This is a genomic window from Rivibacter subsaxonicus (assembly GCF_004217215.1).
In the GTDB taxonomy this organism is placed as follows: Bacteria; Pseudomonadota; Gammaproteobacteria; order Burkholderiales; family Burkholderiaceae_C; genus Rivibacter; species Rivibacter subsaxonicus.
This window is the reverse complement of record NZ_SHKP01000004.1, coordinates 783,230-838,197: the sequence shown is the minus strand read 5'-3', so window position 1 is coordinate 838,197 and position 54,968 is coordinate 783,230. Positions and strand designations below refer to the sequence as shown.

56 protein-coding genes (1 of these 56 cut by a window edge) are annotated in these 54,968 nt (G+C 71.3%); 35 read left to right on the top strand and 21 right to left on the bottom strand.

Going from position 1 to position 54,968, the window contains the following annotated elements; genetic code table 11:
* The 7 genes from EV670_RS03850 to EV670_RS03820 all read right to left on the bottom strand — a co-directional run.
* Positions 1-352, bottom strand: partial view of a DMT family transporter gene (locus EV670_RS03850; protein WP_130430918.1) — the beginning only. Its footprint begins 527 nt before the window's first position; 352 of the gene's 879 nt are visible here — the first part of the coding sequence; the start codon lies at positions 350-352; its stop codon lies off the left edge, out of view.
* 29 nt (positions 353-381) lie between these two features.
* On the bottom strand, positions 382-1,203 hold the full coding sequence (locus EV670_RS03845; RefSeq protein ID WP_130430472.1) for a GNAT family N-acetyltransferase: 822 nt from the start codon (positions 1,201-1,203) through the stop codon (positions 382-384).
* Positions 1,204-1,209: 6 nt separating this feature from the next.
* Positions 1,210-2,856, bottom strand: coding sequence for a gamma-glutamyltransferase family protein (locus tag EV670_RS03840; protein WP_130430471.1), 1,647 nt, complete (start codon positions 2,854-2,856; stop codon positions 1,210-1,212).
* Positions 2,857-2,908: 52 nt separating this feature from the next.
* The gene (locus EV670_RS03835) at positions 2,909-4,417 is read right to left on the bottom strand and encodes a tripartite tricarboxylate transporter permease (RefSeq protein ID WP_130430470.1); all 1,509 of its coding nucleotides are present in this window, start codon (positions 4,415-4,417) and stop codon (positions 2,909-2,911) included.
* 10 nt (positions 4,418-4,427) lie between these two features.
* Complete coding sequence (locus EV670_RS03830; RefSeq protein WP_341274601.1) at positions 4,428-4,904, bottom strand: tripartite tricarboxylate transporter TctB family protein; 477 nt, start codon at positions 4,902-4,904, stop codon at positions 4,428-4,430.
* Between the two features lie 105 nt (positions 4,905-5,009).
* Positions 5,010-5,651 carry a response regulator transcription factor gene (locus tag EV670_RS03825; protein ID WP_130430468.1) on the bottom strand — a complete coding sequence of 214 codons (642 nt, stop codon included), beginning with the start codon at positions 5,649-5,651 and terminating at the stop codon, positions 5,010-5,012.
* Positions 5,648-7,027, bottom strand: a complete 1,380-nt coding sequence (locus tag EV670_RS03820) for a histidine kinase (RefSeq protein WP_130430467.1) — start codon at positions 7,025-7,027, stop codon at positions 5,648-5,650. The genes EV670_RS03825 and EV670_RS03820 overlap by 4 nt, the downstream gene beginning before the upstream one ends.
* Before the next feature lie 280 nt (positions 7,028-7,307).
* Between EV670_RS03820 and EV670_RS03815 the strand changes: the two genes are divergently transcribed.
* From EV670_RS03815 to fae (EV670_RS03780), 8 genes are all read left to right on the top strand, one after another.
* A complete protein-coding gene (locus EV670_RS03815; protein ID WP_207224990.1) occupies positions 7,308-9,527 on the top strand; it encodes a TonB-dependent receptor in 2,220 nt (739 codons plus the stop codon).
* Between the two features lie 277 nt (positions 9,528-9,804).
* Entirely contained in the window at positions 9,805-10,920 is a 1,116-nt protein-coding gene (locus tag EV670_RS03810; protein WP_242616818.1) for a beta-ribofuranosylaminobenzene 5'-phosphate synthase family protein, read from the top strand.
* Positions 10,921-10,940: 20 nt separating this feature from the next.
* On the top strand, positions 10,941-11,849 hold the full coding sequence (locus EV670_RS03805; RefSeq protein ID WP_130430465.1) for an NAD(P)-dependent methylenetetrahydromethanopterin dehydrogenase: 909 nt from the start codon (positions 10,941-10,943) through the stop codon (positions 11,847-11,849).
* Between the two features lie 14 nt (positions 11,850-11,863).
* Entirely contained in the window at positions 11,864-13,003 is a 1,140-nt protein-coding gene (locus tag EV670_RS03800; RefSeq protein ID WP_130430464.1) for an ATP-grasp domain-containing protein, read from the top strand.
* Positions 13,000-13,995 carry a methenyltetrahydromethanopterin cyclohydrolase gene (gene mch / locus EV670_RS03795; protein WP_130430463.1) on the top strand — a complete coding sequence of 332 codons (996 nt, stop codon included), beginning with the start codon at positions 13,000-13,002 and terminating at the stop codon, positions 13,993-13,995. Before EV670_RS03800 ends, mch begins: the two co-directional genes overlap by 4 nt.
* Positions 13,996-14,922, top strand: coding sequence for an ATP-grasp domain-containing protein (locus EV670_RS03790; RefSeq protein ID WP_130430462.1), 927 nt, complete (start codon positions 13,996-13,998; stop codon positions 14,920-14,922).
* Entirely contained in the window at positions 14,919-15,752 is an 834-nt protein-coding gene (locus EV670_RS03785; protein ID WP_130430461.1) for a triphosphoribosyl-dephospho-CoA synthase, read from the top strand. Before EV670_RS03790 ends, EV670_RS03785 begins: the two co-directional genes overlap by 4 nt.
* A gap of 147 nt (positions 15,753-15,899) precedes the next feature.
* Entirely contained in the window at positions 15,900-16,409 is a 510-nt protein-coding gene (fae, locus tag EV670_RS03780; RefSeq protein ID WP_130430460.1) for a formaldehyde-activating enzyme, read from the top strand.
* Between the two features lie 163 nt (positions 16,410-16,572).
* Here fae (EV670_RS03780) and EV670_RS03775 read toward each other — a convergent pair whose 3' ends face one another.
* Entirely contained in the window at positions 16,573-17,064 is a 492-nt protein-coding gene (locus tag EV670_RS03775) for a dihydroneopterin aldolase (protein ID WP_130430459.1), read from the bottom strand.
* Positions 17,065-17,303: 239 nt separating this feature from the next.
* Here EV670_RS03775 and EV670_RS03770 point away from each other — a divergent pair, with 239 nt between their 5' ends.
* From EV670_RS03770 to EV670_RS03735, 8 genes are all read left to right on the top strand, one after another.
* Positions 17,304-19,340 carry a sigma-54-dependent Fis family transcriptional regulator gene (locus EV670_RS03770; protein ID WP_130430458.1) on the top strand — a complete coding sequence of 679 codons (2,037 nt, stop codon included), beginning with the start codon at positions 17,304-17,306 and terminating at the stop codon, positions 19,338-19,340.
* Between the two features lie 16 nt (positions 19,341-19,356).
* Positions 19,357-19,989: a flavoprotein gene (locus EV670_RS03765; protein ID WP_242616817.1), complete on the top strand. Its 633-nt coding sequence runs from the start codon at positions 19,357-19,359 to the stop codon at positions 19,987-19,989.
* Positions 19,968-21,377 (top strand): DUF6513 domain-containing protein, encoded by a 1,410-nt coding sequence (locus EV670_RS03760; protein WP_130430456.1) that lies wholly within the window; start codon positions 19,968-19,970, stop codon positions 21,375-21,377. Before EV670_RS03765 ends, EV670_RS03760 begins: the two co-directional genes overlap by 22 nt.
* Positions 21,378-21,382: 5 nt before the next feature.
* On the top strand, positions 21,383-21,955 hold the full coding sequence (locus EV670_RS03755) for a DUF447 domain-containing protein (RefSeq protein WP_423213568.1): 573 nt from the start codon (positions 21,383-21,385) through the stop codon (positions 21,953-21,955).
* Positions 21,956-21,960: 5 nt separating this feature from the next.
* A complete protein-coding gene (locus EV670_RS03750; RefSeq protein WP_130430916.1) occupies positions 21,961-22,686 on the top strand; it encodes a (5-formylfuran-3-yl)methyl phosphate synthase in 726 nt (241 codons plus the stop codon).
* Positions 22,671-23,489, top strand: a complete 819-nt coding sequence (locus EV670_RS03745; protein ID WP_130430454.1) for a creatininase family protein — start codon at positions 22,671-22,673, stop codon at positions 23,487-23,489. The genes EV670_RS03750 and EV670_RS03745 overlap by 16 nt, the downstream gene beginning before the upstream one ends.
* A gap of 62 nt (positions 23,490-23,551) precedes the next feature.
* A complete protein-coding gene (locus tag EV670_RS03740; RefSeq protein ID WP_479725209.1) occupies positions 23,552-24,841 on the top strand; it encodes a YncE family protein in 1,290 nt (429 codons plus the stop codon).
* Between the two features lie 149 nt (positions 24,842-24,990).
* The gene (locus tag EV670_RS03735; RefSeq protein WP_130430452.1) at positions 24,991-25,359 is read left to right on the top strand and encodes a SpoIIAA family protein; all 369 of its coding nucleotides are present in this window, start codon (positions 24,991-24,993) and stop codon (positions 25,357-25,359) included.
* Between the two features lie 27 nt (positions 25,360-25,386).
* Here the strand turns inward: EV670_RS03735 and EV670_RS03730 are convergent, their stop codons facing one another.
* The 4 genes from EV670_RS03730 to EV670_RS03715 all read right to left on the bottom strand — a co-directional run bounded on the left by EV670_RS03730 (position 25,387) and on the right by EV670_RS03715 (position 29,296).
* Entirely contained in the window at positions 25,387-26,544 is a 1,158-nt protein-coding gene (locus EV670_RS03730) for a tetratricopeptide repeat protein (protein WP_165393225.1), read from the bottom strand.
* A gap of 133 nt (positions 26,545-26,677) precedes the next feature.
* A complete protein-coding gene (locus tag EV670_RS03725; protein ID WP_130430450.1) occupies positions 26,678-27,268 on the bottom strand; it encodes an amino acid kinase family protein in 591 nt (196 codons plus the stop codon).
* 20 nt (positions 27,269-27,288) lie between these two features.
* Positions 27,289-28,362 (bottom strand): hydantoinase/oxoprolinase family protein, encoded by a 1,074-nt coding sequence (locus EV670_RS03720; RefSeq protein WP_130430449.1) that lies wholly within the window; start codon positions 28,360-28,362, stop codon positions 27,289-27,291.
* Positions 28,349-29,296 carry an ATP-grasp domain-containing protein gene (locus tag EV670_RS03715; RefSeq protein WP_130430448.1) on the bottom strand — a complete coding sequence of 316 codons (948 nt, stop codon included), beginning with the start codon at positions 29,294-29,296 and terminating at the stop codon, positions 28,349-28,351. The genes EV670_RS03720 and EV670_RS03715 overlap by 14 nt, the downstream gene beginning before the upstream one ends.
* 42 nt (positions 29,297-29,338) lie before the next feature.
* Here EV670_RS03715 and EV670_RS03710 point away from each other — a divergent pair, with 42 nt between their 5' ends.
* The 8 genes from EV670_RS03710 (at position 29,339) to EV670_RS03675 (ending at position 38,139) form a co-directional block, all read left to right on the top strand.
* The gene (locus tag EV670_RS03710; protein ID WP_130430447.1) at positions 29,339-30,052 is read left to right on the top strand and encodes a HisA/HisF-related TIM barrel protein; all 714 of its coding nucleotides are present in this window, start codon (positions 29,339-29,341) and stop codon (positions 30,050-30,052) included.
* Positions 30,053-30,270: 218 nt separating this feature from the next.
* A complete protein-coding gene (locus tag EV670_RS03705) occupies positions 30,271-31,530 on the top strand; it encodes a molybdopterin-binding domain-containing protein (RefSeq protein ID WP_130430446.1) in 1,260 nt (419 codons plus the stop codon).
* Positions 31,527-33,200 (top strand): formylmethanofuran dehydrogenase subunit A, encoded by a 1,674-nt coding sequence (locus EV670_RS03700; RefSeq protein WP_130430445.1) that lies wholly within the window; start codon positions 31,527-31,529, stop codon positions 33,198-33,200. The genes EV670_RS03705 and EV670_RS03700 overlap by 4 nt, the downstream gene beginning before the upstream one ends.
* Positions 33,197-34,123, top strand: a complete 927-nt coding sequence (gene fhcD, locus EV670_RS03695; RefSeq protein ID WP_130430444.1) for a formylmethanofuran--tetrahydromethanopterin N-formyltransferase — start codon at positions 33,197-33,199, stop codon at positions 34,121-34,123. The genes EV670_RS03700 and fhcD overlap by 4 nt, the downstream gene beginning before the upstream one ends.
* Complete coding sequence (locus EV670_RS03690) at positions 34,120-34,953, top strand: formylmethanofuran dehydrogenase subunit C (RefSeq protein ID WP_130430443.1); 834 nt, start codon at positions 34,120-34,122, stop codon at positions 34,951-34,953. The genes fhcD and EV670_RS03690 overlap by 4 nt, the downstream gene beginning before the upstream one ends.
* A 61-nt stretch (positions 34,954-35,014) precedes the next feature.
* On the top strand, positions 35,015-35,554 hold the full coding sequence (gene fae / locus EV670_RS03685; RefSeq protein WP_130430442.1) for a formaldehyde-activating enzyme: 540 nt from the start codon (positions 35,015-35,017) through the stop codon (positions 35,552-35,554).
* Between the two features lie 10 nt (positions 35,555-35,564).
* Complete coding sequence (locus EV670_RS03680; RefSeq protein ID WP_130430441.1) at positions 35,565-37,445, top strand: chorismate-binding protein; 1,881 nt, start codon at positions 35,565-35,567, stop codon at positions 37,443-37,445.
* Positions 37,446-37,461: 16 nt separating this feature from the next.
* A complete protein-coding gene (locus EV670_RS03675; RefSeq protein WP_130430440.1) occupies positions 37,462-38,139 on the top strand; it encodes an HAD family hydrolase in 678 nt (225 codons plus the stop codon).
* Here EV670_RS03675 and pcp read toward each other — a convergent pair.
* The 5 genes from pcp to xseB all read right to left on the bottom strand — a co-directional run bounded on the left by pcp (position 38,136) and on the right by xseB (position 42,978).
* Entirely contained in the window at positions 38,136-38,777 is a 642-nt protein-coding gene (gene pcp / locus EV670_RS03670; protein WP_130430915.1) for a pyroglutamyl-peptidase I, read from the bottom strand. The genes EV670_RS03675 and pcp overlap by 4 nt on opposite strands.
* 14 nt (positions 38,778-38,791) lie before the next feature.
* Positions 38,792-39,619: a GTP cyclohydrolase FolE2 gene (gene folE2 / locus EV670_RS03665; protein WP_130430439.1), complete on the bottom strand. Its 828-nt coding sequence runs from the start codon at positions 39,617-39,619 to the stop codon at positions 38,792-38,794.
* Between the two features lie 129 nt (positions 39,620-39,748).
* Positions 39,749-41,680, bottom strand: a complete 1,932-nt coding sequence (gene dxs, locus EV670_RS03660; RefSeq protein WP_130430438.1) for a 1-deoxy-D-xylulose-5-phosphate synthase — start codon at positions 41,678-41,680, stop codon at positions 39,749-39,751.
* A 141-nt stretch (positions 41,681-41,821) separates the two neighbouring features.
* Positions 41,822-42,718 (bottom strand): polyprenyl synthetase family protein, encoded by an 897-nt coding sequence (locus EV670_RS03655; RefSeq protein ID WP_130430437.1) that lies wholly within the window; start codon positions 42,716-42,718, stop codon positions 41,822-41,824.
* Positions 42,715-42,978, bottom strand: coding sequence for an exodeoxyribonuclease VII small subunit (gene xseB, locus EV670_RS03650; RefSeq protein ID WP_130430436.1), 264 nt, complete (start codon positions 42,976-42,978; stop codon positions 42,715-42,717). The genes EV670_RS03655 and xseB overlap by 4 nt, the downstream gene beginning before the upstream one ends.
* 277 nt (positions 42,979-43,255) lie before the next feature.
* Between xseB and EV670_RS03645 the strand changes: the two genes are divergently transcribed.
* From EV670_RS03645 to EV670_RS03630, 4 genes are all read left to right on the top strand, one after another.
* Positions 43,256-44,395: an aromatic ring-hydroxylating oxygenase subunit alpha gene (locus EV670_RS03645; RefSeq protein ID WP_130430435.1), complete on the top strand. Its 1,140-nt coding sequence runs from the start codon at positions 43,256-43,258 to the stop codon at positions 44,393-44,395.
* Between the two features lie 20 nt (positions 44,396-44,415).
* A complete protein-coding gene (locus EV670_RS03640; RefSeq protein ID WP_130430914.1) occupies positions 44,416-45,309 on the top strand; it encodes a DMT family transporter in 894 nt (297 codons plus the stop codon).
* Positions 45,310-45,325: 16 nt separating this feature from the next.
* Positions 45,326-46,186 (top strand): sulfurtransferase, encoded by an 861-nt coding sequence (locus EV670_RS03635; protein ID WP_423213567.1) that lies wholly within the window; start codon positions 45,326-45,328, stop codon positions 46,184-46,186.
* A gap of 71 nt (positions 46,187-46,257) precedes the next feature.
* Positions 46,258-46,692, top strand: coding sequence for a universal stress protein (locus EV670_RS03630; RefSeq protein ID WP_130430433.1), 435 nt, complete (start codon positions 46,258-46,260; stop codon positions 46,690-46,692).
* A gap of 16 nt (positions 46,693-46,708) precedes the next feature.
* Here the strand turns inward: EV670_RS03630 and purN are convergent, their stop codons facing one another.
* The gene (gene purN, locus EV670_RS03625; protein ID WP_130430432.1) at positions 46,709-47,386 is read right to left on the bottom strand and encodes a phosphoribosylglycinamide formyltransferase; all 678 of its coding nucleotides are present in this window, start codon (positions 47,384-47,386) and stop codon (positions 46,709-46,711) included.
* Positions 47,387-47,501: 115 nt separating this feature from the next.
* Between purN and EV670_RS03620 the strand changes: the two genes are divergently transcribed.
* From EV670_RS03620 to EV670_RS03590, 7 genes are read left to right on the top strand one after another with little or no spacing between them, the layout of a single operon-like run.
* A complete protein-coding gene (locus EV670_RS03620) occupies positions 47,502-47,936 on the top strand; it encodes an Hsp20/alpha crystallin family protein (RefSeq protein ID WP_130430431.1) in 435 nt (144 codons plus the stop codon).
* 12 nt (positions 47,937-47,948) lie between these two features.
* Entirely contained in the window at positions 47,949-48,338 is a 390-nt protein-coding gene (locus tag EV670_RS03615; protein ID WP_130430430.1) for an Hsp20/alpha crystallin family protein, read from the top strand.
* 50 nt (positions 48,339-48,388) lie between these two features.
* Positions 48,389-49,054: a glutathione S-transferase family protein gene (locus EV670_RS03610; RefSeq protein WP_130430429.1), complete on the top strand. Its 666-nt coding sequence runs from the start codon at positions 48,389-48,391 to the stop codon at positions 49,052-49,054.
* A 52-nt stretch (positions 49,055-49,106) separates the two neighbouring features.
* Positions 49,107-49,784 (top strand): site-2 protease family protein, encoded by a 678-nt coding sequence (locus EV670_RS03605; RefSeq protein WP_130430428.1) that lies wholly within the window; start codon positions 49,107-49,109, stop codon positions 49,782-49,784.
* 14 nt (positions 49,785-49,798) lie between these two features.
* Positions 49,799-51,109: a tryptophan--tRNA ligase gene (locus EV670_RS03600; RefSeq protein WP_130430427.1), complete on the top strand. Its 1,311-nt coding sequence runs from the start codon at positions 49,799-49,801 to the stop codon at positions 51,107-51,109.
* Between the two features lie 49 nt (positions 51,110-51,158).
* Positions 51,159-51,491 carry a DMT family transporter gene (locus EV670_RS03595; RefSeq protein ID WP_130430426.1) on the top strand — a complete coding sequence of 111 codons (333 nt, stop codon included), beginning with the start codon at positions 51,159-51,161 and terminating at the stop codon, positions 51,489-51,491.
* Between the two features lie 17 nt (positions 51,492-51,508).
* Positions 51,509-51,958 (top strand): DUF3717 domain-containing protein, encoded by a 450-nt coding sequence (locus EV670_RS03590; RefSeq protein ID WP_130430425.1) that lies wholly within the window; start codon positions 51,509-51,511, stop codon positions 51,956-51,958.
* Here EV670_RS03590 and EV670_RS03585 read toward each other — a convergent pair.
* The 3 genes from EV670_RS03585 to EV670_RS03575 form a co-directional block, all read right to left on the bottom strand.
* On the bottom strand, positions 51,955-53,397 hold the full coding sequence (locus EV670_RS03585; RefSeq protein ID WP_130430424.1) for a sensor histidine kinase: 1,443 nt from the start codon (positions 53,395-53,397) through the stop codon (positions 51,955-51,957). The genes EV670_RS03590 and EV670_RS03585 overlap by 4 nt on opposite strands.
* A gap of 117 nt (positions 53,398-53,514) precedes the next feature.
* A complete protein-coding gene (locus tag EV670_RS03580) occupies positions 53,515-54,213 on the bottom strand; it encodes a response regulator (protein ID WP_130430423.1) in 699 nt (232 codons plus the stop codon).
* A 101-nt stretch (positions 54,214-54,314) separates the two neighbouring features.
* Positions 54,315-54,854 carry a Spy/CpxP family protein refolding chaperone gene (locus EV670_RS03575; protein WP_130430422.1) on the bottom strand — a complete coding sequence of 180 codons (540 nt, stop codon included), beginning with the start codon at positions 54,852-54,854 and terminating at the stop codon, positions 54,315-54,317.
* Positions 54,855-54,968 lie beyond the last annotated feature (114 nt).

Below are 54,968 nucleotides of genomic sequence, written 5' to 3'. Positions count from 1 at the left end.
TGACCCGGTGGCCGAAGCGCAGCACGCCGATCAGCAGCACCAGCGTCGGGTTGAGGTAGAGGATCAGCCGCTCGAGGCTGGCGCTGATGAACTGCAGGCCGGCAAAGTCGAGCAGGCTCGCGAGGTAGTAGCCGGTAAAGCCGAGCAGCGCCACCATGCGCCACTGCGCGGCGCTCAGCGCCGGCTGGCCGCGTCCGCCCCACCAGGCCATCAGCAGGAAGGCCGGCAGCGCCAGCAGCATGCGCAGACCGAGCACGGTGATCGCGTCGACACCGTGGCGGTACATCAGCTTGGCGACGATCGCCTTGCCGGAGAAGGCGATCGCGCCGACCACCGCCAGCAGCAGGCCCATGCCGACACCACCGCGTGGCGGCGAGCGGTTCACTTGCGGTCCTGCGGCGCGCGGCGCTCGATCCACCACTCGCTGGCCACCTGCCGGTAGCCGAGCGAACGGTAGATGCCGATCGCCACGTCGAGCGGGTCGGCGCACATGCGGATCAGCCGCAGCCCGAGCCGCTCGAAGCCATGCGCCGAGACCGCATGCACCAGCGCGCTGGCCAGGCCGAGGCGGCGCCAGTCCGGATGCACCGCCACGCGCTGGAAGCGACCCAGCTTGCCATCACGCACCAGCCCGCAATCGGCCGCCAGCACGCCATCGCACCAGAGGCCGAACCAGGCGGCGCGGCCTTCGCGTGCCATGCGCGCATAGCGGCGCATCTGCTGCTCGCGGTGCAGGCGGTAGCCGGCCTCGTCGAAGCCGTCGCGGGTACTGAGATGCAGATCGACCAGCGCCGGCAACTCAGCCTCGATGTCGAGCTCTCGCACCTCGATCCGGCCGCGCGCGGCGCGCACCGGCGCCTCCAATCCATCCGGCCGCAGCTCGAGCACCGCGTACTCGCCGTGCTCGAAACCGGCCGCCTCCCAGCTCGGCAGGCTCGGCGGCGCGGTGACCGCGTTGATGCCGATCGCCACATGGCTCGACTGCGGCTGCAGCGCGCCTATCTCGGCCTCGAAGCGCTGCAGCCAGTGCGCCAGCTCGGCATCGGCCGGCGGTGCCGGCAACAGCAGGCAGTTGCCCCAGTAGAAGCTCGGGCTCGACGGGGTGCGCACGACGATGCAGTCGTCGCACTCGCTGACGAGCGCGTCCTCGCGATGCAGGAAAAAGTCGGTCTCCCAGCCGGGGCCGAGTTCGGCGAGTTTCATCGCGGGCTACCAGCCCGCGGCCAGGCCGTCGCGGCGCGGATCGCTGGCGGCGACGTAGCCGTCCACGGCCGGATCGCCCAGGCGCCAGATGAACTGGCCGGCGCCGAAGTCCTGGTAGCTGTCGGCCAGCGTGTCGATGCGATGGCCGCGCGCGACCAGCCCCTCGACGGTGGCCGCCGGCATCGTCGCCTCGACGTTGAGTTCGAGCCCGGCATTGAAGCGCCAGCGCGGCGCGTCGCAGGCGGCCTGCGGGCTCTGGCCCCACCACAGCATGCGCGCGAGCGTCTGCAGGTGGCCCTGCGGCTGCATGTTGGCGCCCATCACGCCGAAGCTCATTATTGGTTGTCCTTCGGAACTCAGGAACGCCGGGATGATCGTGTGGAACGGTCGCTTGCCGGGGGCGACGACGTTCGGGCTCGTCGGGTCGAGACTGAAACCGTGACCGCGGTTCTGCAGCGAGACGCCCCAGTCCGGCAGCACGACGCCGGAGCCGAAGCCCATGTAGTTACTCTGGATGAAGCTCACCATCATCCCGCCGGCGTCGGCCGCGCTGAGGTAGATGGTGCCGCCGCGCCGGTGCACGGCCTGCGGATTGCCGGCCTCGAAGAGCTGGGCGCGGTCCATGTCGACCAGGCGCGCGCGCTCGGCGATGTAGGCCGGATCCAGCATCTGGGCCGGCGTCAGCAGCATCGACCCGGGCTCGGCGACGTAGCGGTAGACGTCGGCGAAGGCCAGCTTCATCGCCTCGATCAAGCCGTGCATGGCCTGCGGACTGTCGGCCGGCAACTCGCGCAGGCCGAGATGGTTGGCAATGGCCAGCGCGATCAGTGCCGCGATGCCCTGGCCGTTGGGCGGGATCTCGTGCAGCGTGTAGCGGCGGCCATCGGCACCGGTGGTGTCGGTGCCGATCGGATCGACCCACTGCGGCTGGTAGGCCGCAAGGTCGGCCTCGGCCAGCGCGGCGCCATGCTCGCGCGCCGACGCGGCCAGCGCGGCCGCGATCTCGCCACGGTAGAAGGCCTCGCCGCCGGTGGCGCCGATCGCCCGCAGCGCGCGCGCCGCGCCGGGCATCGCGAAGCGCTCGCCGACCGTCGGCGCGCGACCACGCGGCAGGAAGACCTCGGCAAAGCCGGGCTGCGAGGCCAGCGCCTCGACCTGCGCCGCCGCCGCCCACTTGTGCTGCACGATCGGTGTCACCGCGTAGCCACGCTCGGCAACCTCGGCCGCCGGAGCCAGCAGGTCCTCGAAGCGCAAGCGCCCGTAGCGGCCATGCAGCGCGGCCCAGCCGGCCACCGCGCCGGGCACGGTCACGCTGTCCCAGCCGCGCACCGGCGGCGCGGTCGCCGAGGCATCGTGGCGCGCGCGGAACCAGGCCGGTGTCCAGGCGGACGGCGCGCGCCCGCTGGCGTTGAGGCCGACCAGTTGTCGGCCATCCCAGAGGATCGCGAAGGCGTCCGAGCCGAGGCCGTTGCTGCAGGGCTCGACGATCGTCATCACCGCCGCGGCGGCGATCGCGGCATCGACCGCGTTGCCGCCGGCGCGCAGCATTGCCAGGCCGGCCTGCGAGGCCAGCGGATGCGAGGTGGAAACCACATCGCGCGCGAAGACCGGCGCGCGATGCGAGGCGTAGGGGTTACCGGCGTCGAGCTTCATGGCAGCCAGTATCGGCGACGGCGACGCGCGCCGTCGCCGCCTTCCCACAGCCCTAGTCGGCCTCCTGGAAGGCCACCTCGCGCTTCTTCTTCACCGACGGCAGCGTCACGATCACGATCAGCGCCACCGCGGCGGCAAGCAGCGCGGCCGACAGCGGACGCGTGACGAAAGTGCTCCAGTCGCCGCGCGACAGCAGCAGCGCGCGGCGCAGGTTCTCTTCCATCATCGGACCGAGGATGAAGCCCAGCAGCAACGGCGCCGGCTCGCAGCCGAGCTTGTAGAAGGCGTAGCCGGCGATGCCGAAGCCGGCCGCCATGTAGACGTCGAAGTTGTTGTTGTTGAGCGTGTAGAGCCCGATGCAGCAGAAGGTAAGGATGGCCGGGAACAGGAAGCGGTAGGGCACGGTCAGCAGCTTGATCCAGATGCCGATCAGCGGCAGGTTCAGCACCACCAGCATCAGGTTGCCGATCCACATGCTGGCGATCAGGCCCCAGAACAGCTCGGGGTTGCTGGTCATCACCTGCGGCCCGGGCTGGATGCCCTTGATCGTCATCGCGCCGACCATCAGCGCCATCACCGCGTTGGGTGGGATGCCCAGCGTCAGCATCGGGATGAAGCTGGTCTGCGCGCCGGCGTTGTTGGCGCTCTCGGGGCCGGCAACGCCGCGGATGTCGCCCTTGCCGAAGCGACCGCTGCTGCCGGCGATCTTCTTCTCCATCGTGTAGGCGGCGAAGGCCGCCAGCAGCGCGCCGCCGCCCGGCAGCACGCCGAGCAGCGAGCCGAGCGCGGTGCCGCGCAGCACCGCCGGGTAGGCCTCCTGGAAGTCCTTCTTGGTCGGCCACAGGCCGGTCACGTTCTTGGTGAAGACCTCGCGGTGCTCGGCCGGCTGGCCGAGGTTGGCGATGATCTCGCCGAAGCCGAACACGCCCATCGCGATCGCGACGAAGCTGATGCCGTCGGTGAGTTCCGGGACGCCGAAGGAGAAGCGCGGCGTGCCGGAGATGACGTCGGTGTTGATCTGGCCCAGCAGGAGGCCGAGGATGATCATCGCGATCGCCTTGATCAGCGAGCCCGAGGCCAGCACCACGGCGCCGATCAGGCCCAGCACCATCAGCGAGAAGTATTCGGCGGGACCGAACTTGAAGGCCAGTTCGGTCAGCGGCGGCGCGAAGGCGGCGACGATCAGGGTGCCGACGCTGCCGGCGAAGAAGGAACCGAGTCCGGCCGCGGCGAGTGCCGGCCCGGCGCGCCCCTGGCGCGCCATCTGGTAGCCGTCGATCGCGGTGACGACCGAACTGCTCTCGCCCGGCACGTTGATCAGGATCGCGGTGGTCGAGCCGCCGTACTGCGCGCCGTAGTAGATGCCGGCCAGCATGATCAGCGCCGGCGTCGCGTCGAGGCCGTAGATGCTGGGCAGCAGCATCGCGATGGTGGCCACCGGCCCGAGACCCGGCAGCACGCCGATCAGCGTGCCGAGCAGGCAGCCGATCAGCGCCCACATCAGGTTGGTGGCGGTGAACGCGACCGAGAAGCCAAGCGCGAGATTGTTGAGGAGTTCCATCTTGCGTGCCTCAGGTTGCTGCCATCAGCGAGGGCAGGAACGTCGGCCAGATCGGGATCGTCAGGCCCAGGCCCTTGACGAACACGCCCCAGCAGCCGAGCGTGAGCGCGATCGACAGGACCACCACGCTCTTCCATTCGAACTCGTCGCCGGCGAGGCTGGCGATGGTGATCAGCATCGGAATCGCCAGCACCATGCCCAGGCGCGGCAGCGCGAAGCCGAACAGGATCACCGCGCCCAGGATCAGCAGCAGCGGGCGCCACGCGATGGCACCGATAGGATCCCCACCGTCGCTCTCGATGGTCAGCGCCTTGAACAGCTCGATGGCGCCGAGGGCCGCCAGGATCACGCCAAGGATCAGCGGGAAGTAGCCCGGCCCCGGCTTGGCCGAGGTGCCGAAGGGGTAGTTGGTGGCGCCAACGGCGAACGCGACGCCGATCACCACGAACATCAGCCCGGCGACGAAGTCGCGTTGACTCTTGATCATCACGCAGGGTCTCCTCTTGTTGTCGTTGCCGACGAGCCTGGCACGGCCCGCGACGCCTAGGCCATTCTAGGAACGTGCGGCAGTCGCTCGCCGTGTGGATAACGCTTACGACGTCGCCAGCCCGTGCTCGCGCGCATAGTGCAGCAGTTCGACCGCGGTGCCGATGCCGAGCTTCTGTCGCACCAGCGTCTGGTAGTTCGCGACCGTCTTCGGGCTGAGGTGGAGGATCTGCGCGATCTGCTCGACGCCGCGGCCGGCCAGCAGGTGCTGCAGCACGTCGAACTCGCGCGGCGACAGGCGCTCGTGCGGCGAGCCCTCGCGCAAGCCGGCCGCCAGCGCCGCCGGCCACACCGACTCGCCGGAAAGCGCCGCGCGCACCGCGGCCACCAGTTGCACCGGATCGCTGCTCTTGGTGACGTAGCCGCTGGCGCCGGCATCGCGGCACTGGCTCATCAGCGCCACGCTCTCGTGCATCGTGAAGACCAGCACCTTCAGCGCCGGCAGGCGCTGGCGCAGCCGGCGCAGCATCTCGAGGCCGCCGCGACCCGGCATCGACAGATCGAGCACCAGCAGCTCGACCTCGCCATCCTGCTGCTGCGCGAGGCCGAAGTACGCCGCCTCGGCATCGGCGTACTCGGCCACCACCGCCAGTTCGGGCTCCAGTTCGAGCAGGCGGCGGTAGCCGGCGCGCACGACGGCATGGTCGTCGGCGAGCGCGATCGTGTGGCGCCGGGTGCAATCGCTCATGCCGCACCTCCCACCGGCAGCCGCGCCGCCAGCCGCGTGCCGCTGCGCGCGCTGTCGACCGCAATGACCAGCTCGCTGCCCAGGGCCCACAGCCGCTCGCGCATGCCGGCCAGGCCGCTGCCCTGCTGCGCGGCGACCGCGGCATCGGCGAGGCCGATGCCGTCGTCCTCGACCGACCACAGCAGCGCCGTGGCGCGACCATCGGCACCGCGCTCGAAGGCCACGCGCAGCCGGGCCGCACGCGCCTGCGCGTGACGCGCGACGTTGGTCAGGGCCTCCTGGCTGATGCGATAGAGCGCCAGCGCCAGTGCCGCCGGCAGCACTTCGTGCGTCGCCGCCGACGGCTCGTCGCGCCACTCGAGCTGCACCTCGAGCGCGCGCCCGGACCAGCCCTCGACCAGCGCGGCCAGCATCTGCCGCAGTTGCGCGGTCGGCAGTTCGGCGCCGTCGGCCTGCGCCGTCCCGAGCGGGCGCAGGCGCGCGAGCAGCGCGCGCGTGTCCTCGTGGATCAGCCGGCATTGCTCGGCCATGCCGTCGACCACGCCGAGCAGCGCCAGCTCGTGCTGCAGCTGGCGCTGCAGCCAGGCGGCGTCGGCGCGCAGGGCCGTCAGGCGCTGGCCGAATTCGTCGTGCAGTTCGCGCGCCAGGCGCGCACGCTCGTCTTCCTGCAGGCTGAAGACCTGTTGCGCAAGCACGCGCCGCGCGGCCTCGGCCGCCGCCAGCGAATGCGCCAGCCGCTTGAGCGCGCGCGTGACCGCGTCGAGTTCGCGCACCGGCATCGGCAGCGGCAGTCGCTGCATCGCGCCCAGCTCGCCATGCTCGAGCGCCTCGATCGCGGCCAGCACCGGCTGCAGCGGCGCCAGCGCGCGCCTGAGGCTCCAGCGCATCAGCAGCAGCATGCCCAGGGAGCCGGCCAGCAGCAGCGCGAACATCTCGGCCCAGTTCGACAGCGCCTCGCGCTGCTCGCGGTCGGCCGAGGCCACCAGTCGCAGCTGCCAGCGCCCACCGTCCGGTCGCGGCAGTTCCCAGTCGACCGCCTGCGAGGCCGGCGGCGGGAACAGCAGCGCATGCGCACCGACCAGCCAGGCCACCGGCGCGGCCAGCGCCGGCGGCTGCGGCGCGGCGATCAGGAACTGCCCGGCCGCGTCGCGCAGCTCCAGATGAAGGTGGCGCGCGCTGCTGGTCGGCTGCAGCCGCCGCAACTCGGCCAGCGCCTGTGCATCGTCCTGCCCGCCGAGCGTGGACAGCAGCGCCGTCATGCGCGCCGCGTCGAGTGCATCGCCGATCTCCTCGCGCATGTCGCGCTGCGCGCGGGCCAGGCCGAGCAGCAAGGCCAGCAGCAGGCAGCCCAGCGCCAGCGCACCGGCCCGCAGCATCACGAGCCTGGTCAGGGCCTGCGGTCGCGGTCCGCGCGCGGACCTCAGGTCGGGAGCTTCTCCCGGGTCCTTCGGCGCAACACTTGCGTCGACAAGCCCGGCTGTGCCATCGGCAACAAGACGAGGAGGGAGACTCATGATGCGGGCTGATCGGAGCGTTGGTGCGGGTTTCGCGATGATGCGACGAGGAGGCAGCGTCACGCGACGCGCCCCCGCGCCGCATCGCCTAGGGCTTGCCCTGATGCTGGCCGGGCTGTGGACGGCTCCCGCAACGGCACAGGTGGCCAGCGCAACCCTGCCCGACGTCGAGGTCATCGGCACCAGCCCGCTGCCGGGCCAGGGCATCGACCGCGACCTGCTGCCCTATTCGACCCAGCTGATCCGGCGCGAGCGCATCGACGCCGCCAAGGCCGACACGCTGAGCGACCTGCTCAACCGGCGCGTGCCCGGCGTGCAACTCAACGAGGTGCAGGGTAGCCCGTTCCAGAGCGATCTGACCTACCGCGGCTTTCGCGCCTCGGCGCTGCTCGGCACCAGCGCCGGGATCTCGGCCTACCTCGATGGCGTGCGCATGAACGAGCCCTTCGGCGACGTCATCAACTTCGACCTGATTCCGGAGTTCTCGGTCTCGAGCCTGTCGCTGGTGCCGGGTGCCAACCCGGCCTTCGGCCTCAACTCGCTCGGCGGTGCGCTGGCCTACACCACCTTCGACGGTCGCAGCGCGCCCGGGCTGCGCGCCGAGCTCTCGGGCGGCAGCTTCGGCCGCGGCCGGCTCGACCTGAGCTATGGCGCGAACTTCGATTCGGGCTGGCATGCCTATTTCGGCGCCACCGGCTTCAAGGAGGACGGCTGGCGCGACTTCTCCGAGGGCCGGCTCGGCAACCTGCTGGCCAAGGTCGGGCACGACGATGGCACCACCGCCTGGACCCTGAGCGGGCTGTACGGCCAGAGCAAGCTGGTCGGCAACGGCCTGGTGCCCTGGTACACGATCGAGGAGGACGATGCCACCGAGGCCATCGTCTTCACGCCGGACCTCTACGCCAACCGGCGCGAGGCGGTCTACACCCACCCCGACCAGACCCAGAACCGGCTCGGACAGCTGACGCTCAACCTGCGCCACACGGTCGATGCGCAGAGCACGCTGTCCGGCCTCGTCTACGTCCGCAACAGCCGGCGCGAAACCGTCAACGGCGACGAGGCCGAGGAGTTCGACGAGGAGGAGCCGGAGGTCAATGCCGCCTTCAACACCACCGAGACCGAACAGACCGGCTACGGCGCGGCGATCGGCTTCGAGCGCAAGTCCGGCGCCCACCAGTGGCAGGTCGGTGCCACGCTCGACGCCAGCAAGGTGCGCTACCGCCAGTTCGAGCAGGAAGGCAGCTTCACGCCGGACCGCGGCGTGGCGCCACTGGAGGGCGAGGAGCGCGAGCTCAGCGTCGACGTCGACGGCCGTTCGCTGGCCTGGGGCGCCTACGCCAGCGACACCTGGCAGCTCGGCAACAGCACCTGGCTCACCGGCACGCTGCGCTTCAACTGGGCCCGGGTCGAGAACACGCTGTCGAGCGTGGACGACGACACCGACGAGTTCGAGGTCCGCCCGCGCGAAAGCTTCAGCTACAAGAGCCTGAACCCGGCGCTGGGCATTGCCCATCGCCTCGGAGAAGGCAGTGGCGGGCCGACGCTGTTTGCCAACATCGCCCGCAACAACCGGGTGCCGACCGTGATCGAGCTCGGCTGCGCCGATCCCGAGGAGCCGTGTCGCCTGCCGGCCGGGCTGCAGGCCGATCCCTTCCTCGAGCAGGTCACCTCGACCACGGTCGAGGCCGGCGTGCGCTGGCGCTCGGTCTCGGGCTGGCGCGCCAACTTCGAGGCCTACCGCAGCGACAACCGCAACGACATCCTGTTCCGCAGCGTCAGCGTCAACGGCCAGCTCGGCTATTTCGCCAACTTCCCCAAGACCCGCCACCAGGGCGCGGACCTCGAGCTCGGCTACAGCGCCGGCCCGCTCGACCTGTCGGCCGGCTTCAGCTTTCTCGACGCCACCTACCAGGCCGACGGCGTGCTGCGCCAGGGCGAGCGCAACGTGACGATCACGCGCGGCACCCGCATCGCCAACCTGCCGCGCCAGATGCTCAAACTGTCGGCCGACTGGCGCCTGGCCGAGGGCTTCAGCCTCGGCGCCGACCTGCAGGCCTTCGGCCGGCGCGGCGTGGCCGGCAACGAGGACGGCCTGATCGAGGACGACGGCGACGAGCAGGTCGACCTGAGCCTGCCCGGCTACGGCATCCTCAACCTGCGCGCGAGCTGGCAGCCGAGCAAGAGCTGGGAGCTCTACGTCAAGCTCAACAACGCCACCGACAAGCGCAGCCAGAGTTTCGGTGCGCTCGCCGAGACCGTGTTCAACGCCGACGGCAGCTTCAACGGCGACGACCGCGACGCGCTCTTCGTCGGGCCGGGGGCGCCACGCAGCGTGTTCGTGGGGCTGCGGCTGCGCTACTGAGTGCCGCGGCTCCGAGGCCGACAGCTCGGCCTCGGACGGCACGAAGGACCGGAGCTGTGCGACGGGCATGAGCACCGGAGTCCGGCACGGCCGCGGGTTAGCCCCTGTGGCAGCGGCGGAGCATCCTGTCCCGCGGCGAGACACAAGACCGTGGGCTGGCATCGACGGCGCAGGCCTGCGCACAATGGGCCAGAGGCGCAGCGGCCGCTGCGCATCGATGCGGAACGCGGATTGCTATTCCATCTGCATCCGCCTTGCGCGAATTCCAGCCTTCAACGTGCCCGCCATCCACTCCTCACCGCCGACGCCGATCGAGCCCGGCCGCGAAGCCCGCAGCATCGAAGTGCGTGCCCCGGCCCGCCTGCATCTGGGCTTTCTCGACCCTGGCGCGACCCTCGGGCGCCGCTTCGGCAGCCTCGGCGTCGTCATCGACGGTCCGCAGACAGTGGTGCGCCTGTCATGGGTCGACGCGGCCGAGGACGAGGTGGTCGCCACCTGCCTCGGCGCCACGCACGAGCTCGATCGTGCGCGCGCCCATCTGCAACGGCTGCGCGAGCGGCTGCCACTGCTGCGCGGTCGCGGTGCCGCGGCCGTCCCGGGCGGCGCCCACTCCGCGCTGCGGCTCGAACTGGCCGAGGCGCTGCCGGCGCATGCCGGTCTCGGCTCCGGCACGCAGCTCGGGCTGGCGATCGGCCGCGCCTACGCCGAACTCGGCGGCACCGGCACCAGCACCGCCGACCTCGCGCGGCTGCTGGGCCGCGGCAGCCGCTCGGGCGTCGGCATTGCCGGCTTCGACCACGGCGGCCTGTTGCTCGATGGCGGCCCCGGCCCCGATGGTCGGCCGGCGCCGCTGATCTCGCGCATCGCGCTGCCGCCCTTCTGGCGCGTGCTGCTGGTGATGGACGAGCGCATCCAGGGCCTGTCCGGCCCGGCCGAGCAGCAGGCCATTGCCGCGCTGCCGCCCTTCCCCGCGGCCAAGGCGGCCGAGGTCTGCCACGAGGTGCTGATGCGCGTGCTGCCGGGTGCGGCCGACGCCGACTTCCGTGCCTTTGCCAACGGCATCACCCACGTCCAGCAACTGCTCGGCGGCCACTTCGCGGCGGCCCAGGGCGGCACGGCCTACACCAGCCCGGCGGTCGGCCGGCTGCTGGGCTGGATCGAGAACGAGGCACCGGCGCTGATCGACCTGCCGGCGGCCGTCGGCCAGAGTTCCTGGGGCCCGACCGGCTTTGCCTTCGTGCCCAACAGCGGCGCCGCCGACGCCCTGCTCAACGCCGCGCGCGAGGCCGGCGTGCTCGATCCGGCGCTGCGCGTCAGCGTGGTTCGCACGCGCTCGCAGGGCGCCCTGGTCGGCCTGCCGAACCCGGCGCCGCGCGCACTGCACACGGCCTGAACCGCGCCCCGGGATCCGAGATGGAACGCCCCTACATCCTCCACATGCTGACCCCGGGCCGGCAGATGAGCCCCTTCGACATCAACATGGCGGCCGACGCCGGCTACCAGCTGCTGCCGACCTACACCGATGTCACGCTCGACGGCGTGGCCGGCCTCACGCAGGACGCGATCTTCTCGCGCGGCCCCAAGGGCGTGGCGCGCACCGGCATCTTCATCGGCGGGCGCGATGTGATCCTCGCGGCCGACATGCTCAAGCGAGCCCAGAAGTCGATGGTGCCGCCCTTCGTCGTCTCGCTGATGGCCGACCCGAGCGGCTCCTACACCACGGCCGCGGCGATGGTGGCCTGCGTCGAGGCCAAGCTCAAGGAGCGTGGCGAGGCGCTCGCCGGCCAGCGCATCCTGATCCTTGGCGGCACCGGCACCGTCGGCCGCATCGCCGCGGTGCTCGCTGCCCGCTGCGGCGCCGAGGTGCGCATGTCGAGCCGTCAGGGCATCGACACCGCCGAGCACGCCGCGCAGGAAACCGGCGCGCGCTTCGGCGTGACGCTGCACGGCATCTCGGGCGGCGACCGCGAGGCGGTGCGGCGTTCGCTGGCCGAGGCCGACGTGCTGCTCGCCGTGGCCGCCGCCGGCGTGCAGGTAGTGTCGGGTGAAGACCTGGCGCAGGCCGGCGGCGCACTCAAGGTGGCGGCCGACGTCAACGCGGTGCCACCCGAGGGCGTGGCCGGCGTCGGCGTGATGGATGACGGCAAGCCGCTGGCAGGCACCAGCGCCGTCGGTATCGGCGCGCTGGCGGTGGGCAACGTCAAGTACCAGACCCAGCATCGACTGCTGGTGCGCATGCGCGAGAGCGACAAGCCGGTGGTGCTCGGCTTCGATGAGGCCTTCGAGGTGGCGCGCGCGGTGCTGGCCGAGAAGAAGAGCTGAACCCAGCACGGCAGATGCAGTTAGTCGTTGCCGGCACCTCGGCTCGCCTGCTTACGGAGGCCGCGGCGCGCGAAGGCCATCAAGCACTCGCGCTCGACGCCTTCGGCGATCTCGATACCCGCCGCGCCGCCAGGCGCTGGCAGCCGCTGGCGCATCCGGGCTCGCTCGACCCCGACCCTGCACTGCTGCTGCCGGCCCTGGCCCGCGCCGCTCGCGAAGACGCTGCGTCGGCCTGGATCGCCGGCGGCGGCTTCGATGCCGCACCCGCCTGGCTGGCCGAGGCCGAGGCACTGCTGCCGCGACTCGGCAGCCCGGCGGCGTCGCTGCGCGCGCTGCGTGATCCGGTTGCCTGGTTCGGCGCGCTGGCTCGCGAGTCCATCGCCCATCCGGCCACCTGCTTCGAGTTGCCGCCGGTTGCCGAACGCGAGCAATGGCTGGTGAAGGATCCGCTCGGCAGTGGCGGCTGGCAGGTGCGGCCGGCGAGCCGCGTCGATGCGTTGCGGCCTGGCCATTGGGTGCAACGCATCGCCGTGGGAAGGCCGATGTCGGCGCTGTTCGTCGCATATGCCGATGGCGCTTCGCTGGTGGGTTGCCAGCGGCAACGCACGATCCACCTCGGCCACCTGCCGCATGTCTATGCCGGCGTGATCGGCCCGATGGTGTTGAGCGCGCCGGCGCAGGCAGCGGTGCGGCACGCGATCGAGGCTCTGAGTCGCTCCTTCGCATTGCGTGGACTGGCCAGCCTCGACTTCATCCTTGGGCCCGACGCCGCGTCGATCTCGGTGCTCGAACTCAACGCCCGACCGAGCGCCAGCATGGCGCTCTATCCGCGACTTCCGCTGATCGGCGCCCATCTCGCCGCCTGCCACGGTGAACTGCTGCCGGACCTGGACGACGCAGGCGCGCCACTGTGCGGCCATGCCATCGTCTACGCCGATCGTGGCTTCAAGCTCTCCGCGGCGGCCGCCGACTGGCTCGCGCAACAGTCCGACCGGCACGACCTGCCACAGGCCGGCCTCGCGTTCGAGCGCGGCGACCCGGTCTGCAGCCTGAGCCTGCGCGCCGCCGCGCCGGACGCCGACGCCGAATCGCTCGACACCAAACTCCTCCATGCCGGCGCACACTGCCTGGCCAGCCTCGAGGCACTCGCATGAACATCGCCACCCATTCCGCCACCCCGAGCCTGAACACACTGGCCGCGCCGCTGGTCGATGCGCTGGTCGCCGACGCCGAGCTGCTGCGGCTCAAGGTCTTCGAAGGTCCGCGCGGCGTGCGCATCGTCGACGCCGGCATCGAAGCGACCGGCAGCGTCGAGGCCGGGCTCGCGGTCGCGCGCATCTGCATGGCGGGCCTCGGCCGCATCTCGCTGCGCCATGAAACGGCTGCCTTCTGGCCGAGCTGGATCGACGTCAGCAGCTCGCAACCGGTGCTGGCCTGCCTCGCCAGCCAGTACGCCGGCTGGAGCCTGAGTGCGAGCAAGGAAGAGACCGGCGGCAAGAAGTTCTTCGCGCTCGGCTCCGGCCCGGCGCGCGCGCTGGCGGGCAAGGAAGCGCTGTTCGAGGAACTGGGCTATCGCGATCGGGCCGGCAGCGGCTGCCTGGTGCTCGAAGTCGACCGGCCGCCGCCCGAAGTGATCGTCGACAAGCTGCTGCGCGATTGCGGGCTGGCGCCCGCGCAACTCACGCTGGTACTGACGCCGACGCGCAGCCTGGCCGGCACCACCCAGATCGTCGCGCGGGTGCTGGAGACAGCACTGCACAAGGCGCACGAACTGAAGTTCCCGCTCGCGCAGATCGCCGAGGGCGCGGCCAGCGCGCCGCTGCCGCCGCCGGCCGCCGACGGCCTCGAGGCAATGGGCCGCACCAATGACGCGATCCTCTACGGCGGCCGGGTGCATCTGACGGTCGACGCCGACGACGATGCCGCGAAGGCGCTCGCGCAGGCCCTGCCCTCGTGCAACGCCAAGGAGCACGGCAAGGGCTTCGCCGAAGTCTTCGCCGCCGCCGGCTTCGACTTCTACAAGATCGACGGCGCGCTGTTCGCACCGGCCGAGGCCTGGGTCAGCAGCCTCCAGTCGGGGCGAACCCATCACGCCGGCCGGCTCGAGCCGGCTCTGCTGCGACGGGCGTGGATGGCGGAGTCCTGAATGCGGATCGCGATCTTCAGCGACGAGATCGGCTGGCACACGCGCCAGTTGCAGGCCGCGTTGCGTGCCCGTGGCGCGCAGGGCCGCTGCGTCGACTTGGCCGACTGCGACATCGATCTCGCGCGTGGCGTGCAGGGCCTCTCGATCCCGGGCTTTCGCGAGCGGCTGCCCGATGCCGCGATCGTGCGCGGCATCGCCGGTGGCAGCTTCGAGCAGGTGACCAAACGCCTGGGCGTGCTGCACGCGCTGCGCGAGCTCGGCATCCCGGTCTACAACGACGCACGCGCGATCGAGCGCAGCGTCGACAAGTCGATGAGCAGCCTGCTGCTGCACGCGGCCGGTGTCGCCACACCACCGGCCTGGGCGATCGAGTCGCCGCAGGCGGCGCAGCGGCTGGTGATGCGCGAGAGCGCCGCACGCCGCGCGCTGGTGCTCAAGCCGCTGTTCGGCTCGCAGGGGCATGGCTTGCAACGGGTCGGCTGGGTCGATGGCGCGCACCTGCCGCTGCCGGCGCTCGACACGCCGGGCTACGGCCGGATGGCCTACCTGCAGCGCTTCATCGCGGCCCAGGCGCATGACTGGCGCGTGCTGGTGATCGGTGGCCGCGCGCGCGCCGCGATGCAGCGCGTGGGCAGCGGCGCCGGACAGTGGATCCACAACATCGCGCAGGGCGCGCGTCCGGTGCGCGCGGTGCTGACGCCGGAGCTGGCGGCGCTGGCCGAGGCGGCCGCGCGGGCGCTCGGCATGGACTACGCCGGCGTCGACCTGCTGCCCTCCTCCGCCGGGCCGCAGGTGCTCGAGGTCAACGGCGTCGCCGCCTGGCACGGCTTGCAGCGGGTGACCGCGTTCAACATCGCGCAGGCGATCGTCGACGACCTGCTCGACCGGCGCATGGCGCGCAGCGCGCAGCCGGCACGCAGCGCGTGATCGGCATCGCCGCCGCCTACCGCCGCGCCTGCGCGCTCGACGTCGCGGTGCGCAAGCCGGGCAACGTGAGCCTGGTGTCGGCCGGGCACCGCATGCAGGCCGCCGACTTCATCGCCAGCGCCGAGGCCTCCGCAGCGGCCATCGCGGCGCGCGGCGCCTGCGTCGGCGCCCGCATCGAGGCCGCGGTGCGAGCCACGCAGGAGGCGGTCGGCTGCAACACCAACCTTGGCATCGTGCTGCTGGCCGCGCCGATCGCGGCGGCCTGCGAGCGCTGCGGCAACGAGCGCGGCGAGGCACTGCTGCGGCCGGCGCTGGCGGCCGTACTTGCGGACCTCGACGTGAAGGATGCCCGCAGCGCCTACCGCGCCATCGCATTGGCCCGGCCGGCCGGCCTCGGCCGCGCGCCGCAGGCCGACGTCGCCGAGCCGCCGCAGATCGGGCTGCGTGCTGCGATGGCACTCGCCGCCGGGCACGATCGCATCGCGCGCCAGTACCGCGACGGCGGCGCCGAACTCTTCGATCTCGGCCTGTCGGCCTGCCGCTCCGGCGCTGCCGCCGAGCGCAGCGTGCTGCCGGTCTACCTGGGCTTCCTCGCCAGCGCGCCCGATTCACACATTGTTCGCAAGCAGGGTCCCGCGGCGGCACAGGCTGTCACCGACGAGGCGGTGCCATGGCAGGCGCGCGCGGCAGGCGGCGAGCCGCTCGCCGACGACCCGGCCCTGGCCGCCTGGGACGAGTCGCTCAAGGCACGCGGCCTCAACCCCGGCACCAGTGCCGATCTGACGGTCGCCACGCTGCTGCTCGCACTCTGGCTGGGACGCATCACCTGATGCGGCGGGCAAGCGCGATCGCCATCGGCCGCGGTTGGCACAGAAAGTGATAGCCGGAGGTGGCTGGGAGGCGCCTCCCGGCGCTGCAATGGGGCGCGCTGCAGCAAGCGCCCCATCCGAACCACAGGAACAACGGAGACTACAGCCATGGCAAAGATCGATCGCATGATGGTGGGTGAATCGCTGGTCGGCGACGGGAACGAGGTTGCCCACATCGACCTGCTCATCGGGCCGCGTGGCAGCCCCGTCGAGTCCGCGTTCGCGAACGCGCTCACCAACAACAAGGACGGCTTCACCTCGTTGCTCGCGGTGGTCGCACCGAACCTGCTGACCAAGCCATCGACGGTGATGTTCAACAAGGTCACGATCAAGGGTGCCAAGCAGGCGGTTCAGATGTTCGGCCCGGCCCAGCGCGCGGTGGCGATGGCGGTTGCCGATTGCGTCGAGGACGGCACCATCCCGGCCGACGAAGCCGACAACCTCTTCATCTGCGTCGGCGTCTTCATCCACTGGCTGGCCGAAGACGACAAGAAGATCCAGGACTACAACTACGCCGCGGTCAAGGAGTCGATCAAGCGCGCGGTGGCCGGCGAGCCATCGGCCAAGGAAGTGGTCGCCAAGAAGGGCAGCGCGGCGCACCCGTTCCAGGCCAAGTAGGAGCTTCGGGGCGGTTCCCCTCGCCGGCCGCTACCCGCGGCCGGTACGTTCCAGCCGCCCCGGCGCTTCGATGTGGCCTGATTCTTCTGCATGCCGTTCGTGGCATGCAGAAGTGGCAACGGCGACCTCAGGGTCGCCGTTGTTCATGGTGAGCGCGAAGATGTCAGCGCTTGCCGGGCACCAGGCCGGCACCGAGCAGCGACAGCACTGCCGCCCCTCGCGCGGCGCCGTCGGCAGCGGGCACGCGCTGGCGCTCGATCGCCACGCCGACCGCCTCGACATCGTCGAACTTGCGCGGCTTGGCCACCACCACCCGCACCCAGCGCGCACCGAACTCGTCGAGCAGGATGTCGGCAATCGATTCGGCAAAGGCCTCGAGCAGCTGCAGCCGATGCTCCAGCAGATGACGATGCAGGCGGCTGCGCACCTCGCTGTAGTCGATGGTGTCGCCGATGCTGTCGGTATCGCAGGCCCGCGGCCGCGGCACGCCGGCGTAGAGGTCGATGCGAACCGGCTGCGTGTCGTGCAGCTCGTCGTGATGGATACCGATCACCGTCTGGCCGACGAAGCCCTCGATGAAGATCAGGTCGAGCGCGGCGACGGCGTCGGCTTGCGCCAGGGGCGCGGCGTTCGGCAGGGGGCGGAAAGGACTCACGGGCTGGGTTCCTTGTGGCGCGGCAGGCTGCGGCCACCCACGGATTATCCGGGCCGCCGGCTTGCCGGCTGCAAGAGCCGCGCCAGATCGGCCTCGCGCAGGGCTTTGCGGGCTTTCCCCCTGTGCCGATCCCGATGTCGCGACAGAATGCGCGACAGACGGCGCAACAAGACGCCGGGTCCGACCCACCCGCCCTTGTGGCCGGCACGCGTGATCGCATGCCGGCCCGCGGAGGAGACATGAGCCTGACGCTGAGTCCTTCTTCTTCTGCCTCCGCGGAACGCCACGCGCATCGCGTGTTCGACGTGGTCGAGCACGGCCATGCCGCCGAGACCAGCGATGTCGTCGCGCGCTCGTGGCAACGCTGCCTGCAGGACTACCACCTGCACCCGGATCGCCCGCGCAAGCCGCCGGTGCTGCCCAAGGCCGCGCTCGACGCGCGCTGCCTCGGCCTGGCCGACCTGCTCGACTGCGCGCGCTACGAGATGACCACGCTCTACCAGCAACTGGCCGACGCCGAGTCGGCGGTGGTGCTGACCGACACCGACGGCGTCATCATCCACATGGTTTCCTCGCCCGAGTTCGCCGAGGAGGTCACGCCGCTCGGCTTTCATGTCGGCGCGGTCTGGAGCGAGGCCGAGGCCGGCACCAACGGCATGGGCACCTGCCTGGCCGCGGCCGGGCCGGTGGCAGTGCGCCAGGAGGATCACTTCTTCACCCAGTTCACCGGCCTGACCTGCTCGGCGGTGCCGATCCACGACCCGAGCGGGCGCATGTGCGCGGTGATCGACGTCACCAGTCGCTCGAGCCTGATGCAGCAGCACCTGCTGGTGCTGCTCGGCATGACCGCGCAGACCATCGAGAACCGGCTGATCGACCTGCGCTTCCGTGACGCCCACCCGCTGCACTTCCACTCGCGGCCCGAGTTCGTCTACACGCTGCACGAGGGCAAGCTGGCGGTCGACGCGCAGGGCCGCATCGAGGCCGCCAATCGCAGCGCGCTACTGCAGCTCGGCTTTCGCTCGGTCGACGAGATCCGCCATCGCCACCTCGACGAGATCTTCCAGACCACGCTCGACAACCTGCTCGAGCGCAGCATGCGCAGTTCCTACCACCCGGTGGTGACCTACCGCGCCGCGAGCGTCGCCAACCGCTTCTTCGTCGTCGCGCGGCTGCCGGCGGCCGATGCCGCCAACGACCGCAGCCCGCGCACCGCTGCCGCCGGCAAGAACGCCCGCGTCACGACGATCGACCTGCCGGCGCAGGCCTCGAGCGCGGTCGCGCTGCGCGAGTCGCCCGGCTTCGGCGATCCGCGCCTGGCCGAGAACCTGCAGCGCTGCTCGCGCGCGATCGCGCGCCACATCCCGGTGCTGCTGCAGGGCGAGACCGGCTCCGGCAAGGAGGTCTTCGCACGCGCGCTGCACGCGCGCAGCCCCAACGCCGCCGGTGCCTTCGTCGCCGTCAACTGCGCCAGCCTGCCCGAGAGCCTGATCGAGAGCGAGCTGTTCGGCTACCGCGCCGGCGCCTTCACCGGCGCCCAGCGCAGCGGCCGTCGCGGCAAGGTGCTGCAGGCCGACCGCGGCACGCTGTTCCTCGACGAGATCGGCGACATGCCGCTCGAGCTGCAGGCGCGCCTGCTGCGCGTGCTCGACGAGCGCCAGGTCACGCCGCTGGGCACCGAGGACGTGGTCAATGTGCAGTTCCAGCTGGTCAGCGCCAGCCACCGCGACCTCGGCACGCTGGTCGCCGAGGGCCGCTTCCGCGAAGACCTCTACTACCGGCTGTGCGGCCTATCGGTGATGCTGCCGCCGCTGCGCGAACGGCTCGACAAGCGCGAGCTGATCCTCGCCGTGCTGGCCGCCGAGGGCGGGCCGCGCGTGATGCTCGGCAGCGCGGTGCTGGCGCGGCTGATGGCGCATCCCTGGCCCGGCAACCTGCGCCAGTTGCGCCATGTGCTGCGCACCGCCATCGCGCTGGCCGACGGCGAGCGCATCGACCTCGAGCACCTGCCATCGCTCACCGACGAGCCAGCGGTCGGTGGCCTGGTGGCACTGGCCGCACCCGCCGCCGATGCCGCACCGGGCACGGAGCCCGAACTGGGCGGCGCGCCACCGGGCCTGAACCTGATCCAGGCCAACGAGCGCGAGGTGCTGCTGCGCGTGCTGCATGATGAGCGCTGGAACGTGAGCAACGTCGCCAAGGCGCTCCATGTCAGCAGAAACACGCTCTACCGCAAGCTCCACAAGCTCAACATCCCGCTCACCCACCAGCGCTAGTGGTGGCGCCGGCGCGGTGACGGACCCCTGGGCCAGCGCCGGCAGCGGCGAGGACGCCGCCGCCTTCGTCGGCGCGCCGCGTTCGCGCTTCGCCTGGTGCGTCAGCGGCTCCGGCCACTTTCTCGACGAGTCGATCGCGATCGCGCTGCGCCTGCCCGAGGTCGACCTCTTTCTCTCGGCCGCCGCCGACGAGGTCCTCCCGCTCTACGGCCACCGGATCGAGGCGCTGAAGGCCCGCTTCGGCCGCGTGTTCCGCGACAAGAGCGCGAGCTCGGTGCCGGTCGGCACGCTCTACGAGGACGCCTATCACACGGTGGTGGTGGCGCCGGCGACCAGCAACACGGTCGCCAAGTGCGCCTTCGGCTTCAGCGACAGCTTGCCGACCAACATGTTCGCGCAGGCCGGCAAGCTCGGCATCCCGGGCATCGTCTTTGCATGCGACACCGAGCCGGTGGTCATCACGAAGGCACCGCAGAGTTCGCACCAGGAGTGGCTCACGCTGCGGCCGCGCCGCATCGAGCTCGACAACGTGGACCGGCTGCGCGCCATCGACCACTGCATCGTGGTCCGTTCGCCGGCCGAACTGGAGGCCGCGCTCGAGACCCGGCTGCGCGAACTCAAGCTTGCATGGAACACATCCTCTTCCTGACCGGCCGCCTCGCCGAGCCCGCGCTCAGGCGCGTGCTGGCGAGCATCGAGCCGCCGGCCTTCAGCTGGGAGGTGCGCGAGATCGGCCTGCAGGTCGCCGCGCTGATGACCACCGAGATGGTGATGCGCCGCCTGCCGGCGCCGCTGCAGGGCGAGCGGCCGGTCGACCGGCTGATGCTGCCGGGCCGCGCGCGCGGCGATGTCGATGCGCTTTGCGCCCACTACGGCCTGCCGGTGCAGCGCGGCCCCGAGGAACTCAAGGACCTGCCGCGCTTCTTCAACCGGCAGGGCAAGCCGGTCGACCTCGGCAAGTACCGCACGAAGATCTTTGCCGAGATCGTCGATGCCGCGAAGCTGTCGGTCGAACAGATCGCGGAGCGCGCCTCGCTCTTGCGCGCCGAGGGCGCCGACGTGATCGACATCGGCTGCCTGCCGGCCACGCCCTTCCCGCATCTCGAAGACGCGGTGCAGGCGCTCAAGGGCGGCGGCTTCGCCGTCAGCGTCGACTCGCTCGACCCGCAGGAGCTGCTGCGCGGCGGCCGCGCCGGTGCCGACTACCTGCTCAGCCTCACGCTCGACACGCTGTGGATCGTCGACGAGGTCGCCAGCACGCCGGTGCTGATCGCGCGCGAACCGCAGGACGAGGCCTCGCTCGACGCCGCCATCGCTGCGATGCAGGCGCGCGCCCGGCCCTTCATGGCCGACAGCATCCTCGACCCGCTGCCCTTCGGCTTCGTGCGCTCGATCGCGCGCTACCAGCGACTGCGCGACCGCCATCCGCAACTCGAGATCCTGGTCGGCGTCGGCAACCTGACCGAGCTGGTCGAGGCCGACACCAGCGGCATCAACGCGCTGCTGCTCGGCCTCTGCGCCGAGCTCGACGCGGCTGCGATCCTCACCACCCAGGTGAGCCAGCATGCGCGACGCGCGGTGCGCGAGGCCGACGTGGCGCGCCGCATCATGCATGCCGCGGTGCAGACGCAGAGCTTGCCCAAGGGCATGAGCGAGGCGCTGATGACGGTGCACGCCAAGCACCCGTTTCCGGATACGCCGCAAGAGATCGCCGCGATCGCGCGCGAGGTGCGCGACCCCAACTTCCGCATCCAGGTCTCCGAGCAGGGCCTGCATGTCTACAACCGCGACGGGCTGCGGGTCGAGCGCGACCCCTTCGCGCTGTGGCCGCAGCTCAAGCTCGAAGACGACGCCAGCCACGCCTTCTACATGGGCGTCGAGCTGGCCCGGGCCCAGATCGCCTGGCAGCTCGGCAAGCGCTACGCGCAGGATCAACAGCTCGACTGGGGCGTGGCGGCCGACCGCAATGCCGAGGACCTGCTAGAGCAATGCGCGCCCGGCACCACGCTGCGAACGGCGAACAGGCAGAAGCCATGAACGACATGATCTTCGAGACCGTGGTCACGACGCTGGCCGCCGACGGCACGCCGCATGTGGCGCCCTTCGGCGTGCGCTACAGCGAAGGCCGCGTGCTGCTCAAGCCCTTCAAGCCCTCGGCCACGCTCGACAACATCCGCGCCAGCGGCCATGCGGTGCTCAACCTCACGACCGACGTGCGGGTGTTCGCCGGCGCGGTCACGGCACGCTGGCTCGGCCCGCGCAGTTGGTCGCTGCTGCCGGTGGCGACCATCGCCGGCGTGCGCCTGGCGCAGGCGCTTTCGCATGTGGTGCTGGCGCTCGAACACGACGATGACCATGACGAGCGGCCGACCCTCACGCTCAGGCGCGTGCACGAGGAGCAGCACCTGCCCTTTGCCGGCTTCAACCGCGCGCAGGCAGCGGTGATCGAGGGCGCGGTGCTGGTAAGCCGTCTGCACATGCTGCAAACCGAGAAGATCGACGCCGAGATGGCCTATCTGCAGATCGCAATCGACAAGACCGCCGGCGACGCCGAGCGCCAGGCCTTTGGCTGGTTGCAGCAGGCGGTCGCGGCGCACCGGGCCGCGGCGCGATGAGCGCGATGCAGCTCCTGGTCAGCGTGCGCGATGCCGCCGAGGCGCGGCTCGCCGCCGCGGCGGGCGTCGAGCTGATCGACCTCAAGGAGCCGAAGGCTGGTGCGCTCGGCGCAGTGGCGCTCGGGACGATCGGCCCGATCGTCGACGAACTGCGCGCCAGCCATCCGCGCGCGCGCATCAGCGCCACGGTGGGCGACCTGCCGCTGGGCGAGCTCGACGCGATGCTGGCGCAAGTGCGCGTCACGGCCGCCACCGGCGTCGACTGGGTCAAGGTCGGCATCGACCTCGCGAGCGGATCGCGCAGCGAGGCCAGGTGTGCCATCGAGGCGCTCGGCGCGAGCGGCGCGCCGGTGGTGCCGGTCTTCCTCGCCGACCGCGGCATCGACCCCACGCTGCTGGAGGCCGCCGCGCGGCAGCCCTTTGGCGCATGGATGCTCGACACCGCCGACAAGTCGCGCGGTTCCCTGCTCGAGCTCATGGCCGACGACGCGCTCGTCGACTTCATAGCTCGCGCCCGCGGCTGCGGCGCGCTCGCCGGCCTGGCCGGATCGCTACGCCCGGCCGAGTTGCCGCGGCTGACGCGGCTGGCACCCGACGTGATCGGCTTTCGCGGCGCGGTCTGCGGCGGCGACCGCCGCGGCGCACTGGTTCCCGAGCGGCTCGCGGCGCTGCAACTCGCCGTATCCCGCGCCACGACGAACACCCGCCTCGCAGCATGCGCAGAAGCCTGAGTACCCTGGTTCTGGCCTGGCTGTGCTGCCTGCTGGCCAGCGCCGCGTCCGCCGCGAGCGCGGCTCCGCCCAGCCTGTTCATCGAGGAGCTGAGCTGGACCGAGCTGCGCGACGCCATCGGCAGCGGCCACACGACCATCATCATCCCGGTCGGCGGCACCGAGCAGAACGGGCCGCACATGGTGCTCGGCAAGCACAACCTGCGGGCCCGGGCGCTGGCCGGACGCATCGCGGCAGAACTCGGCAACGCGCTGGTGGCGCCGGTGGTGGCCTACGTGCCCGAGGGCAGCATCGACCCGCCGGGCGGCCACATGCGGTTCCCCGGCACGATCTCCATCCCCGATGCCGCCTTTCGCGGCGTGCTCGAAGGTGCCGCACGCAGCTTTCGCCAGGCCGGCTTTCGCGACGTGGTGCTGATCGGCGATTCCGGCAACTACCAGGGCGAACTCAAGGCGGTGACGACCAAGCTCAACCGCGAATGGGCCCGGGCAAAGACCCGCGCGCACTTCATCGGCGACTACTACGCCACCGTGCAGGGCGCCTACGTGCAGGCGCTGCGCGACAAGGGCCTGAGCCCGGCCCAGATTGGCACCCACGCGGCCAGCGCCGACACCGCGCTGACGCTGGCGATCGAGCCCGGCGCCGTGCGCAAGGACCGGCTCGCACTGCAGGACGAGCGCAGCAGCGGCGTTGCCGGCGACCCGCGCGCGGCCAGCGCGGCGCTGGGGCAGCTTGGCGTCGAGCTGATCGTCGCGCGCAGCGTGGCGGCGATCCGCCGCGCGATTGACACACCGCAGAACTGAGCCGATGGCGCCGGCTCGATAATGCGGGCAATCCGACCCGCCCGAGCCGTTCCATGCGCACGATGTCCCGCGTCATCCTCCTGCCGAGCCTGTTCGTCGCCCTCGGCGCCACCACCTGGTGGGTCGCGGCCCAGACCACCACGCCGCCGGCACCCGCAGCCGCCCCGGCTCCGATCGTCACGGTGCCCGGCATGCCGGGCGTGCCCGACCGCAACAACCTCTACAGCGAGACCGTCAGCGAGCGCATGAGCCCGGCGGTGGCCGGCGCGCTGCCGCGCGTCTACGTGCCCAACCGCTCGGCCCACACCGTCTCGGTGATCGACCCGGCCACGCTGAAGGTGATCGACACCTTCAAGGTCGGCATCCACCCGCAGCATGTGGTGCCCTCGTGGGACCTGAAGACGCTGTGGGTCGCCAACAATGCCGAGGGCCGCAACGACGGCAGCCTGACGCCGGTCGACCCGCTGACCGGCAAGCCGGGGCCGCAGATCATGGTCGAGGACCCGTACAACATGTACTGGTCGCCCGACGGCAAGTACGCGATCGTCGTCGCCGAGGCCTTCAAGCGGCTCGACTTCCGCGACGTGCGCAGCATCAACAAGATCGACTTCACGATCCCGACGCCGCTGTGCGCCGGCATCAACCACGCCGACTTCTCGATCGACGGGCGCTACGCGCTGTTCACCTGCGAGTTCGGCGGCGCGATCACCAAGATCGACCTCGTCAACCGCAAGGTGCTGGGCACGCTGCGCCTGACCCAGTACTACAACCGCCCGGATGCGCTGGCGATCATCGACCAGCCCGGCAAGAAGCCGAAGAAGGTGCCCGACCCGGCCCAGCTCGGCGCCGAGATCTGCACCACGCCCGGCATGCCGCAGGACGTGCGCGCCTCGCCCGACGGCAAGCTCTTCTACGTGGCCGACATGATGGCCGACGGCGTGCATGTGGTCGACGGCGAGACGCTGCGCCAGGTCGGCTTCGTGCCGACCGGCGTCGGTGCCCACGGCCTCTACCCGAGCCGCGACGGCAAGAAGCTCTACGTGGCCAACCGCGGCAGCAACCAGATCCGCGGCAAGCCCAAAGGCCCGGGCAGCGTCTCGGTGCTCGACTTCGCCAGCGGCAAGGTCGAGCAAACCTGGCCGATCCCCGGCGGCGGCAGCCCCGACATGGGCAACGTCAGCGCCGACGGCAAGTACCTGTGGCTCTCGGGCCGCTACGACAACGTGGTCTACCGCATCGACACCGCCAGCGGCGCGGTCGACAAGATCAAGGTCGGCGCCGAGCCGCACGGACTGACGGTATGGCCGCAGCCGGGGCGGTATTCGCTGGGGCATACGGGCAACTTGCGCTAGTCGGCCACCCCGATCATCCTTGACGCCAAGGGTGGTAGCGCCCGGGCACGTAGTGAGAACCTGCCCGAGCTGACTGCCACGGATCGGCCCGGGCAGCAGGACTCATGAGGGCCTTGGACCGAGCCGCGTCAATACGGAAGGAGCCACCGATGATCGAACACACCCTCGACCGTGCCCACTCCGTTCTGTACCTGCGGCCGATATCTGCGCTCGAGCAGGCCGACTTCGAACAGCTCGCGAAGTCGGTCGATCCGTACATCGAGGAAACGGGGGGCTTGGCCGGCCTCATCATCGAGGCGCCAAAGTTTCCGGGCTGGGAGAGCTTCGGCGCGATGGCGGCCCACTTTCGCTTCGTCCGGGATCACCATCGGCGCATCAGGAAGATCGCGCTGGTCACCGACTCCGCCCTGGGCAATGTCGCCGAGCGCCTGGCATCGCACTTCGTCGCCGCGGAGATCAGGCACTTTGCTTCAGGTGAACTCGACGCCGCAAGGCAATGGGTCACGAGCACGCCCTGATCCTCTGCCCGAGGCGGCGCGTCGCCGCTAGTGCGCCGTCAGCGCATTGATCCTGTCGAGCTTGGCCGAGTAGATCGCGCGCTCGTCGCGGTTGGTGCTGCCGGTGATCGCGATGTCGAGGTGCTTGCGGGCCGCGCGGATGTCGCCGAGCCGCTGATAGGTCACGGCGAGCCAGTAGTGCAGTTCGGGTTGCTCGGGCGCGCGATCAAGTTCGCGCTCGAAGTGCTCGCGTGCCACTCGCGTATCGCCACGTTCGAGCGCGGCCACGCCGAGACTCATGAAGTGGAAGGGCGGGTAGGGTTCGAGTTCGGCCAGCTTGCGGCTCAGCTGCTCGGCCTCGGCCGGGCGCCCCAGTTCGGTCTGCACCCGGATCAGGTTGGCGATGACGCGCGTGTTGCGCGGATCCTGCTGCCAAGCCAGTCGCAGCACCTGCTCGGCCTCCACCGGCCGCCCGCGGCGCAGGTAGATCACGCCCAGGGTGTTGTAGCTGCTGCGGAACGTCGGTTCCTGGCGCAGGGCCTCGCGCGCCCACCAGTAGCCGTCGTCGAGCCGGCCCGCGGCCAGCGCCTCGGCGGCGCGGTTGTTCATGTACATCGCCACCACCGTGGACTCGCTGATCGGCCGCGCCCGCTGGCCGCGCAACGCCTCGGGCGGCAGGAAGTCGATCGTCACTTCCTCGCGGATCGGCTGCCAGTGGCGCGCCTCGGTCAGCCGCTGGCCCAGGCTCACGTTGACATGGCCGTTGAGCACCAGCAGGTCGCCGCTGCGGCTCCAGCTGTCGTCGATCGGCACGCTCTGGAACTGCACCTGCATCTTCAGTTCCTTGGCCAGCGCGGCGGTCATGATGACCAGCGACAGGCAATTGCCGGCGCGCGCCTCGAAGGCCTCGGCCGCGTTGCGGGTGTTGCTCGCGTCGTAGTCGAGCCGCAGCTGGCCGCGGGTGTAGAGCGCGTCGGCCAGGCCCTGGCGCAGGCCCTTGGTGCGCAGGTCGCGCGCGATCTCGATGCCGACGAACTGCTTCATCGCCTCGCTGGCCTCGAAGATCCGGGCCGGATCGACGGGCTCGGAGGGCGGCTCGAACAACTCGTCGTGGAACAGCGCCGTCACATCCACCGCCGGCACCGGCGGCGCGCTGGCGCAGCCCAGCAGCGCGGCGCAAAGGCCAAGGACGATCCAGGCTTTCATCGCGTACTTCCCCACGGCCGCCAACGGCGGCCTCTGCCTCTTCATCCTAGTCAGCCCGCGCCGCGCGGCCAAGTCGTGAAAGCCCGGCGCAACGCGGCGCCGTGAGCAAAGCACGTTCAGTGCTGACGGGCTGCTAAGGGCCCGGGTCGATCAACCACTGCTGCATCTGCTCGAGTTCTGCCTTGTGCAGCAGCGTAATGGGAAACGCGGCGTCGCGCGCGAGCCGGGCAAAGCCGCGATCGACGATGCCCATGTCGGCCAGCGACTCGAAGTCGCTGGCACCGTCGACCGGGCAGGACTTGACGACGATCAGCCGCTCGGCGTTGAGGCGCCGCGCCAGCCACAGTGCCAGGCTGTCGGAGCTGATGTCCCACGAGGTCAGCTCGTCGGGCTGGTCGCGCAGCAGCTCGAGCGGCATCCACACCGCCGGCTGCAGCCGCTGCAGGGCCTGGCGGATCTGGCTCTCGCTGACCGCCGCCTGCAGCGCCGGGTTCAGCCCCTGCAGCAGCATCGCGGTCTGCGCCATCGCCAGCACCGCCATGTTGTGGGCGATGCGGTCGTCGAAGCGCCAGCTGCGCTGCGCCGCGCGCACCTCGTCGGCAAAGCTGCCGCCACCGGGCACGACGATCACGCGGCCGCCGCCATGGCCGGCGACCAGCGCAAGCCAGCGTGGCAGCCATTCGGCGTCGCGCGCCAGGCTGCCACCGAGCTTGAGGACCCACATCGCGGCTGCCTCGACGTCGCTCAGGCGCGCGCCCGCAGCAGGGCCACCGCCACCGCCGGTGCGCCCACCTGGGCCCAGCCGGCCAGCTCTGCGTCGGCGGCCGGATGCAGCGCGACGCAGCGCTCGCCGAATGCCTGCACCGGACGCCCGCAGGCCGCGCCGAGCACCTCGACCAGGAAGTCGCCGCAGCCGCTGGCGACCAGCGGCGCGCCGCGCGGCAGCTCGGCCGCCGCGGCCACGCGCAGCAACTCCTCGAGCGTGGCGTCGAGCTGGCAGCTACGCCAGTGGCGGGCCAGCGCCAGCCAGTCGGCGGCGCTGCCCTCGTGCGCGTCGCGGCCGATCATCCGCGCCAGGCGACGCCGGGTGCCGACCTCGTCCTTGGCGCCGTTGTCGGCGGCCGGATGCGGGTCGTGGCGCGGATCGAGCTCGCCGGTCAGCCGGTAGACATCGGCGCTGGTGGCGAAGTACTCGTTCATCACGTTGTGCAGCACGCCCTGGAACGGCACCCGCGGCGCCAACGCCATCAGCGGCGTGCGTGCGACGCCGAGGTAGAGCAGTTCGCCGCTCTGCAAGCGCTGCGCGTCGCTGCGGCCCAGCGGCGCCGCGCGCCCGCCCCGCAGCGCGACGAGGTCGGTGGTGGTGCTGCCGATGTCGACCAGCAGGCCGTCCCCCACCACGCCCGCCGCCAGCTCGGCACAGGCCAGCCAGTTGGCGGACGCGACATCGGTCCACGCCCCGGCCACCGCCTGCGGTGTCAGCCAGCCCTGGGCACCGGCATAGCAGTGCAGCGGCGCGCCATCGAGCGCATCGCGCAGCAGCCCGACGATCAGCTGCACGCCGGTAGCGCGGTCGGGGAACAGATCGACCATCTCTCCGCTCATCGTCAGCGCATGCTCGGCCTGGGCCAGGTCGGGCCAGCGCTGGCGCGCCGCCTCGATGGCCTGGCCCAGCCGGTCGAGCCCCTGCCACAGGGCGCAGGGCCACTGCATCGCGTCGCGCAGCAGCGGCGCGCCCGCGGGCCCACGCTCGATGCGGGCCAGCTTGAGCTGCGCGCCGCCGACATCCCAGCCAAACAGCAGTTCAGGCGTTGGCATAGGACAACTCGTGCACAGGGCTCGCGACCGGCGAGGCCCGGCCCCAAGCCTCGAAGTGATCGGCCAGCACCGCCGCCGCCACGTTGAAGCCGGCGGCGGCGCTCAGGCCCACGTAGGCGCAGGTCAGGCGCGGGTTGATCTCGATCACCACCGGCCCGCACTGCGGATGCCAGACCATGTCGATGCCGACCACGCCACGCAGCCCCGGCAGGGCCGCGGCGGCGCGCAGCGCGACGGCGTCGAGCGCCGGCGCCCACAGGTCGTCGGCGCCGATCGCCGCCAGCTCGACCCCGGCGTAGCTCACGCTGCCGTCGACGTCGACTCCGATGCGCTGGCGATTGCGCGCCAGCACCTGCGTGCGGCCACCGGCACGGCACAGCAGCGTCAGGCTCAGCGTCTCGCCCTCGACCCAGGGCTCGAGCACGGCGGCCGCGCCGGCGCGCTGCCTGCGCCGAAGGTCGGTCTCGGCATCGACCCGTCGCGTGTGGCACCGCGTGTCGCCGGCGCCGGCACCGTCGTCGGGCTTGACGACCCAGGCCCGTGCCTCGGCCTCGAAGGCCAGCGGCGTCGGGATCCGGGCCCGGTCGAGCACGCCCAGCGTGGCGCGCTTGCTGCCGGCGGTGGCGATCGCCTCGGCGTCGCAGCCGATCCAGCGTGCCGGCGCCGTCGCCGCGTGCAGGGCCGCGAGCCGGCCCTCGCACTCGGGCGCCACCACCCAGAGCGCCTCGAAGCGGTGCTGCACCTCGGCGAGCCAGCTCTCCAGCGCCGCGCCGGGCTCGGCCGCGACGCTGACCGCGACGCCCTCGACCGCCGCCAGGTCGGCCGCGAGCGCGTCGCGCATCGCCAGCCCCTGCGCCAGTAGCGTGCCGTCGGCGGGCGCCCCGTCCAGCAGCCCGCCGGCGCTGAGATACTCGACCACGAGCACGTTCTTCATGTCCTGCGCCCCTCCCCGAGGCCAATGTTCAAGCGGCTGGCGATGCAACTCATCCCCGTGATCGATCTGCAGGCCGGCCAGGTGGTGCACGCCGTGCGCGGCGAGCGCCGTTCATACAGACCGCTGCGCTCCTCGACGCTGGTGCAGGGCTGCGAGCCGGTGGCGGTGGCGCGCGCCCTGATCGGCGCCACCGGCAGCGAAGTGCTGTACGTGGCCGAGTTGGACGCGATCCTGCACGGCCGGCGCCAGCCCGAGCCGCTGCGCCACCTGCTGGCCGCCTTGCCGCAGATCGTGCTGTGGCTCGACGCCGGGTTCGAGGACGCCGTCGCGGCGCAGGCGCTGCTGGCCCAACTCGACCCCTCGGAGGCCGGCCGCGTGCGACCGGTGTTTGGCAGCGAGTCGCTGCGCGACCGCACCGCGCTGGAGCAGTTGCGCGACTTTCCCGATGCGATCCTCTCGCTCGACCGCCGCGGCGCAACGCCGCTCGACCGCGCCGGCTGCTGGGACCTGCCGGAGTCGTGGCCGGCGACGCTGATCGCGATGGCGCTGGATCGGGTCGGCAGCGGGCTCGGACCCGACCTCGAGCTGATCGCCGGCTTGCGGCGGCGGGCACCCGGCGCCCGGCTGGTCGGCGCCGGTGGCCTGCGCGACGCCGCCGACCGGCGCGCCGCCGCAGTGGCCGGGGCCGGCGCCTGGCTCGTGGCCAGCGCCCTGCACGAGGGGCGGCTGGCGGGACTCGAGGCCTTGGCCGGATAGGCGCGAGCAATGCGGTGCATGCGGGAGCCGATCACGATTCGTGCCAAGCGCAACTGCACGCCCCCGGCGCGGATGGCGGCGTGCCGCGCTGCAGCAGCGGCACACTGTGTCGCCCGGTGTCCCGCCACTGGCGGCGCGCGCTGTGCCACCGCTGCGGCGACGCCCGGGCCCCGTCCAGCAGGCATGCGCCGGCACATCGCTTGCGTACCGCCCTCACGATGAGCATCTCGGCGACTGCGGTCGACCCCCACTCGGCTGGCGATCCTGCGGCGTCGGCGGCCTGGGTCTGCCCGTTCTGCCCCCTCCTCTGCCACGACCTGCACCCCGCGCCACGCGCCGACGGCGCCTGGCAGCTCGGCGCGGCCACGCCGTGCGCGCGCGCGGATGCCGCGCTGCAGTCGCTGCTACCGTTGCCACCTCCGGCACCGGCCGCGATCGAGGCCGCGGCCCGGCTGCTGGCCGGCGCGCGCCGGCCACTCATTGCCGGCCTCGGCACCGACGTCGCCGGCGCTCGCGCGCTGACCCGGCTGGCCGATGCCTGCGGCGCGGTGGTCGACGCCGGCGGCGATGGCGCGCTGTGCATGCCGCGCGCGCTGCAGGATCGCGGCGGCTACAGCACCACGCTGGCCGAGGTCGCCGAGCGGGCCGACCTGATCCTCACGATCGGCTGCGCGCCCTCGCGCGCGCAGCCGCGCTTCTGGGAGCGCGCGCTGGGCGGCGGGCCACGCACGGTGATCCAGTTCGGCGTCGACGATCCGGCGCTGGCAGCACGCGCGATCCGGCCCGTCACCGTCAGCATGTCGCTGGCATCCGAGCTCTTTTCCGACCTGGCAACGCTGGCGGCACTGGTGGCCGGACGCCCGGTCACCAATCCGCCCCCGGCGCTTCAGTGGCTGGCAAGTCAGTTGCGCGCGGCGCGCTACGCCGTGCTGGTCTGGGAGCCCGCCGCGCTGCCGGCGCAGGGCGAGTTGCTGGTCGAGCTGATCCAGCGGCTGATCGGCACGCTCAACGGCGCGACCCGCGCCGCCGGCCTCGCCCTTGGCGGTGGCGACGGCCTGGCCAGCATGCAGCAGGCGCATCTCTGGCTCACCGGTCTGCCGCTGCGCACGCAGCATGGCCCGCGCGGACTGGAGCACGATCCCTGGTGCCTCGACGCCGATGCGCTGGCGACCGATGCCGCGGTCGATGCCGTGCTCTGGGTCGATGCCTTCGGCCAGCGGCCGCTGCCGCCGGCGCTGCTGCAGAGCCCGCTGCCGCTGGTGCTGCTGGCCACGCCGCAGCGACTGGCCGCCCTGCCGCCGCGCGCCGCGCCGACCTTTGCGATCGCGGTCGGCACGCCCGGCGTCGACCACGGCGGCCATCTGTTCCGCACCGAGTTCAGCGTGGTGCAGCCGCTGCGCGCGCTGCGCGACACGACGCTGCCTTCGGTGGCGGAGGTTGTGGCCCGGTTGCAGGCCGCGATGGAGCCGGCGCAGTGAGCTTGCTCCACATCCGTGGCGGCCATGTCGTCGATCCGGCCAACGGCGTCGACACGATTCGCGACCTGTTCGTGCGCGACGGCCGCATCGTCGACGCGCCACGCGACGAGCCGGCTGACACCACGCTCGACGCCGGCGGCTGCGTCGTGATGGCCGGCGGCATCGACCTGCACAGCCACATCGGCGGCGGCAAGGTCAACCTGGCTCGGCTGCTGATGAACGAGGACCACCGCCGCGGTCTCGACCCGCTGCCACCGCCGGCCAACCCGCTCGAACGCGACTCCGGCGGGCTGGTCACGCCCGGCACCCTGGCCACCGGCTACCGCTACGCCGAGATGGGCTACACCGCCGCCTTCGAGCCGGCGATGGTGGCGAGCAACGCGCGCCACGCGCACCTCGAGATGGGCGACGTGCCGATCCTCGACCACGGCGCCTACGTGATGCAGGGCAACGACGAGCTGTTCCTCGAACTGCTCGCCAGGGGCGAGGACTTCGAGCGCCTGCGCGACCTGGTCGGCTGGCATGTGCACGCCGCCAAGGCAATGGGCGTGAAGGTCGTCAACCCGGGTGGCATCTCGGCCTTCAAGTTCAACCAGCGCGCGCTGAACGTCGACGACGAGCATGCGCACTGGCGCGTCACGCCGCGCCAGATCATCGGCACGCTTTCGCGCGCGGTGGATGAGCTCGGCCTGGCGCACCCGCTGCACATCCACTGCAGCAACCTCGGCGTGGCCGGCAACATCGATTCGACGTTGGCCACGATCGACGCGCTCGAAGGCCGGCGCGCGCACCTGACCCATGTGCAGTTCCACGCCTACGGTACAGAGGGTCCGAAGAAGTTCTCGTCGGCCGCGGTGCAACTGGCCGAGGCGGTGAACGCCAACCCGAACGTCTCGATCGATGTCGGCCAGATCATCTTCGGCCAGACCGTCACCGCCTCCGGCGACACGATGCGCCAGCATGCCAACAGCGGCTTGGCCAGCCCGCGCAAGTGGATCGGCGCCGACATCGAATGCGACGCCGGCTGCGGCGTGGTGCCGTTCCGCTACCGCGAGAGCAGCTATGTCAACGCGCTGCAATGGGCGATCGGGCTGGAGCTGTTCCTGCTGGTCAAGGACCCGTGGCGCATCGTGCTGACCACCGACCACCCGAACGGCGGGCCGTTCACCAGCTACCCGCACCTGATCCGGCTGCTGATGGACCGCTCGTTCCGCAACGAGCAGATCGCGAAGCTGCATCCCGAAGTCGCGCAGAACTGCGCGCTGGCGCAGCTCGATCGTGAACTGACGCTGAGCGAGATCGCGATCCTCACCCGCGCCGCGCCGGCCAAGTTGCTGGGGCTGAAAGACAGAGGCCAGCTCGGCGCCGGCGCCGCGGCCGACATCGCGGTCTATCGCGTGAACGCCGACCGGGAAGCGATGTTCACCACCCCAATGGCTGTTTTCAAGGACGGCGTGAAGGTCGCCGCCGATGGCCGCATCCTGGCCGTGCCGACCGGCGGCGTGCACTACGCCGAGCCCGCCTTCGACCGCGGCATCGAGAGGACGCTGGCCGACTACGCGCAACGGCGTGGCACGCTCGATCCGGCGCGCATGGCGATCGACCGCGACGAGTTGTGCCTGTGCGCCAACCATGGCGGGCTGCTGCCACAAGCTTGCCTGAACTCATGAGCGAGCCCCTCATCCTCAACGGCGTCGCCATCGACGACGGCTTCGCCGAGGCCTTTCCGATGAAGGCCACGCGTCTGGTCGTCACCGCGCACAACATCGAATGGGCGCGCCACGCGGGCCTGAGCGCGACCGGCTTTGCCACCAGCGTGATCGCCTGTGGCTGCGAGGCCGGCATCGAGCGTGAGCTCGGCCCCGACGAGACGCCCGACGGCCGCCCCGGCGTCGCGCTGCTGATCTTCTCGATGAGCGGCAAGGAGTTGGCCAAGCAGATCGAACGCCGCGTCGGCCAATGCGTGCTGACTTGTCCCACCACCGCGGTCTTCGCCGGTCTGCCCACCGAGGCCGGCGAGGCGGTGGCGCTCGGCAAGAACCTGCGCTTTTTTGGCGACGGCTGGCAGATCAGCAAGGTGCTGGCCGGCCAGCGCTATTGGCGGGTGCCGGTGATGGACGGCGAGTTCGTCGCGCAGGAAACGACGCCGGTGGTCAAGGCAGTCGGCGGCGGCAACCTGCTGCTGCTGGCAACAGGTACCGACGAGGCGCTCGCAGGTGCCGAAGCCGCCGTGGCGGCGATGCGCAAGGTGCCGGGTGTGGTGATGCCCTTCCCCGGCGGCGTGGTGCGCTCGGGCTCCAAGGTCGGCAGCAAGTACGCCAGCCTGCCGGCCTCGACCAACGAGGCCTTCTGCCCTGGCTTGCTGGGCCTGGCGAAGCACAGCGAGCTGACACCCGAGATTCGCTGCGTGCTCGAGATCGTGATCGACGGTTTGACCGAGGTCGCGGTCGCCGGGGCGATGCGGGCCGGCATGCAGGCGCTGGTCGAGCGCGCCGGCGCGGCGGGCGTCAAGCGAATCGCCGCGGGCAACTACGGCGGCAAGCTCGGGCCTTATCACTTCCATCTGCGACGCATCCTGGGAGCGGCGACGTGAGCGGCTGGCAACTCACGCTGAAGCAGACGCCGACGCTGCGGCTCGATCTGCGCCGCGTGGCGCCGCTCGCGCTGGCCGCGCTCGATGCCGCCGGCGTCGCGGCGATCGAGCTCTGGCACGGCAACGAGCGCGGCGCGCTCGGCGACTGGTTCGACATCGCCGCCATCGATACCGATGGCGAACTGCTCGTGCGCGGCGACCTCTCGCGCTGCGACCGCATCGGCCAGGGCATGGCCGGTGGCCGCCTCGAAGTGGAAGGCAGCGTCGGCGACTGGTTCGCCGCCGGCCTCGCGGGCGGTGAAGTGCATCTCTGCGGCAACGCCGGCCGGCTCGCGGCCTGCGCGATGCAGGGCGGCGAACTGAGCGTGCAAGGCGATCTCGGCGACCACGGCTGCGGCGCGCTGCCCGGCGACATGGACGGCCTGCGCGGCGGCACGGTGGTCGTCCACGGCAGCGTCGGCGCGCGCTTCGGCGATCGCATGCGGCGCGGCACGGTGCTGATCGGCGGCGATGCCGGCGACTTCCTGGCCTCGCGCATGGTCGCCGGCACGATCGCACTGGCCGGCCGCTGCGGCGCGCATCCGGGCTATCTGCAGCGACGCGGCAGCCTGGTGTTTGCCGGCGCGCAGCCCGAAGCGCCGGCCAGCTTCGTGCCGGCGCATGGCGAGGCCACCGTCGCCGGGCAGTTGCTGGCGCGCGAGATCGCGCGGCTGGCGCACCACCACGGCCTTGACGAGGCCTTCGCCACGCTGGCTGCGCGGCGCTCAACGCGTCTGCGCGGTGACCTTGCCGTCGACGGCCGCGGCGAATGGTGGTTGGCCGGCAGCTGATTGCACCCGGCGCGATACTTTGCGCCCCAATCCATCTTCCACTGAAGCCGGAGCCTCCCGCATGAGCGACCGCGACTATCTCTTCCACGCCGGCGAGGCCACCGTGCTGGCCGCCGAGGGCCAGGCCACCGACGCGATGCCCGAGATCCTGATCGGCCGCACCGATGGCCCCGTCGGCGCGGCATTCGCCAACCTGATGGCGCAGAGCAAGGGCCACACCGCGATGTTCGCGATCCGCGCCTGCAACCAGATGGTGCGGCCGGCGACGATCACGGTGCCGAAGGTCACGCTGAAGGACAGCGCCAACATCGAGCTCTTCGGCGGCGTGGTGCAGTCGGCTACCGCCGACGCGGTGCTCGACTGCGTGATCGAGGGCGTGATCCCGCGCACGCTGGTCAACCAGCTGTGCATCATCAGCCTGGTCTGGATCGACCCGCGCTGCGCCAAGGACGCGATGCTCGACAAGAAGGACATGTACCGCACCAACTACGAGGCGACCAAGCTCGCCATCAAGCGCGCGCTGGCCAACGAGCCGACGATCGACGAGCTGATCGCCAACCGCCACACCATCAAGCACGACTACGACGACTGGTCGTCCTGACCTCTCCCCCATGAGCGACGCGTCCGTTTTCGCCCTGCTCGACGACTGCGAGGCCAGCGACTCCGACCCGCGCTCGCGGCTCTACACCGGCTTCGTGCGCGAGCACCGCTGCACCGACCCGGCCGCGCTCGATGACACTTGGGCGTCGGCCGAGTCCGACCAGCGCGCCGGCCTGCACGCGGTGCTGCTTGCCGACTACGAGTGGGGCACCGAACTGCTCGATGCCGGCCGGCGCGAGCGGGCGTCGGGCGTCGGCGCGCCGTCGCTGCGACTGCTGATGTTCCGCTCGCTGCAGCGGCTCTCGCGCGCGGCGGTCGACGACTGGCTCGCGGCGCGCGATGAGGCTGGCGCCGTGCCGGGCATTGCGGGCACGATGGACCTTCGCGCCAGCGTCGAGCAGGACGAATTCAACGCCTGCATCGCCGCGATCCATGCCGCGATCCGCGCCGGCGAGAGCTACCAGGTCAACTACACCTACCGCCTCGACGGCCGCGCCTTCGGCACGCCGCTGGCGCTCTATCGGCGGCTGCGCGCGCGCCAGCCGGTGCGCTACGGCGCCTTCATCGCGCTGCCGGCACGCGCCGACACAGCGGGCGCGCCGACCCATGTGCTGTCGTGCTCGCCCGAGCTGTTCCTGCGCCATCAGGGCGGAAGGCTCTTCGCGCAGCCGATGAAGGGCACGGCGCGGCGCGAGAGCTGGCCGATCGCCGACAGCGAGACCGCGCGCGGCCTGCACGAGGACGCCAAGAACCGCGCCGAGAACCTGATGATCGTCGACCTGCTGCGCAACGACCTCGGTCGCATCGCGCGCGTCGGCAGCGTCAAGGTGCCGACGCTGTTTGCGGTCGAGTCGCATGCCACGGTGTTCCAGATGACCTCGAGCATCGAGGCCGAAGTGGCGCCCGGCGTCACGCTGCCGCAACTTTTGCGCGCGACATTCCCCTGTGGCTCGATCACCGGCGCGCCGAAGCTGCAGACGATGAAGCTGATCCGACAACTGGAGAGCACGCCGCGCGGCCTCTACTGCGGCGCGATCGGCTGGATCGATGCGGCGCCGACGGGCGCCACCGTCGGCGACTTCTGCTGCTCGGTGGCGATCCGCACGCTCACGCTTGGCGCCGAGGCGGCCGATGGCACGCGGCCGGCGCGGCTGGGCATTGGCGCCGGCATCGTGCTCGACAGCGTGGCCGCCGACGAGTACGAGGAGTGCCGACTCAAGGGCCGCTTCCTGACCGGGCTCGATCCCGGCTTTGCCCTCTTCGAGACGATGCGCGCCACGCGCGCCGGAGGCGTGGCACTGCGCGAGCGCCATCTGCGGCGGCTGCTGGCGAGTGCGAAGGCGCTGGGCTTTGCTGCATCCCGCGAACGCGTCGAGGCCGCGCTCGACGATGCCGTTGGCAGCTTGCCGGCACATGGCGACTGGCGGCTCAAGCTGAGCCTGCATCACGACGGCCGCATCGAACTGCAGGTGGCCGCCGAGCCGCTGGCCGCGATCGATGGTCCGGTGCACCTGCGCCTGGCCCCGTTGCCACGACCGGTCGACGCGCTGTTCGCCCACAAGACCACGCGCCGCGAGTTCTACGACGCCGCGATCCGCGTCGCCGAGGCCGCGGGCTGCTTCGACACCCTGTTCCATCGCGCCGACGGCACGCTGGTGGAAGGCGCGCGCAGCAGCATCTTCCTGCGCCTCGACGGCCGCTGGTTCACGCCGCCGGTGGCCGATGGCGCCTTGCCCGGCGTGATGCGAGGCGTGCTGCTCGACGACCCGGCCCGGGCCGCGAGCGAGCATCGGCTCACGCTGGCCGACCTGAGGCGTGCGCAGCAGGTCGTGGTGTGCAACGCGCTTCGCGGCACGCTCGACGCGGTCGTGCCGGCGCCGGCGATTGCCTGAACCTCAACGCGCTGCCATGAAGCTCGCCCTGTTCGACCTCGACCACACGCTGCTGCCCTTCGACAGCGGCATGGCCTGGACGCGCTTCCTGGTCGGCCGCGGCGTGCTGCCGCCCAGCGCCGCCGACGACTATCTCGCCGCCTGCCAGCGTTACGTCGACGGCACACTCGACATTCGCATGCTGCATCGGCAGGCGGTGATGCCGCTGGCATCGCTGTCGGCGGTCGAACTGCAGCAGCTGGGCGCGGCCTTCGCCGAGTCGCTGGCGCCACGCGTGCCCGCCTCGCACCGGGCCTGGGTGCTGCGCCACCGGCGCCAGCACCACGCCTGCGTGCTGGTCACCGCCACCACCCGCTTCCTTGCCGCGGTGGTCGCGCCGCTGTTCGGCATCGACGAGGTGCTCGCGACCAAATCGGCACTCGACGCCAATGGCCGCTTGAACGGAGAGATCGTCGGCGAGCCCTGCTATCGCGAGCACAAGCTGGCTCACGTGCAGCGCTGGCTCGCAACGCGCGATCTCTCGCTGGCCGATTGCGAGCGCAGCTGGTTCTACAGCGACTCGATGGCCGATCTGCCGCTGCTGCGCGCGGTCAGCGACCCGGTGGTGGTGCGGCCCGATGCGCGCTTGCGTGCGCTGGCCACGGCCGAGGGCTGGCCGATCCTCGAGGGCGGGCCGGATCCGGCCCCAGGCTAGGCGATCTCGCCGCCGGCCACGCGCAGGTCTTCGCGCGTAGCCAGTGCCACCTCGATCGCAACCCGCAAGCCCTCGACCATCGTCGCCAGCGGCAGGCTCGGCTGGCCCGGATGGCGCGCCGCCTGTTCGGGCAGCAGCGGCAGATGCACGAAACCGCCGCGCACGCCCGGGCGTGCCGCGAGTCGGTGCATCAGTCCGAAGAAGAGATGGTTGCAGACGAAACTGCCGGCCGACATCGACAGCGAGGCCGGAATGCCCTGCTGCCGCAGCGTCGCCACGATCGCCTTGACCGGCAGCGTGCCGAAGTGGGCCGCAGGCGCGCCGGCGATGACGGACCGGTCGATCGGCTGGGCGCCGGCGTTGTCGGGGATCCGCGCGTCATCGAGGTTGACCGCGACCCGCTCGAAGCTCAGGTCGCAGCGGCCGGCGGCTTGGCCGAGGGCAATCACCAGCATGGGGTCGCAATCGGCGAGCGCCGAATCCAGAGCCTGCAGCGCCGCATCGAAGACGCAGGGCAGTTCGCACGCCACGATCATCGCGCCGCCGATGCGCTCGCCGTCGAGCGCCCGGGCTGCCAGCCACGAAGGATTGATCGTCTCGCCGCCGAAGGGCTCGAAGCCGGTCAGCAGCACGCGCATCACGGGCGAGGAACTCACCGTTCGATGACGGCGAAGGCGCTGTGGTTGTGGATCGACTCGAAGTTCTCGACCGTCGCCCGATAGCGGCCGATGCGTGCATCGGCGTTGAGGCGCAGCGCCACGTCGCGCACCAGGTCCTCGACGAACTTCGGGTTCTCGTAGGCGCGCTCGGTGATCCACTTCTCGTCGGGGCGCTTGAGCAGGCCCCAGATCTCGCTCGAGGCCGAGGTTTCGGCGATGCGCACCAGGTCTTCGAAGGCCAGCGCCGGGTCTTTCACCTCGGCACGGATCGTCACCATCGAGCGCTGGTTGTGGGCGCCGTAGTCGGAGATCTCCTTCGAGCAGGGGCACAGGCTCTTGACCGGCGCCGCCATCTCGAGCCACAGCGTGGTGGCAGCGCCGCGGCGCTCGATGATGAAGGCGCCCTGGTAGTCGAGCAGGCTGGAGACGCCGGACACCGGTGCCTGCTTGCGGATGAAGAAGGAGAAGCGCGCCTCGACCCGGCCCTCGTCGGCGTGCAGCTTGTCGAGCATCTCGGCAAAGCCGCGCTGCAGGCCGGCCGCGTCGAGCGCCGTGCCGGACTGCGCCAGCGCGTCGAGCCAGGCCACGAAGCGGCTCATGTGGGTGCCCTTGCGCTCGGCCGGCAGCGCCACGTCGAGGCTCCAGGTCGCGGCGGCGCCCTGGGCGCGGCCGTCGATGCGCACCGTCAGCGGGTAGCGCAGCTCGCGCACGCCCACGCGCTGGATCGCGAGGTGGCGCTCGTCGCGCTCGCTCTGCGTGTCCGGAATGTGCAGCAGGCTGCTGCCGATGGCGGACGGGTTGGGGTTCGAAAGATCGGTCATGGTGCTCGCGGGCGGCTGCAGCTTGCGCTCAGGTGCCCAGTTTCACAGTCGCCAGCATGACATGTGCGGCTCGACCCGGCGTTCAAAAGGGCTTGACGCGGCTATCGATTCGATTGAATCGCCGGCGACTCAGGCGTTGACGGCCGGTCGCTGCACCAGTTCCAGGCGACCGGCGCGCTCGTCGAGGAAGCGCGCCCGCACCGAGCGTTCGATGCCCGCCGCGTCCAGGCCCATCATCGCCAGCAGCTTGGCCGGATCGCCGTGCTCGGAGAACTCGTCGGCCAGGCCGAGCGTGAGCACCGGCAGGTTGATGCCGGCCTCCTGCAAGGCCTCGATCACGGCACTGCCGGCGCCGCCCATCGTGCAGCCCTCCTCGACCGTCACGATCGCGTCGTGACGCCGCGCCAGGTCGAGCAGCAGCCCGGTGTCGAGCGGCTTGACGAAGCGCATGTTGGCAACCGTCGCGTCGAGCTGCTCGGCCGCGGCCAGTGCCGGGTGGAGCAGCGTGCCAAAGGCAAGGATCGCGACCCGGCGTCCCGGCACCGGGCGCGCGATCTCGCGCCGCAGCTCGGCCTTGCCCCAGGGCATCGGCGCCAGGTCGGTGCCGGCCGCAACGCCGACCCCGGCGCCGCGCGGGTAGCGCACCGCCACCGGATGGTCCTGCTGGAACGCGGCCGAAAGCGCCATCCGGCACTCGCGCTCGTCGGCCGGTGCCAGCACGCTCATGTTGGGAATGCAGCGCAGGTAGGCGATGTCGTAGGCCCCGCAGTGGGTGGCGCCATCGGCGCCGACGATGCCGGCGCGATCGAGCGCGAACACCACCGGCAGCTTCTGCAAGGCGACGTCGTGGATCAACTGGTCGTAGGCGCGCTGCAGGAAGGTGCTGTAGATCGCGACCACCGGCTTCAGGCCCTCGCAGGCCAAGCCGCCAGCGAAGGTGACCGCGTGCTGCTCGGCGATGCCGACATCGAAGTAGCGCTGCGGAAAGCGGCGCTCGAACTCGACCATGCCCGAGCCTTCGCGCATCGCCGGTGTGATGCCGACCAGGCGCGCGTCGGCCGCGGCCTGGTCGCACAGCCACTGGCCGAAGACCTGGGTGAAGGTGGGCTTGGGCGGTGTGGTCGGCTTGACGATGCCGACGCTGGGGTCGAACTTGCCGGGCCCGTGGTAGTTGACCGGATCGGCCTCGGCCAGCTTGTAGCCGTAGCCCTTCTTGGTCACCACGTGCAGGAAGCGCGCGCCCTTGGTGTCGCGCAGGTTCTCAAGCGTGGGGATCAGCGAATCGAGGTCGTGGCCGTCGATCGGGCCGACGTAGTTGAAGCCGAACTCCTCGAAGATCGTGCCCGGCACGACCATGCCCTTGGCATGTTCCTCGAAGCGGCGGGCCAGTTCGAACAGCGGCGGCGCGTTCTTCAGCACGCTCTTGGCGCCCTCGCGCGCGGCGGCGTAGAACTTGCCGCTCATCAGTCGCGCCAGGTGCTTGTTGAGCGCGCCGACCGGCGGGCTGATCGACATGTCGTTGTCGTTGAGCACGACCAGCAGGTCGGGCACCGTCTCGCCATGGGGCATGCCGCCGTTGTTGAGCGCCTCGAAGGCCATGCCGGCGCTCATCGCACCGTCGCCGATGATCGCCACCGACTTGCGGCTCTCGCCCTTGATCTGCGCGGCCAGCGCCATGCCGAGCGCGGCCGAGATCGAGGTGCTGCTGTGGGCGGTGCCGAAGGTGTCGTACTCGCTCTCGTCGCGGCGCGGGAAGCCGCTGATGCCGCCGAGCTGGCGCAGCGAGCCCATGCGGTCGCGGCGGCCGGTGAGAATCTTGTGCGGGTAGGTCTGGTGACCCACGTCCCACACCAGCCGATCCTTGGGCGTGTCGAAGACATAGTGCAGCGCGATCGTCAGCTCGACCGTGCCGAGGTTGCTCGACAGGTGGCCACCGGTCTTGGACACGCTGTCGATCACATAGGCGCGCAACTCGGCGGCGAGTTGCTTGAGCTCGGCGCGCGACAGGCGGCGCAGATCGGCCGGACTGTCGATCCTGGAGAGCAGGGGATAGGCGCTCATGAGTGCGGATTCTCTTCTTATAGGGCGGAGCAACGCCGCCGGGCGCCGGGCCGCTCCCGAGCCCGGTGTGGCCCGAAGGGCCACGAAGGAGCCCTTCCAGTGCCCTGGGGGCAGCGAACGGAGTGATCGTGCGGGCTCATGTCAGCAGTCGCGTTCGACCACGCGGTCGGCGAGCAGGCTCAGCCAGGCCGCGTCGGCCAGGCCGCTGCGGGCCAGCGCGGCCTGGGCGCGGCCGTGCAACTCGTGCGCATGGGCGCGCGCCGCCGCCAGTCCGAGCACCGAGACGTAGGTGGGCTTGTTGTGGTCGGCGTCCTTGCCGGCGGTCTTGCCGAGCGTGTCGGAGGCCTGGGTGACGTCGAGGATGTCGTCGACCACCTGGAACGCGAGGCCGATGGCGGCGCCATAGTCGGCCAGGGCCGCCGCCGCCAGCGGCGTGACGCGGCCGCAGGCGGCGCCCATCACCACGCTGGCCTGCAGCAGCGCGCCGGTCTTGCGGCGATGCATGTCGGCCAGTTCCTGCTCACCGAGCGCGCGGCCGACGCTGGCCAGGTCGATCGCCTGGCCGCCGGCCATGCCGTCCTGGCCCGAGGCGCGTGCCAGCAGGCCGACCAGGCGTGCCTGCAGCGCCGGCTCGACGACCGAGCCTTCCGGCGTCAGCACCTCGAAGGCCAGCGCCTGCATCGCATCGCCGGCCAGCATCGCCTGCGCCTCGCCGAACTGCACGTGCACCGTGGGCTTGCCCCGGCGCAGTACGTCGTCGTCCATGCACGGCATGTCGTCGTGGATCAGCGAATAGGCATGGATCAGTTCGACTGCGCAGGCCGCGCGCAACGCTGCTTCGCTGGCCCCGGCGCCGGTCGCCTCGGCGGCCGCCAGCACCAGCAGCGGGCGCAGCCGCTTGCCGCCGTCGAGCACGCCGTAGCGCATCGCGTCGCCCAGGCCGGCCGGCGCCTGCGCCGGAACGAAACGATCGAGCGCCGCCTCGACGCGATCCAGCTGATCGCGCGACCAGGTCTCGAAGAGATCGTCACGCTTCATGAATCGATCCATGGCTTGAGTTGCCCGTCCTCGAGCACCTTGACCTGCTGCTCGACCGCGTCCAGGCGCGCGCGGCAATGGCTCAACAACTCCGCGGCGCGGCGATAGGCATCGAGCAACTGATCGAGCGGCAACTGGCCGGCTTCCATCGAGGCGGTGAGCCGCTCGAGTTCGGCCAGAGCCTGTTCATAGCTCGGCAGGGTGGGGACGGCAGCCGCGGAGGTGGCTTTGGACACTGGCAAGGGGTGCCTATGCACCATCTAGGGGAGTACCCTGCATTGTAGTCAGGCACCTTGCCAGCGCGTCCCTGGGCGCGCCGCGCCAAATGGGTGAGGCTGCCCCGCCACAGACGGACTTGCGCCCGGCCGACCCGCCGTGGCACGCGGGATGCGTCTGCCGGAACCCCGCCGCTACACTCCCCTCCCCGCACGCCTTCCGGCAGCGGTTCTTGCTTCCTGTTTCATCTGCGCCGGCATCGCAATCCGTCGCGTCCCAGATCTCGCGGTCCTGGTTTTTCTGGAGCAGCCCCCGGGAATCATGTCCGACCTCAGCCTCAGCTTCATCAGCACCTCCACCGCGCCCGATCTCGCACGCACGCAGTTGCCGGTCGCCAGCTACTTCGACGAGGCGACCTGGCTTCGCGAGCAGGAGCGGCTGATCCGGCCCGGTCCGCGCTACGTGGGGCATGCGTTGTCGGTGCCCTCGGTCGGCGATCACCACACCCTGCTGCACGAAGGCGAAGGCCGGGTGCTGGTGCGCGGCAGCGGCGGCGCGGTGGAGCTGATCTCCAACGTCTGCCGCCACCGCCAGGCGCTCACGCTGCGCGGCCGTGGCAACACCGGGGCCGCGATCGTCTGCCCGCTGCACCGCTGGACCTACGACCTAGAAGGCCGCCTGATCGGTGCGCCGCACTTCGACGAAGACCCCTGCCTGCATCTCAAGCGCTACCCGCTGCAGCAGTGGAACGGCCTGCTGTTCGAAGGTGGCGCCGGCACGCCCGACATCGCGGCCGAGATGGCGGGCCTCAAGTTGCGCGCCGAGCTCGACTTCAGCGGCTATGTCTTCGACCGCGTGCACCTGCACGAGTGCGACTACAACTGGAAGACCTTCATCGAGGTCTACCTCGAGGACTACCACGTCGGCCCCTTCCATCCCGGCCTCGGCAACTTCGTCACCACCGACGACCTGCGCTGGCAGATGGCGCCCGACTACTCGGTGCAGAGCGTCGGCGTCGCGACCTCCGGCGGCCAGGCACTCGGCAAGCCGGGCTCGGCGGTCTACAAGCAGTGGCACGACGCGCTGCTCAACTACCGCGGCGGCGAGCCGCCGCGCCACGGCGCGATCTGGCTGACCCATTACCCGCTGGTGATGGTGGAGTACTACCCGCATGTGCTGGTGGTGAGCTCGCTGCACCCGCGCGGGCCGCGCAAGACGCTCAACGTGGTCGAGTTCTTCTACCCCGAGGAGATCCACGCCTTCGAGCGCGAGTTCATCGAGGCCCAGCAGGCCGCCTACATGGAGACCTGCATCGAGGACGACGAGATCGCGCTGCGCATGGACGCCGGCCGCGCCGCGCTGCTGCAGCGTGGCGACGACGAGGCCGGCCCCTACCAGAGCCCGATGGAAGACGGCATGGAGCACTTCCACCGCTGGTACCGGCGAAAGATGCAAGGGTGAAACTGCCGGCCTCGGCACTGATGGTGCTGGCCACGCTGCTGTTCGCGGCGATGGGCGTCTGCGTCAAGTTCGCCGCCGCGCTCTACGGCACCGGCGAGATCGTCTTCTATCGCGGCCTGGTCGGCGCCGCCTCGCTGGCGCTGCTGTGCCGGGCGCGCGGCATCGCGCTGCGCACGCCGGTGCCGGCGATGCACTTCTGGCGCAGCCTCTCCGGCGTGACCGCCCTCAGCCTGTGGTTCTACGCGATCGGCGGCCTGCCGCTGCCGACCGCGATGACGCTCAACTACATGAGCTCGGTCTGGATGGCGCTGTTCCTGATCGGCGGTACCGTGATCATGGGCGGCTCGCGCATCGATGGCCGGCTGGTCGCCACGGTGCTGGTCGGCTTCATCGGCGTGGCGATGGTGCTGCGCCCGACCATCGAGCGCGACCAGCTCTGGCACGGCCTGCTCGGACTGCTCTCGGGCATGCTCTCGGCGCTGGCCTACCTGCAGGTCACCGCGCTCGGCCGCGTCGGCGAGCCCGAGGAACGGGTCGTCTTCTACTTCTCGCTCGGCGGCGTCATCGCCGGTGCGCTGAGCACGCCGCTGACCTCGGCCAGCGGCGGCTTCCACGGTCACACGCTGAAGGGCGCCGCGCTGCTGCTGGCGGTCGGCGTGCTCGCCACCGCGGCCCAGTTGCTGATGACGCGCGCCTATGCCACCGGCCGCGTGCTGGTCAACGCCAGCCTGCAGTACCTCGGCATCGTCTACGCCTTCATCTTCGGCGCGCTGCTGTTCGACGATGCCGTGCCGCCGCTGGCGATCGCGGGCATGCTGCTGATCGTCGGCGCCGGCCTGGCGGCGACGCTGCTGCGCAACCGCAGTGCCCCGCCACGGCCCGGAGAACACGAACACAGTTCGGTGGAAACCTGACGACCCTGCCATGCCACTGCCCATGCCCCTGATCGACGCCACCGCCCTCGCGCAACGCCTGGCCGACGGCAGCCCGACCGTGCTGCTCGACTGCAGCTTCGAACTCACCGACCCCACCGCCGGCGAGCAGCAGTACGCTGGGCAGGGCCACCTGCCGGGCGCGCGCTACGCCCACGTCGACCGCGACCTGGCCGGCCCCAGGACCGACGCCACCGGCCGTTTCCGCGGGCGCCATCCGCTGCCCTCGCCCGAGGCCTGGGCGGCGACGCTCGGCCGGCTCGGCATCGTGCCCGGGAGCACGGTGGTGGCCTACGACCGCCATGGCTCGATGTACGCCGCGCGCGCCTGGTGGCTGCTGCGCTGGGTCGGCCATGCCGAAGTGGCGGTGCTCGACGGCGGCCTGCAGGCCTGGGCTGCCGCCGACGGCGCACTCGAGATGTCGACACCGGACTGGCAGGCGGCCGCGCCCTATCCCCTGGCCGCCGAGCCGGCGATGGGCACCGTCGAGGCCGATGCAGTGGCAGCGGGGATCGGGCGCCTGTGCCTGATCGATGCGCGCGCCGGCGAGCGCTTTCGCGGCGAGACCGAGCCGCTCGACGCGGTCGCCGGCCACATCCCCGGCGCACTGAGCCAACCTTTCAAGGACAACCTCGACGCCGAGGGGCGCTTCCTGCCGGCCATGGCCCTGCGCCAAGCCTGGGCGCCGCTGCTGGCCGGCGCCGGCGGCCCGGTGGTGCACCACTGCGGCTCCGGCGTCACGGCCTGCCACAACCTGCTGGCGGTGGCCGCGGCCGGGCTCGGCGAGGGCCTGCTCTACCCGGGTTCGTGGAGCGAGTGGTGCGCCGATCCGGCGCGGCCGGTAGCGACCGGGGGTTGATAGAAGTCATTGCGCACGGCCTCGCCGCAGGCATCATCGGCGGGTCGTTCCACCAACCCGATGGAGGCACCATGTTCAAGCGAATCCTCGTTCCCACCGACGGCAGCGATATCGTGCCGATCGCCATCGCGCGTGCGGTCGAACTGGCCAAGCTCTGCGGCGCCGGCATCGAGGCACTGTGCGTGACCGATCCCTTCCCGTTCAGTGCCGTCAGCGAGATCCAGCCGATCGCGCCGCAGGACTATTTCGATCTGCAGGAAAAGCTGGCCCGCCAGCGCGTCGATGGCGTCGCCACGGCCTGCAGCGCCGCCGGCGTGAGCTGTGAGACCACCATCATCGAGGGGCTCCATCCCTACGAGGCGATCATCGAACACGCCGAGCGCAAGGCCTGCGACCTGATCGTCATGGCTTCGCACGGCAGGCGCGGCATGAGTGCGCTGCTGCTGGGCAGCGAGACGCAGAAGGTGCTGACGCACAGCAAGGTGCCGGTGCTGGTGGTGCGCTGAGCGCGCACCGCGCGGCTCAGGACTCGAAGAAGAGCCCCTGAGGCTGGCCGTCGAGCGGCCTGACCCGGCCCTGCGCGTCGAGCGCCAGGCGGCCCTCGATCAGCCAGCGCAGCGCCATCGGATAGAGCCGGTGCTCGGCCGCGAGGACCCGTGCCGAGAGCCCGGCTTCGGTGTCGTCCGGCCGCACCGGCACCACGGCCTGGGCAATGATCGGGCCGTGATCGAGCGTCGGCGTCACCAGGTGCACGGTGGCACCGGCAAAGGCGCAGCCGGCCTCGAGCGCGCGCCGGTGCGTGTGCAGCCCGGCGAAGGCCGGCAGCAGCGAGGGATGGATGTTGACCAGACGGCCCTCGTACCGGCGCACGAAGCCGTCGCTCAGGATGCGCATGAAGCCGGCCAGCACCACCAGTTCGGCACCGGACGCATCGATCGCCTGCGCCAGCGCGGCGTCGAAGGCCTCGCGCTCGGCGAAGGCGCGGTGGTCGAGGCCGGCTGTCGGCAATCCGCGCGCCGCGGCCCAGGCCAGACCGGCAGCGTCTGGCCGGTTGGCGATGACGGCGACGATCCGGGCATCCCAGCGCTCTGCCGCCATCGCCTCGACCAGCGCCTCGAGATTGGAGCCGCGGCCCGAGATCAGCACGGCGATGCGCCGGCGCGGCGGCAGGGGAACGAGGGCGGAGACTGGTTCGGACATGGGCGCGCAGTGTAGGCGGGCGAGGACTCTTGAAATCCGCGGCGCGGCACCTAACTCGCGCCGAAGAGGGTGGCACGGGCGTGCCGCCCTGCTTGGTCCACTTGGAGGAATCGCCATGTATCGATCTTTGTTTGGCCGCGACCTGTTCGCGGACCTGGATCGCCTGCAGCGCGACATGCAGCAGGCCTTCGACCTGTCGCCGAGCATCCGTGGTGCCGCCCGCGGTGGCTACCCGGCCCTCAACGTCGGCGGCACGCCGCAGTCGGTGGAGATCTACGCCTTCGCGCCGGGTCTCGATCCGTCCGCGATCGATGTCCAGATCGATCGCGGCTTGCTGACCATTGCCGGGGAGCGTTTGGCCGGCGCCGCACCCGCCGAAGGCGCCACGGTCCACATCGACGAGCGCTTCAGCGGCCGCTTCCGGCGCGTCGTCAGTCTGCCCGACGACGTCGACCCCGACGCCGTCAGCGCCAGCTACCGCGACGGCGTGTTGCACCTGAGCATCCGCCGGCGCGAGTCGGCGCAGCCGCGCCGCATCGAGATCCACTGAACGGAGGCCACGATGAACACACTTCCCACTCCGGGCGTCGAGTCCCGCCGCGCGAATTTGCCGGCCACCGAACCCGCGCTCGTGCCGCCGGTCGACGTGGTCGAGGACGGCACCGGCATCACGCTGCGCGCCGACCTGCCCGGCGTGCCACGCGACAAGCTCCAGTTGCAGGTGGAGAACGGCACCCTGACGCTTGAGGGCCAGGTCGATCTACCGCTGCCCGACGGCATGGCCCCTCACCACGCCGAGGTCGAGCTGGGCCGCTGGCGCCGCGTCTTCAGCCTGAGCAAGGAGCTTGACAGCGCTGCCATCAGCGCCGAACTGGAGCAGGGCGTGCTGACGCTACGCATCCCCAAGGCGCAGCACGCGCAGCCGCGCCGCATCGAGGTCAAGGTGAGCTGAGGGAGGCGTACTGGTGGGCGGCGACGCGTGATCGCTGGCATGCTCCGGTCATGATCACCGTCCACCATCTCAACAACTCCCGCTCGCAACGCGTGCTCTGGCTGCTCGAGGAACTCGGCCTGCCCTACGAGCTCAAGCGCTACCAGCGCGACCCGACGACGATGCTGGCGCCGCCCGAGTTGCGCGCCGTGCATCCGCTCGGCAAGTCGCCGGTGATCAGCGACGGCGAGCTCACGCTGGCCGAGTCGGGCGCGATCATCGAGTACCTGGTCGAGCGCCATGGCAACGGCCGGCTCAAGCCCGCCGCCGACAGCCCGGACTGGCTGCGCTACACCTACTGGATGCATTTCGCCGAGGGCTCGGCGATGCCGCCGTTGCTGATGAAGCTGGTGTTCGACCGCATCGAGCGCAAGTCGCCGTTGCTGATCCGCCCGATCGCCGCCGCGATTGCCGGCAGGGCCAAGGCGATGATCGTCACGCCCAACCTCAAGCGCCATCTCGACTACATGGAGAGCGAACTCGCCGAGCGGCCCTGGTTTGCCGGCGCCGAGTTCAGCGCGGCCGACATCCAGATGAGCTTTCCGCTCGAGGCCTCGGCCTCGCGCGGCGGGCTCGACGCGAGCCGGCCGCGACTGAGCGACCTCCTGGCGCGCATCCACGCGCGACCGGCCTACCAGCGCGCGCTGGAGCAGGGCGGGCCGTTCAAGCTCGGCTGAGGCCGCGGTCCGCGGGGCCGGGCACCGGGCCGCCACCTAGAATCGGCGCCCGATGGAACAACTCCAGGACCTCGTCCGCACCCTGCTCGTCTACGCCCTGCCGGTGCTGTTTGCCATCACGGCGCACGAGGCCGCGCATGGCTACGTGGCGCGCATGCTGGGTGACTCGACCGCCGCCGACCTGGGCCGCGTGACGCTCAACCCGATCCGCCACATCGACCCGATCGGCACCATCGCGATGCCGATCCTGCTCTACGTGTTGACCGCCGGCACCTTCATCTTCGGCTACGCCAAGCCGGTGCCGGTCGACTGGCGGCGCCTGCGCCACCCCAAGCGCGACATGGTCTGGGTCGCCGTGGCCGGCCCGGGCGCCAACCTCGTGCAGATGCTGGCCTGGGCGCTGTTCGGCACGGCGCTGCTGTCGCTCGGCGTGGCCGAGCCCTTCTTCCTGCTGATGGCCAAGGCCGGCGTGCTGGTCAACCTCGTGATGTTCGCCTTCAACCTGCTGCCGGTGCCGCCGCTCGACGGTGGCCGGGTGCTGGTGGGGCTGCTGCCGCTGCGCGCGGCGCATGTGGTGGCGCGCATCGAGCCCTACGGCTTCTTCATCGTCATGGGCCTGGTCGTCGCCGGCCTCGTCACGACCTGGTGGATGCTGCCGGTGATGCGTGCCACCTTGAACGCGACGCGCCTGTTCCTGCCTTCGATCATGTCCGTCATCAGCATCAACTGAACCGCCCCCGCCCCATGAAAGCCCGCGTTCTCACCGGCATCACCACCACCGGCACGCCGCACCTCGGCAACTATGTCGGCGCGATCCGCCCTGCCATCGCCGCCAGCCGCGAGCCCGATGTGCAGAGCTTCTTCTTCCTCGCCGACTACCACGCGCTGATCAAGTGCGACGAGCCCGACCGCATCGAGCGCTCGCGCCTCGAGATCGCCGCCACCTGGCTGGCCTGCGGGCTGGACGTGCAGCGCGTGGCCTTCTACCGCCAGAGCGACATCCCCGAAACGCCCGAGCTGACCTGGCTGCTGACCTGCGTCACGGCCAAGGGCCAGATGAACCGCGCCCACGCCTACAAGGCCGCGACCGATGCCAACGAGGCGGCCGGCGAGGACATCGATGCCGGTGTCACGATGGGCCTCTACAGCTATCCGATCCTGATGGCGGCCGACATCCTGCTGTTCAACGCGCACCGGGTGCCGGTCGGCCGCGACCAGGTCCAGCACATCGAGATGGCGCGCGATATCGCGCAGCGCTTCAACCATCTCTTCGGCCAGGGCCGCGACCTGTTCGTGCTGCCGCAGGCCGAGGTGGGCGAGGCGGTCGAACTGTTGCCCGGCCTCGACGGCCGCAAGATGAGCAAGAGCTACGACAACGCGATCCCGTTGTTCGAGGGCGGCGCCAGGGCGCTCAGGGAGGCGGTGGCCCGCATCATCACCGACTCGCGCCTGCCGGGCGAACCCAAGGAGCCCGAGGGCACGCCGCTGATCGCGATCTGGGACGCCTTCGCCGATACCGCGCAACGCACTGCCTTCCGCGCCGAGCTGCGCGCCGGCCTGGGCTGGGGCGAGGCCAAGCAGAGGCTGGTCGAGCTGATCGAGGCCGAGATCGGGCCCAAGCGCGAGCGCTACGAGCAGTTGATGGCACACCCCGAGCAGATCGAGGCCGCGCTCGAGGCCGGCGCACGCCGCGCGCGCCAGGTCGCCACGCCCTTCATGGCCGAGTTGCGGCGCGCCGTCGGCCTGCGGCCGATGCTGGCGTCGGCCACGCCACGGCCGGTGGCCGCGGCGGCTCCGGCCAAGGCCGCGATGCCGCTGTTCAAGCAGTACCGCGAGTCCGACGGCCGCTTCTACTTCAAGCTGACCGCCGCCGACGGCGCGCTGCTGCTGCAGAGCAGCGGCTTGGCCGATGGCCGCGAGGCCGGGGCATGGGTCAAGCGGCTGAAGACCGAAGGCGTGGCGGCGCTGGCCGGCGCACCGGTCGAACTCGGGCCTGACGCCGCGCGCGGCGCGGTCGAGGCGGCACTGGCCGCGCTGGCGGCCGCCCAGGAGTGAGCGCGACGCTCGCCAGGGACTGGGTCGGCATGCACGCGTTCGAAGCGCCATGAACAACTGGCTGTTTCTGTCGGTGGCGATCGTTGCCGAAGTGGTCGCGACCTCGGCGCTCAAGGCCAGCGATGGCTTCAGCAACCCCTGGCCGTCGCTGCTGGTGGTGGCGGGCTACGGCGCGGCGTTCTTCTTTCTGTCGTTGACGCTGCGCACGATCCCGGTGGGTATCGCGTACGCGGTCTGGTCGGGCGTCGGCCTGGTCCTGATCACGCTGGTGGCCTGGCTGCTCTACGGTCAGCGGCTCGATGCCGCGGCGATCGTCGGCATGTTGCTCATCGTCGCGGGCGTGGTCGTGCTGAACGTCTTCTCCAAGGCAAGCGCCCACTAGGGCCTGTGATTCCCACGATGGCCGGCATCCACATCACCGACATCGAGTCCGCCATCAACTGGTGGCGCGACAGGCTGCCCTCGCCCGACGGCATCAGCGCCTGCGCCGAGGTGCGCGCGCTGGCCGAGGTCTACGCGCTGATGGTGTATTACCGCGAGAGCGCCTGCGACGAAGACACGATGCCGCGCGCCGCCAAGGCCGCCTGGCTGGCCTGGTACGCGACGACGCCCGACGCGCCCTGCATCGCGATCTGCTCGACCAGCCAGGGCGATGCCGTCTGCAAGGGCTGCGGCCGCAGCTTTGACGAGGTACAGGACTGGACCGTGATGACGCCCGGCGAGAAGCGCGCCTGCTGGCGGCGCATCACGATGGAAGGCACGGCGTGGCGGTTCAACCGCTATGCCGAGCGGCAGTCGCCGGGCGAGGCGACGAGCGCGATGCCCGCTGCGCCAGCGCCAACCACCTAGGCGCCCGGCGCCGGCGGCAGGCTGATCACGAAGCGGCTTCCCGCGCCGGACTCGCGCGCCTCGCAGCGCACGGTGCCGCCATGCAGCAGCGCGATCTGGCGCACCAGGCTCAGCCCGAGCCCGACGCCGCCGGCGCGCTCGGCGTGGCCGGGCAGGCGATAGAAGGGTTCGAAGATGCGCTCGCGCTGTTCGGGCGGCACGCCGGGGCCGCGGTCGCTGACGGCGATCTCGAAGCCGCCGTCGGCACTGCGCGCGAGCGACAGCACCGGCGCCTGCGGCCCGCCGTAGCGGCGGGCGTTCTCGAGCAGGTTGCGCAACGCACGTCGCAGCAATCGGTCGTCGCCGCGGGTCGCGAAGCTCGTCTTGTCGGCGTCGCGCGCCTCCAGTTCGGCCTCGGCCCGTGCCGCCTCCTCGGCCGCCAGGCCAAGCAGGTCGACCGGCTCGCGCGCCGGATCGGGCCGCGCCTCCAGCCGGCTGGCGAGCAGCACCTCCTCGACCAGCGCATCGAGCTCGCCGATGTTGCGTTCGATCTCGGCGCGCAGCGTGGCACGGCCGGCCTCGTCGCGCGCTTCCTCGTGCAACGACACGGCCATCTTGAGTCGCGCCAGCGGCGAGCGCAGCTCGTGGCTGGCGTTGGCCAGCAGCGCGCGGTTGGCCTGCAGCAGCGACTCGATGCGCTGCGCCGCCTGGTTGAAGCTGGCCGCCACCGCTGCCACCTCGTCGCGGCCACCGGCGTCGACGCGACGGCCGAGGTCGCCGGCGCCGAAGGCCTCGACGCCCTGCTTGAGCGCCTCGAGCCGGCGCGTGAGCCGTCGCACCACCGGAAAGGCGCCGGCCGCGACCGCGAGGAACAGCACCGCCAGCGTGATCACGAGGCCGGTGCCGCGCACGAACCACGGCGACTCGCCGCCGCCCAGCACCAGCAAGCCCGGCGACCCGCCCGGCGGACCCTGCCGCATGCCGGGCCCGCGGCCCGGGCCACCGCCGGGCGGACCCGCCTCGTCCGGCGCGCGCAGCAGCGGCGGTCGCAGCACCCACAGCGTCCGGCCGTCGGACAGCACCAGCCGCACCGGCGTGCGTCGCTCGATGCCAGGGCTGCCGACCCGCGCCGGTGGCCGCGCAGCCCAAGCCGACTGCGCGCGCTCGTAGCCGGGCGAGGTGACGATGCGCTGGCCGTCGGTGCCGTCCAGCGCCAGCGGAAGTCGTAGCCGCTGGGCCCATTCGAGCAGCGCCGCGGCCTGCTCCTCGGGCGTGGAGTCCGGCGGGGGCAGCGCTCCTTGCAGCAGTTCGCCCCAGGCCTGCATGCGCTCGCCCGCAACGCGTTCGAAACGGCCGCGCTCGTGCTCGAGGTTGCGCTGCAGCAGCCAGCCCGAGAACAGCGCGAACAGCAGCAGCACCGCGACGACGGTGAGGTAGATGCGCAGGTAGAGGGTCTTCATGAGCAGCGCGGGCTCAGCGGGCCGATCCGGTCAGGCTGGGCCGGCGCCGGGCCGCCCCAAGCTGGCCGCGCCCCGCGGGGGCCGCGCAGCCGCATCGCGGCAAGCAGGGGGCACCGTTCAATCATCCTGCTTCTTGGCAAACACGTAGCCCGCGCCGCGCACGGTGAGGATCCGCCTCGGCGCCTTGGCGTCGTCCTCGATCGCGGCGCGGATGCGCGAGATGTGTACGTCGATCGAGCGGTCGAAGGCCTCCAGCGCGTGGCCCTTGAGCGCGTCCATGATCTGGTCGCGCGACAGCACCCGGCCGGGCGCCTGCGCCAGCACCACCAGCAGGTCGAGCTGGTAGCTGGTCAGCTCGCAGGGCTTGCCGTCGAGCCGCGCCTGGCGTGCCGCGAGATCGATCTCGAGCCGGCCGTAGCGCAGCAACTCGGCATCGGCGGCTGGCGAGGCGCGGCGCAGCAGCGCCTTGAGCCGCGCCAGCAACTCGCGCGGCTCGAAGGGCTTGGGCAGGTAGTCGTCGGCGCCGAGCTCGAGGCCGAGGATGCGGTCCATCGGTTCGCCGCGTGCGGTGAGCATCAGCAGTGGCAATGCGCGGGTGCGCGGGTTGGCACGCAGCTCGCGGGTCAGGTCGAGGCCGTCGCCGTCGGGCAGCATCAGGTCGAGCACGAGTGCGTCGAAGCTCTCGCGCGCCAGTTGCTGGCGGCCGGCGGCCAGGCTTTCGGCACAGGTCACGGCGTAGCCGGCCTGCGTGAGGTAGTCGCGCAGCATCGCGGCCAGGCGCGCGTCGTCGTCGATCAGCAGGAGTTGGGGTGTCATCTGAACTCGCGGCGCCTTGCATGAACAATGACGCTCGCTGCGCGTCGCATGAACGATGAATTATTCATGGTTCATCGGCCGGCGCAGCCGCCGGTCATCGTTCATCGCGTGGCTCCGTCCAACTGCTGGCGCTCCTGGCGATGGCGCTCCATCATCGAGCGTCGCGAAGCCATCTTCTGCGCGATCTGCTGGCGCTGCTCGGCGCTCAGCACGCGGCTGGCGTCGAGCATCGCCTGCGTCATGCGCTTGCTCGTCGCGTCGTGCTGGGCCAGCATCTTCTGGCGCAGCGCCTCGACCGCGCTGGCGTCGACCACCGGCTGGGCGAAGGCCGCCGCCATCTGTTCGCGCAGACCACGGCCTGCCTCGCGCTGGGCCTGCAGGTCGGTGGCGGCCTGGCGCGCGATCTCGCGCACCTGCTTGCGCTGGGCGTCACTGACGTTGGAGGCGCCGGACAGCATTCGGTCGGCCATGCGGTCCGCGTGTTCCGGCGAACCGCCGAACATCATGCCGGGGCCGCCGTGCGGTCCATGGCCGCCGGGTCCGGGCGCGGCCTCGGCCGGCGTCAGCGCGGCACCAGCCAGCGCGATGGCAAGCGCGGCCAGCGTCAGGCGGGTCGCGGTGAGCGGGAAGGTGGCGGACATCGGGCACTCCTCGAAAATCAACGGCGAAGCTGCCGTCCAGAGCAATGCTCGGCCGCGTCGATGAACGGCGCGCGCCGACGGGGTAAAGATCTGTGAACAAATCGAGCCAGCACC

Excerpts from the sequence above, each read along its gene's own strand:
- EV670_RS03845 (WP_130430472.1), bottom strand. The coding sequence starts at position 1,203 with ATGAAACTCGCCGAACTCGGCCCCGGCTGGGAGACCGACTTTTTCCTG.
- EV670_RS03840 (WP_130430471.1), bottom strand. The coding sequence starts at position 2,856 with ATGAAGCTCGACGCCGGTAACCCCTACGCCTCGCATCGCGCGCCGGTC.
- EV670_RS03835 (WP_130430470.1), bottom strand. The coding sequence starts at position 4,417 with ATGGAACTCCTCAACAATCTCGCGCTTGGCTTCTCGGTCGCGTTCACC.
- EV670_RS03830 (WP_341274601.1), bottom strand. The coding sequence starts at position 4,904 with ATGATCAAGAGTCAACGCGACTTCGTCGCCGGGCTGATGTTCGTGGTG.
- EV670_RS03825 (WP_130430468.1), bottom strand. The coding sequence starts at position 5,651 with ATGAGCGATTGCACCCGGCGCCACACGATCGCGCTCGCCGACGACCAT.
- EV670_RS03820 (WP_130430467.1), bottom strand. The coding sequence starts at position 7,027 with ATGCTGCGGGCCGGTGCGCTGGCGCTGGGCTGCCTGCTGCTGGCCTTG.
- EV670_RS03805 (WP_130430465.1), top strand. The coding sequence starts at position 10,941 with ATGGAACGCCCCTACATCCTCCACATGCTGACCCCGGGCCGGCAGATG.
- EV670_RS03800 (WP_130430464.1), top strand. The coding sequence starts at position 11,864 with ATGCAGTTAGTCGTTGCCGGCACCTCGGCTCGCCTGCTTACGGAGGCC.
- mch (WP_130430463.1), top strand. The coding sequence starts at position 13,000 with ATGAACATCGCCACCCATTCCGCCACCCCGAGCCTGAACACACTGGCC.
- EV670_RS03790 (WP_130430462.1), top strand. The coding sequence starts at position 13,996 with ATGCGGATCGCGATCTTCAGCGACGAGATCGGCTGGCACACGCGCCAG.
- fae (WP_130430460.1), top strand. The coding sequence starts at position 15,900 with ATGGCAAAGATCGATCGCATGATGGTGGGTGAATCGCTGGTCGGCGAC.
- EV670_RS03770 (WP_130430458.1), top strand. The coding sequence starts at position 17,304 with ATGAGCCTGACGCTGAGTCCTTCTTCTTCTGCCTCCGCGGAACGCCAC.
- EV670_RS03760 (WP_130430456.1), top strand. The coding sequence starts at position 19,968 with ATGGAACACATCCTCTTCCTGACCGGCCGCCTCGCCGAGCCCGCGCTC.
- EV670_RS03755 (WP_423213568.1), top strand. The coding sequence starts at position 21,383 with ATGATCTTCGAGACCGTGGTCACGACGCTGGCCGCCGACGGCACGCCG.
- EV670_RS03750 (WP_130430916.1), top strand. The coding sequence starts at position 21,961 with ATGCAGCTCCTGGTCAGCGTGCGCGATGCCGCCGAGGCGCGGCTCGCC.
- EV670_RS03745 (WP_130430454.1), top strand. The coding sequence starts at position 22,671 with ATGCGCAGAAGCCTGAGTACCCTGGTTCTGGCCTGGCTGTGCTGCCTG.
- EV670_RS03740 (WP_479725209.1), top strand. The coding sequence starts at position 23,552 with ATGTCCCGCGTCATCCTCCTGCCGAGCCTGTTCGTCGCCCTCGGCGCC.
- EV670_RS03735 (WP_130430452.1), top strand. The coding sequence starts at position 24,991 with ATGATCGAACACACCCTCGACCGTGCCCACTCCGTTCTGTACCTGCGG.
- EV670_RS03730 (WP_165393225.1), bottom strand. The coding sequence starts at position 26,544 with ATGAAAGCCTGGATCGTCCTTGGCCTTTGCGCCGCGCTGCTGGGCTGC.
- EV670_RS03725 (WP_130430450.1), bottom strand. The coding sequence starts at position 27,268 with ATGTGGGTCCTCAAGCTCGGTGGCAGCCTGGCGCGCGACGCCGAATGG.
- EV670_RS03720 (WP_130430449.1), bottom strand. The coding sequence starts at position 28,362 with ATGCCAACGCCTGAACTGCTGTTTGGCTGGGATGTCGGCGGCGCGCAG.
- EV670_RS03715 (WP_130430448.1), bottom strand. The coding sequence starts at position 29,296 with ATGAAGAACGTGCTCGTGGTCGAGTATCTCAGCGCCGGCGGGCTGCTG.
- EV670_RS03710 (WP_130430447.1), top strand. The coding sequence starts at position 29,339 with ATGCAACTCATCCCCGTGATCGATCTGCAGGCCGGCCAGGTGGTGCAC.
- EV670_RS03705 (WP_130430446.1), top strand. The coding sequence starts at position 30,271 with ATGAGCATCTCGGCGACTGCGGTCGACCCCCACTCGGCTGGCGATCCT.
- fhcD (WP_130430444.1), top strand. The coding sequence starts at position 33,197 with ATGAGCGAGCCCCTCATCCTCAACGGCGTCGCCATCGACGACGGCTTC.
- fae (WP_130430442.1), top strand. The coding sequence starts at position 35,015 with ATGAGCGACCGCGACTATCTCTTCCACGCCGGCGAGGCCACCGTGCTG.
- EV670_RS03680 (WP_130430441.1), top strand. The coding sequence starts at position 35,565 with ATGAGCGACGCGTCCGTTTTCGCCCTGCTCGACGACTGCGAGGCCAGC.
- EV670_RS03675 (WP_130430440.1), top strand. The coding sequence starts at position 37,462 with ATGAAGCTCGCCCTGTTCGACCTCGACCACACGCTGCTGCCCTTCGAC.
- pcp (WP_130430915.1), bottom strand. The coding sequence starts at position 38,777 with ATGCGCGTGCTGCTGACCGGCTTCGAGCCCTTCGGCGGCGAGACGATC.
- folE2 (WP_130430439.1), bottom strand. The coding sequence starts at position 39,619 with ATGACCGATCTTTCGAACCCCAACCCGTCCGCCATCGGCAGCAGCCTG.
- dxs (WP_130430438.1), bottom strand. The coding sequence starts at position 41,680 with ATGAGCGCCTATCCCCTGCTCTCCAGGATCGACAGTCCGGCCGATCTG.
- EV670_RS03655 (WP_130430437.1), bottom strand. The coding sequence starts at position 42,718 with ATGAAGCGTGACGATCTCTTCGAGACCTGGTCGCGCGATCAGCTGGAT.
- xseB (WP_130430436.1), bottom strand. The coding sequence starts at position 42,978 with ATGGTGCATAGGCACCCCTTGCCAGTGTCCAAAGCCACCTCCGCGGCT.
- EV670_RS03645 (WP_130430435.1), top strand. The coding sequence starts at position 43,256 with ATGTCCGACCTCAGCCTCAGCTTCATCAGCACCTCCACCGCGCCCGAT.
- EV670_RS03640 (WP_130430914.1), top strand. The coding sequence starts at position 44,416 with ATGGTGCTGGCCACGCTGCTGTTCGCGGCGATGGGCGTCTGCGTCAAG.
- EV670_RS03630 (WP_130430433.1), top strand. The coding sequence starts at position 46,258 with ATGTTCAAGCGAATCCTCGTTCCCACCGACGGCAGCGATATCGTGCCG.
- purN (WP_130430432.1), bottom strand. The coding sequence starts at position 47,386 with ATGTCCGAACCAGTCTCCGCCCTCGTTCCCCTGCCGCCGCGCCGGCGC.
- EV670_RS03620 (WP_130430431.1), top strand. The coding sequence starts at position 47,502 with ATGTATCGATCTTTGTTTGGCCGCGACCTGTTCGCGGACCTGGATCGC.
- EV670_RS03615 (WP_130430430.1), top strand. The coding sequence starts at position 47,949 with ATGAACACACTTCCCACTCCGGGCGTCGAGTCCCGCCGCGCGAATTTG.
- EV670_RS03610 (WP_130430429.1), top strand. The coding sequence starts at position 48,389 with ATGATCACCGTCCACCATCTCAACAACTCCCGCTCGCAACGCGTGCTC.
- EV670_RS03605 (WP_130430428.1), top strand. The coding sequence starts at position 49,107 with ATGGAACAACTCCAGGACCTCGTCCGCACCCTGCTCGTCTACGCCCTG.
- EV670_RS03600 (WP_130430427.1), top strand. The coding sequence starts at position 49,799 with ATGAAAGCCCGCGTTCTCACCGGCATCACCACCACCGGCACGCCGCAC.
- EV670_RS03595 (WP_130430426.1), top strand. The coding sequence starts at position 51,159 with ATGAACAACTGGCTGTTTCTGTCGGTGGCGATCGTTGCCGAAGTGGTC.
- EV670_RS03590 (WP_130430425.1), top strand. The coding sequence starts at position 51,509 with ATGGCCGGCATCCACATCACCGACATCGAGTCCGCCATCAACTGGTGG.
- EV670_RS03585 (WP_130430424.1), bottom strand. The coding sequence starts at position 53,397 with ATGAAGACCCTCTACCTGCGCATCTACCTCACCGTCGTCGCGGTGCTG.
- EV670_RS03580 (WP_130430423.1), bottom strand. The coding sequence starts at position 54,213 with ATGACACCCCAACTCCTGCTGATCGACGACGACGCGCGCCTGGCCGCG.
- EV670_RS03575 (WP_130430422.1), bottom strand. The coding sequence starts at position 54,854 with ATGTCCGCCACCTTCCCGCTCACCGCGACCCGCCTGACGCTGGCCGCG.